52 protein-coding genes and 1 pseudogene (2 of these 53 cut by a window edge) are annotated in these 57,671 nt (G+C 40.8%); 16 read left to right on the top strand and 37 right to left on the bottom strand.

What is annotated here, in order from left to right; genetic code table 11:
• Positions 1-661, top strand: partial view of a ClpXP adapter SpxH family protein gene (locus ACQKMF_RS14825; RefSeq protein ID WP_402941385.1) — the 3' portion only. 233 nt of this gene lie to the left of the window's left edge; the window shows 661 of its 894 coding nt (coding positions 234-894); its start codon lies beyond the left edge, outside the window; it ends in the stop codon at positions 659-661.
• 922 nt (positions 662-1,583) lie between these two features.
• Here the strand turns inward: ACQKMF_RS14825 and pepF are convergent.
• The 6 genes from pepF to ACQKMF_RS14795 all read right to left on the bottom strand — a co-directional run bounded on the left by pepF (position 1,584) and on the right by ACQKMF_RS14795 (position 9,788).
• Entirely contained in the window at positions 1,584-3,401 is a 1,818-nt protein-coding gene (gene pepF / locus ACQKMF_RS14820) for an oligoendopeptidase F (RefSeq protein ID WP_101224107.1), read from the bottom strand.
• Positions 3,402-3,588: 187 nt separating this feature from the next.
• Complete coding sequence (locus ACQKMF_RS14815) at positions 3,589-4,797, bottom strand: competence protein CoiA (protein WP_427573858.1); 1,209 nt, start codon at positions 4,795-4,797, stop codon at positions 3,589-3,591.
• A 98-nt stretch (positions 4,798-4,895) separates the two neighbouring features.
• Positions 4,896-6,404 (bottom strand): cardiolipin synthase, encoded by a 1,509-nt coding sequence (cls, locus tag ACQKMF_RS14810; protein ID WP_427573856.1) that lies wholly within the window; start codon positions 6,402-6,404, stop codon positions 4,896-4,898.
• Positions 6,405-6,517: 113 nt separating this feature from the next.
• Positions 6,518-7,186, bottom strand: a complete 669-nt coding sequence (gene mecA / locus ACQKMF_RS14805) for an adaptor protein MecA (RefSeq protein WP_034314498.1) — start codon at positions 7,184-7,186, stop codon at positions 6,518-6,520.
• Positions 7,187-7,680: 494 nt separating this feature from the next.
• Positions 7,681-8,076 (bottom strand): transcriptional regulator SpxA, encoded by a 396-nt coding sequence (gene spxA / locus ACQKMF_RS14800; protein WP_034314502.1) that lies wholly within the window; start codon positions 8,074-8,076, stop codon positions 7,681-7,683.
• A 1,130-nt stretch (positions 8,077-9,206) separates the two neighbouring features.
• Positions 9,207-9,788, bottom strand: coding sequence for a GNAT family N-acetyltransferase (locus tag ACQKMF_RS14795; RefSeq protein ID WP_402941375.1), 582 nt, complete (start codon positions 9,786-9,788; stop codon positions 9,207-9,209).
• Between the two features lie 96 nt (positions 9,789-9,884).
• Here ACQKMF_RS14795 and ACQKMF_RS14790 point away from each other — a divergent pair, with 96 nt between their 5' ends.
• Positions 9,885-10,073 (top strand): hypothetical protein, encoded by a 189-nt coding sequence (locus ACQKMF_RS14790; RefSeq protein ID WP_101224111.1) that lies wholly within the window; start codon positions 9,885-9,887, stop codon positions 10,071-10,073.
• Positions 10,074-10,123: 50 nt separating this feature from the next.
• Here ACQKMF_RS14790 and ACQKMF_RS14785 read toward each other — a convergent pair whose 3' ends face one another.
• Positions 10,124-11,269, bottom strand: a complete 1,146-nt coding sequence (locus ACQKMF_RS14785) for a putative glycoside hydrolase (RefSeq protein ID WP_230177444.1) — start codon at positions 11,267-11,269, stop codon at positions 10,124-10,126.
• A 565-nt stretch (positions 11,270-11,834) separates the two neighbouring features.
• Here ACQKMF_RS14785 and trpS point away from each other — a divergent pair.
• Positions 11,835-12,821: a tryptophan--tRNA ligase gene (gene trpS, locus ACQKMF_RS14780; protein WP_101224113.1), complete on the top strand. Its 987-nt coding sequence runs from the start codon at positions 11,835-11,837 to the stop codon at positions 12,819-12,821.
• A 33-nt stretch (positions 12,822-12,854) separates the two neighbouring features.
• On the opposite strand, the gene ACQKMF_RS14775 is transcribed toward trpS, so the two are convergent.
• The 4 genes from ACQKMF_RS14775 to ACQKMF_RS14760 form a co-directional block, all read right to left on the bottom strand.
• A complete protein-coding gene (locus tag ACQKMF_RS14775) occupies positions 12,855-13,610 on the bottom strand; it encodes a YjbA family protein (protein ID WP_034314514.1) in 756 nt (251 codons plus the stop codon).
• Positions 13,611-13,718: 108 nt separating this feature from the next.
• Positions 13,719-14,489: a DUF2268 domain-containing protein gene (locus ACQKMF_RS14770; protein ID WP_260356932.1), complete on the bottom strand. Its 771-nt coding sequence runs from the start codon at positions 14,487-14,489 to the stop codon at positions 13,719-13,721.
• 137 nt (positions 14,490-14,626) lie between these two features.
• On the bottom strand, positions 14,627-15,865 hold the full coding sequence (gene fabF, locus ACQKMF_RS14765) for a beta-ketoacyl-ACP synthase II (protein ID WP_101224115.1): 1,239 nt from the start codon (positions 15,863-15,865) through the stop codon (positions 14,627-14,629).
• Positions 15,866-15,916: 51 nt separating this feature from the next.
• The gene (locus tag ACQKMF_RS14760) at positions 15,917-16,852 is read right to left on the bottom strand and encodes a beta-ketoacyl-ACP synthase III (RefSeq protein ID WP_101224116.1); all 936 of its coding nucleotides are present in this window, start codon (positions 16,850-16,852) and stop codon (positions 15,917-15,919) included.
• A gap of 202 nt (positions 16,853-17,054) precedes the next feature.
• Between ACQKMF_RS14760 and ACQKMF_RS14755 the strand changes: the two genes are divergently transcribed.
• Positions 17,055-17,276 carry a hypothetical protein gene (locus tag ACQKMF_RS14755; protein ID WP_427573851.1) on the top strand — a complete coding sequence of 74 codons (222 nt, stop codon included), beginning with the start codon at positions 17,055-17,057 and terminating at the stop codon, positions 17,274-17,276.
• Between the two features lie 43 nt (positions 17,277-17,319).
• Here the strand turns inward: ACQKMF_RS14755 and ACQKMF_RS14750 are convergent, their stop codons facing one another.
• From ACQKMF_RS14750 to ACQKMF_RS14740, 3 genes are all read right to left on the bottom strand, one after another.
• Complete coding sequence (locus tag ACQKMF_RS14750; RefSeq protein WP_034314525.1) at positions 17,320-17,502, bottom strand: ComZ family protein; 183 nt, start codon at positions 17,500-17,502, stop codon at positions 17,320-17,322.
• 217 nt (positions 17,503-17,719) lie between these two features.
• The gene (locus tag ACQKMF_RS14745; protein WP_427573849.1) at positions 17,720-18,547 is read right to left on the bottom strand and encodes a hypothetical protein; all 828 of its coding nucleotides are present in this window, start codon (positions 18,545-18,547) and stop codon (positions 17,720-17,722) included.
• 102 nt (positions 18,548-18,649) lie between these two features.
• Positions 18,650-19,372, bottom strand: coding sequence for a hydrolase (locus ACQKMF_RS14740; RefSeq protein WP_402941365.1), 723 nt, complete (start codon positions 19,370-19,372; stop codon positions 18,650-18,652).
• Between the two features lie 295 nt (positions 19,373-19,667).
• Between ACQKMF_RS14740 and ACQKMF_RS14735 the strand changes: the two genes are divergently transcribed.
• Positions 19,668-19,859: a YjzD family protein gene (locus ACQKMF_RS14735; protein WP_402941362.1), complete on the top strand. Its 192-nt coding sequence runs from the start codon at positions 19,668-19,670 to the stop codon at positions 19,857-19,859.
• An 82-nt stretch (positions 19,860-19,941) separates the two neighbouring features.
• Here ACQKMF_RS14735 and clpB read toward each other — a convergent pair whose 3' ends face one another.
• From clpB to ACQKMF_RS14710, 5 genes are all read right to left on the bottom strand, one after another.
• Positions 19,942-22,530, bottom strand: a complete 2,589-nt coding sequence (gene clpB / locus ACQKMF_RS14730) for an ATP-dependent chaperone ClpB (protein ID WP_427573846.1) — start codon at positions 22,528-22,530, stop codon at positions 19,942-19,944.
• 331 nt (positions 22,531-22,861) lie between these two features.
• The gene (locus ACQKMF_RS14725) at positions 22,862-24,061 is read right to left on the bottom strand and encodes an FAD-dependent monooxygenase (protein ID WP_101224121.1); all 1,200 of its coding nucleotides are present in this window, start codon (positions 24,059-24,061) and stop codon (positions 22,862-22,864) included.
• A 126-nt stretch (positions 24,062-24,187) separates the two neighbouring features.
• Complete coding sequence (locus tag ACQKMF_RS14720) at positions 24,188-25,300, bottom strand: cupin domain-containing protein (RefSeq protein WP_101224122.1); 1,113 nt, start codon at positions 25,298-25,300, stop codon at positions 24,188-24,190.
• A 30-nt stretch (positions 25,301-25,330) separates the two neighbouring features.
• On the bottom strand, positions 25,331-25,822 hold the full coding sequence (locus ACQKMF_RS14715) for a DinB family protein (RefSeq protein ID WP_101224123.1): 492 nt from the start codon (positions 25,820-25,822) through the stop codon (positions 25,331-25,333).
• Between the two features lies 1 nt (position 25,823).
• A complete protein-coding gene (locus tag ACQKMF_RS14710; RefSeq protein WP_101224124.1) occupies positions 25,824-26,771 on the bottom strand; it encodes a fumarylacetoacetate hydrolase family protein in 948 nt (315 codons plus the stop codon).
• A gap of 392 nt (positions 26,772-27,163) precedes the next feature.
• Here ACQKMF_RS14710 and ACQKMF_RS14705 point away from each other — a divergent pair, with 392 nt between their 5' ends.
• A complete protein-coding gene (locus ACQKMF_RS14705; RefSeq protein WP_101224125.1) occupies positions 27,164-27,922 on the top strand; it encodes an IclR family transcriptional regulator in 759 nt (252 codons plus the stop codon).
• 53 nt (positions 27,923-27,975) lie between these two features.
• Here ACQKMF_RS14705 and ACQKMF_RS14700 read toward each other — a convergent pair whose 3' ends face one another.
• From ACQKMF_RS14700 to argC, 8 genes are all read right to left on the bottom strand, one after another.
• The gene (locus ACQKMF_RS14700; protein ID WP_034314546.1) at positions 27,976-28,155 is read right to left on the bottom strand and encodes a YjzC family protein; all 180 of its coding nucleotides are present in this window, start codon (positions 28,153-28,155) and stop codon (positions 27,976-27,978) included.
• Positions 28,156-28,281: 126 nt separating this feature from the next.
• Positions 28,282-29,241, bottom strand: coding sequence for an ornithine carbamoyltransferase (argF, locus tag ACQKMF_RS14695; protein ID WP_048686903.1), 960 nt, complete (start codon positions 29,239-29,241; stop codon positions 28,282-28,284).
• Complete coding sequence (locus ACQKMF_RS14690; RefSeq protein ID WP_427573842.1) at positions 29,238-32,357, bottom strand: carbamoyl phosphate synthase large subunit; 3,120 nt, start codon at positions 32,355-32,357, stop codon at positions 29,238-29,240. Before ACQKMF_RS14690 ends, argF begins: the two co-directional genes overlap by 4 nt.
• Positions 32,350-33,432 carry a carbamoyl phosphate synthase small subunit gene (locus tag ACQKMF_RS14685; protein ID WP_101224127.1) on the bottom strand — a complete coding sequence of 361 codons (1,083 nt, stop codon included), beginning with the start codon at positions 33,430-33,432 and terminating at the stop codon, positions 32,350-32,352. The genes ACQKMF_RS14690 and ACQKMF_RS14685 overlap by 8 nt, the downstream gene beginning before the upstream one ends.
• Positions 33,433-33,513: 81 nt before the next feature.
• Positions 33,514-34,665 (bottom strand): acetylornithine transaminase, encoded by a 1,152-nt coding sequence (locus tag ACQKMF_RS14680; protein ID WP_427573840.1) that lies wholly within the window; start codon positions 34,663-34,665, stop codon positions 33,514-33,516.
• Positions 34,662-35,435 (bottom strand): acetylglutamate kinase, encoded by a 774-nt coding sequence (argB, locus tag ACQKMF_RS14675; RefSeq protein WP_402941338.1) that lies wholly within the window; start codon positions 35,433-35,435, stop codon positions 34,662-34,664. Before argB ends, ACQKMF_RS14680 begins: the two co-directional genes overlap by 4 nt.
• 12 nt (positions 35,436-35,447) lie before the next feature.
• Complete coding sequence (gene argJ, locus ACQKMF_RS14670) at positions 35,448-36,680, bottom strand: bifunctional ornithine acetyltransferase/N-acetylglutamate synthase (RefSeq protein WP_260356926.1); 1,233 nt, start codon at positions 36,678-36,680, stop codon at positions 35,448-35,450.
• Between the two features lie 16 nt (positions 36,681-36,696).
• A complete protein-coding gene (argC, locus tag ACQKMF_RS14665; RefSeq protein ID WP_230177377.1) occupies positions 36,697-37,734 on the bottom strand; it encodes an N-acetyl-gamma-glutamyl-phosphate reductase in 1,038 nt (345 codons plus the stop codon).
• Between the two features lie 232 nt (positions 37,735-37,966).
• On the opposite strand from argC, the gene ACQKMF_RS14660 reads away from it, so the two are divergent.
• Positions 37,967-38,656, top strand: coding sequence for a Crp/Fnr family transcriptional regulator (locus tag ACQKMF_RS14660; RefSeq protein WP_101224132.1), 690 nt, complete (start codon positions 37,967-37,969; stop codon positions 38,654-38,656).
• A 228-nt stretch (positions 38,657-38,884) separates the two neighbouring features.
• Here ACQKMF_RS14660 and moaA read toward each other — a convergent pair whose 3' ends face one another.
• From moaA to ACQKMF_RS14645, 3 genes are all read right to left on the bottom strand, one after another.
• Entirely contained in the window at positions 38,885-39,898 is a 1,014-nt protein-coding gene (moaA, locus tag ACQKMF_RS14655; RefSeq protein ID WP_427573836.1) for a GTP 3',8-cyclase MoaA, read from the bottom strand.
• Positions 39,899-40,005: 107 nt separating this feature from the next.
• Entirely contained in the window at positions 40,006-40,314 is a 309-nt protein-coding gene (locus ACQKMF_RS14650; protein WP_034314562.1) for a metal-sulfur cluster assembly factor, read from the bottom strand.
• 96 nt (positions 40,315-40,410) lie between these two features.
• The gene (locus ACQKMF_RS14645) at positions 40,411-41,199 is read right to left on the bottom strand and encodes an alpha/beta fold hydrolase (protein WP_230177371.1); all 789 of its coding nucleotides are present in this window, start codon (positions 41,197-41,199) and stop codon (positions 40,411-40,413) included.
• A gap of 230 nt (positions 41,200-41,429) precedes the next feature.
• Between ACQKMF_RS14645 and ACQKMF_RS14640 the strand changes: the two genes are divergently transcribed.
• The 3 genes from ACQKMF_RS14640 to ACQKMF_RS14630 all read left to right on the top strand — a co-directional run bounded on the left by ACQKMF_RS14640 (position 41,430) and on the right by ACQKMF_RS14630 (position 42,691).
• Entirely contained in the window at positions 41,430-42,245 is an 816-nt protein-coding gene (locus ACQKMF_RS14640; protein ID WP_101224135.1) for a Cof-type HAD-IIB family hydrolase, read from the top strand.
• Positions 42,246-42,347: 102 nt separating this feature from the next.
• Entirely contained in the window at positions 42,348-42,500 is a 153-nt protein-coding gene (locus ACQKMF_RS14635) for a hypothetical protein (RefSeq protein WP_202190617.1), read from the top strand.
• Positions 42,500-42,691 (top strand): DUF3813 domain-containing protein, encoded by a 192-nt coding sequence (locus tag ACQKMF_RS14630; protein ID WP_101224136.1) that lies wholly within the window; start codon positions 42,500-42,502, stop codon positions 42,689-42,691. Before ACQKMF_RS14635 ends, ACQKMF_RS14630 begins: the two co-directional genes overlap by 1 nt.
• A 42-nt stretch (positions 42,692-42,733) precedes the next feature.
• On the opposite strand, the pseudogene ACQKMF_RS14625 reads toward ACQKMF_RS14630, so the two are convergent.
• Together ACQKMF_RS14625 and ACQKMF_RS14620 are read right to left on the bottom strand one after the other, a co-directional pair.
• A pseudogene (locus ACQKMF_RS14625) lies at positions 42,734-42,982 on the bottom strand (KGG domain-containing protein); the annotation flags it as partial.
• A 135-nt stretch (positions 42,983-43,117) separates the two neighbouring features.
• Positions 43,118-43,960 carry a YitT family protein gene (locus tag ACQKMF_RS14620; protein ID WP_230177369.1) on the bottom strand — a complete coding sequence of 281 codons (843 nt, stop codon included), beginning with the start codon at positions 43,958-43,960 and terminating at the stop codon, positions 43,118-43,120.
• A gap of 157 nt (positions 43,961-44,117) precedes the next feature.
• Between ACQKMF_RS14620 and ACQKMF_RS14615 the strand changes: the two genes are divergently transcribed.
• From ACQKMF_RS14615 to ACQKMF_RS14595, 5 genes are all read left to right on the top strand, one after another.
• A complete protein-coding gene (locus tag ACQKMF_RS14615) occupies positions 44,118-44,984 on the top strand; it encodes a DegV family protein (RefSeq protein ID WP_101224138.1) in 867 nt (288 codons plus the stop codon).
• A gap of 68 nt (positions 44,985-45,052) precedes the next feature.
• On the top strand, positions 45,053-45,184 hold the full coding sequence (locus tag ACQKMF_RS14610; protein ID WP_082196697.1) for a DUF3941 domain-containing protein: 132 nt from the start codon (positions 45,053-45,055) through the stop codon (positions 45,182-45,184).
• 103 nt (positions 45,185-45,287) lie between these two features.
• Positions 45,288-45,779, top strand: coding sequence for a YajQ family cyclic di-GMP-binding protein (locus ACQKMF_RS14605; RefSeq protein WP_101224139.1), 492 nt, complete (start codon positions 45,288-45,290; stop codon positions 45,777-45,779).
• Between the two features lie 240 nt (positions 45,780-46,019).
• A complete protein-coding gene (locus ACQKMF_RS14600; RefSeq protein ID WP_397314342.1) occupies positions 46,020-46,895 on the top strand; it encodes an SDR family oxidoreductase in 876 nt (291 codons plus the stop codon).
• Between the two features lie 119 nt (positions 46,896-47,014).
• The gene (locus ACQKMF_RS14595) at positions 47,015-47,794 is read left to right on the top strand and encodes an MBL fold metallo-hydrolase (RefSeq protein ID WP_427574165.1); all 780 of its coding nucleotides are present in this window, start codon (positions 47,015-47,017) and stop codon (positions 47,792-47,794) included.
• A gap of 35 nt (positions 47,795-47,829) precedes the next feature.
• Here the strand turns inward: ACQKMF_RS14595 and ACQKMF_RS14590 are convergent, their stop codons facing one another.
• The 4 genes from ACQKMF_RS14590 to ACQKMF_RS14575 form a co-directional block, all read right to left on the bottom strand.
• Positions 47,830-48,873 carry a LacI family DNA-binding transcriptional regulator gene (locus tag ACQKMF_RS14590; protein WP_101224141.1) on the bottom strand — a complete coding sequence of 348 codons (1,044 nt, stop codon included), beginning with the start codon at positions 48,871-48,873 and terminating at the stop codon, positions 47,830-47,832.
• Positions 48,874-49,205: 332 nt separating this feature from the next.
• Positions 49,206-50,855 (bottom strand): glycoside hydrolase family 13 protein, encoded by a 1,650-nt coding sequence (locus ACQKMF_RS14585; protein ID WP_427573830.1) that lies wholly within the window; start codon positions 50,853-50,855, stop codon positions 49,206-49,208.
• A 79-nt stretch (positions 50,856-50,934) separates the two neighbouring features.
• A complete protein-coding gene (locus ACQKMF_RS14580) occupies positions 50,935-52,470 on the bottom strand; it encodes an alpha-amylase family glycosyl hydrolase (protein ID WP_402941315.1) in 1,536 nt (511 codons plus the stop codon).
• 149 nt (positions 52,471-52,619) lie between these two features.
• The gene (locus ACQKMF_RS14575; protein ID WP_427573827.1) at positions 52,620-53,873 is read right to left on the bottom strand and encodes an extracellular solute-binding protein; all 1,254 of its coding nucleotides are present in this window, start codon (positions 53,871-53,873) and stop codon (positions 52,620-52,622) included.
• Positions 53,874-54,239: 366 nt separating this feature from the next.
• Here ACQKMF_RS14575 and ACQKMF_RS14570 point away from each other — a divergent pair, with 366 nt between their 5' ends.
• The gene (locus tag ACQKMF_RS14570) at positions 54,240-55,991 is read left to right on the top strand and encodes a glycoside hydrolase family 13 protein (RefSeq protein WP_427573825.1); all 1,752 of its coding nucleotides are present in this window, start codon (positions 54,240-54,242) and stop codon (positions 55,989-55,991) included.
• Between the two features lie 42 nt (positions 55,992-56,033).
• Here ACQKMF_RS14570 and asnB read toward each other — a convergent pair whose 3' ends face one another.
• On the bottom strand, positions 56,034-57,671 hold the 3' portion of the coding sequence (gene asnB / locus ACQKMF_RS14565; RefSeq protein ID WP_427573823.1) for an asparagine synthase (glutamine-hydrolyzing). Its footprint extends 210 nt past the window's final position; 1,638 of the gene's 1,848 nt are visible here — the last part of the coding sequence; the start codon falls outside the window, past its right edge; the stop codon is at positions 56,034-56,036.

Below are 57,671 nucleotides of genomic sequence, written 5' to 3'. Positions count from 1 at the left end.
TTATGAAAACATTGCTCAAGTTTGGGAAAAGACAGCCAGCCGCTCGGGAATGTCCTGCGACGGAAGCCTTTGGTCTGAAAACCCAATCTCTTCTCCATATACAGCTTCCATCGCAATAAAAGCAGCGGAATTGCAGGGCCGTAAATTGGCCATTCGCTTTTTAAGGCAGCTTCAAGAATATTTATTCATAGGAAAAAAGGATATATCCAATATCGAAGTCTTGACCGAATGTGCCAAGATGGTTGGATTGGATGTGGAAGAATTCCTTTATGACATCAATTCCTCCAGTGCAGCCAAAGGCTTTCAATGTGACATGAAAATCACGAGCGAAATGGAAGTGACTGAAATACCTTCCCTTGTCTTTTTCAATCAAAATATTGAAGAAGAGGGAATAAAGGTTTCAGGTGTCTATTCTTACGAGGTATATGTTCAAATTTTAGAAGATATGCTGAATGGTCTTCCAGCCCCTGCAACCCCCCCCTCTCTCGAAGAGTTTTTAAGCTGTTTCAAACTAGTGGCCACGAAGGAAATTGAAACCGTTTATAATATGAATAAGAATAACGTCGAGTTGGAAATGAAAAAGCTTGTTTTAAAACAGGTTGCAGAGAAGATACCTGCTAAATACGGAACGTTTTGGAGATATACAAAGAAGCAGTCATGAATTTGACTGCTTCTTTGTTATTTTAAAGGAAAAACCATGCAATCAAAAGATTGCATGGTTTTTTATAAGAAAATAAGGGGATGGGAGAAATTTTTCACGATCAAACAAAGGGGTATAAGTTTGTTTGTGATTCACTTCACAATAAATAATATAACAGATAACCCATTTGCGTTTCAACTATATGTGTAACTTTTCACAAATTGTTCACAATATATATTTTGGTCATTTTTTATTATCCATTCCCATATATAGCTAAATATAAGCCCTTTTTATTTAAAGCTATAAGAGTTTTAGATATCCTCTTAATATCTGATTTAAAATGGAATAAATCCATTTGTGAAACAAATCACATTATCTTTTTTGTATTGCCTTTTTTAACTTCCGTTAAAGCCGATCATTTAATTCTTTTTACTTTGCATGCAAATGAAAAACCCCGGCAAACCGCTAAATTTGCTGGGGTTTTCATCTATTTATACGAATAAGGGGATGGGAGAAATTTCACGACGAACAAACAAAGGGGTATATGTTTGGGATGTGATAACTTCTATATCTGTACTATAGCAGATTACATACCTTAATTGCAAGAACTTTGTGCGCAACTTCACATTATTGTCATATTCTTAGAATACTGCTTATTCTAAAACATACTATCTAATAAAGAGCAGATGAGCTTTTTCTGCTACCAGGTTGGAGGTGACCAAATTGAAAGTCTTTATTCTTCTCATACTCTTGATAGGGTCGCTATTTGTCCAGCTACTCGGTATCATGAACCTCATTCCTCTGTATTTTACCTCCCCTATTTTATTTTTTGTTTTCTTTATAATTCTTCATAGCTTAAATCAGAGAAATCGTTTTAAAGGATTATGACGGACATCATATATGATGAAAAGGACCCGGCAGTGCTCGGGTCCCTTTTCACATCCTATTTATTCAAAAGCTCTTCCAACTCATTTAATTTTTCTTCGAATACATTCATGGCTTCTTGTACAGGCTCGGCTTTTGTCATATCGACACCAGCCTTTTTGAGTACTTCAATCGGATAATCGGAACTTCCTGACTTCAAGAACTCCAGATACCTTTTGACAGCAGGCTCTCCTTCTTCAAGGATTTGCTTGCTCAATGCTGTTGCTGCACTGATTCCAGTCGCATATTGATAAACATAGTAATTATAGTAGAAGTGTGGAATACGCGCCCATTCCAAACCGATTTCCTCATCGATGGTCACGTTCTCGCCAAAGTATTTCTTGTTCAGCTCATAATATTCCTTAGTAAGCATATCCGCTGTTAACGCTTCCCCATTTTGAGCCTTTAAATGTATGGTATGTTCAAACTCTGCAAACATCGTTTGCCGGAACAATGTGCCACGGAAACCTTCCAGGTAATGATTCAATAAATAAATGCGTTTCTTTTCATCTTCGATTGAATTCAGTAAATAATCATTCAACAGGTTTTCATTACAAGTCGATGCAACTTCCGCTACAAATATTGAATAATTTCCGTATGGATATGGCTGATATTTACGTGTATAGTAGCTATGGACCGAATGTCCAAACTCATGAACGAGCGTGAATAAGTTATTGACGTTATTTTGCCAGTTCATTAAAATATAAGGATTCGTCCCGTATGTACCAGAAGAATAGGCACCGCTTCGTTTCCCTTTGTTTTCATGCACATCGACCCACCGGTTTTCAAACCCCTCTTTCAAAACATTCAAATAATCCTCCCCAAGCGGAGCAAGTCCTTTAAGGACATAATCCTTGGCCTCGTCATAAGTCACTTCCATCTTCACTTCTTTAACAAGAGGAGTGAATAGATCATACATATGAAGTTCATCTAATTGCAGTACTTTTTTACGTAAGTCAAGATAACGGTGAAGTAAAGGCAAATTGTCATTGACCGTTTTAACGAGATTATCGTATACAGTCTCCGGAATGTTGTTATTACTTAATGCCGCTTGGCGTGCTGAATCATATTTTCGAACAGTGGCATTGAAGTTATGGTTTTTCACCTCACCAGACAGGGTTGAAGCAAATGTATTGCGGAACTCCCCATACTTGCTGTATACCCCCTTAAATGCCTCCTCACGTACACGGCGATCTTCACTCTCAAGAAAACTGATATATCTTCCGTGAGTTATTTCCACTTCATCTCCCTTTTCATCCTTGATGGTCGGGAATTTCAAATCGGCATTGTTAAGCATACCGAAAGTATTGCCCGATGCATCGAGTACTTCTGATGCCTGCGCCAATAATTCTTCCTGCTCTGCAGATAAGATATGTGGTCTCTGAAGATTGATTTCCTCTAAAGAATGCTTGTACAATTTCAATTCTTCTTTTTCTTCCAAAAACCCTTCCACTTTGCTTTCGTCAATACTCAATAGTTCAGGAACCATAAATGAAAACGCAGCCGCTGCCTGGGCATATAAAGCTTTTGCCCGATCCTCCATCCCTTGATAAAAAGGATTGGTTGTATCTTGATCATTGCGCATATGTGAATAAGAATAAACTTTCCCTAGCTTCTCGAATACTTCATCTTGGAGTTGAAGCGCCGCGAATAATTTCTCTGCGCTTTCACCCAACGTGCCTTTATGTGCCTCCGCCTTCTTGAGGTCTTCCTTTACCGCTTTGAAGGCAGCTTCCCAATCTTCCTCGGTTGCGAAGATATCTTCCAGTCTCCAAGTATCTTCAGGAGCTATTTCACTTCTTGAGGGTAATGTATTCGTTTTTGTTTCCTGTGCCATAAAAAAATTCCTCCTCATTCTATAGAAACTTGCCATTGGGCTTACTCGTAAACCGGATAGACGCCGCAATGCTTCATTCGGCGTTCATTCTTTTTAAAGCTTTTAATTCCCAGTTCTTATTACTATTTCTCCATTAACAAAAATAATCCTGCCATTTCATCTGAATTCAAGATAAATAGAGATGTTATCACTGATTATACTGGATATTCCCTTTTTCCATCATCAATTTATGCTTATCATAGAAATTTTTTTCCAAAATTTGAGCTTGATCACTGGTGAAGGGCAGGGTAAATTCCCTTTCAACTTTAAAAACCCCTTTTTCCAGCTTTGATAGATAACCCAATTGCTCCAAAATCCTGATATATTGACCTACAGGATACTCGATTGGTTTTTCATGAAGCAATGGCAATGGTCTGAACTTTATTTCCCCTTTTTTTGAGCGCTTTCTAAAAATGCAGATAATATCAGCCATAGAAATCTTTTCCCCTGTTCGTTTCTCTTGAAACACATCCATGTATAACCATGCCTGCCATTCGATCGAGGCAGTATCGATCAACAGCATCCCCCTGACGGGAACACCCACTTCAACGGGAAGTGTCGCTGGTGTAATATGATGTGAATAAAGCTCTTCGAAAAAAGGATCGCATCTGCGTGCTGTTTTCACTCGATGCAGGGACCAGCCATTTCGTTTAAATCTCCACGCAGGCAGAAAAGGGAAAACAAAGCAATTTCGGGGCAATGCCCGACTAGGGGGAAGGAGCTTTAAAGAAGCTGTTGTCAATTCGGCTAAGACGGTTCTAGAGGTAAACGGAGTGAGGTTCTTCAATACTGATAAATGATCAGTTTCCGGACAATACATCCAAAGAAACGGATGATGGAAGCTGCCGGTGACGAAGAGCCATTGGAAGCGGGTTAAACTGAATTCATACAAGCTTTTCCTTTTTAAGCGTTTTGCAGCGAGGATCCAGATTGGCTTGATGCCTATGCTTTGGTAGGCTCTTGTCCTTTCCATGAATTCCACCTCGGGGATAACTGAGCATTGAAATTCTATTGCATAGCGATTGCCTCCTATCACAGCTAAAATATCAGCCCTTTTCTTAATTTCAGGAAGATAGGCTTCTAGATCCACTTGGTAACCATGTGATAATAACCACTGAAACAATTTTCTTTTTCCCATTAAATGATAGGCGGATTCCGGTTCTGAAGAAGCACGGCATGAAGAACTATTTTTATGTGCGAAATGAGGAATCCTGACGTTTCCCGCTTTGATGGTCATTTCCATCTTGCAGCATGGACAGTAATAATCTGCCGATTTTCTCCATTCATCAATCTCGTTTGCCGATATCTTTTCAGGGAGGGTAATCCAAGTTCCATCTTTCTTTATCGCGGTTAGCATACATCTCCTCCTCATCCACTACATTCGCCTGCTTCGCTTAGGATTCCTTTTAATCCGCAAAAAAAAAATGCCTCATCGGCATAAAGTAAAGTTGCTATCTAAAGAAGGGGTGAAAGCAATCGGCATGTGGACTCCAATACTTTCAAACCGAAATTCCGTTTGGAAAACGCATCAAACTCCACTTCTTGAGATACCTTTATATCTTCCAAAAAATCATTCACCAACTGCCGAGTACTTTCCGTCCTGTAGAGAAAAGCATTGACTTCGAAATTCAGGTGAAAGCTTCTCATATCCATATTGGTTGTCCCAATTGACGCCAGTTGGTCATCAACGATGATGATTTTACTATGCATGAAGCCTTCATTATATTGGAATATACGAACTCCGGAAGCGAGCAATTCGGGAAAATAAGTTCTCGAAGCATGAAATACGATACGTTTATCGGGGTTCTTCGGTACGAGCAGCCTGACATCCAAACCACTTAAGGCAGCTACCTTCAACGCTTGAAAGATATCGTCATCAGGAACGAAATACGGAGAGGCAATCCAGACTGACTTTTCTGCCGAAGCGATCATTTTAAAAAAAATGCTTTTAATAATCGTCCACTCACTATCCGGCCCGCCGCCAATCAATTGAACTCCGCCAGGTCCATGATGGTTCGGCAGGCCAACCATGAGATATTCATCACTTAAAAAACTATTATTGGTGCTATAATACCAATCCTGCAGAAATATGAGCTGTAAAGTCCTGACCGCTTCCCCCTTTATGATAAGATGTGTATCCCGCCAAGAACCGAATTTCTGATCTTGTCCCAAATATTCATCCCCAATATTGAGGCCGCCGATGAATCCGACAGAGCCATCTATCACAATTATTTTACGATGGTTGCGAAAGTTGAATGTATTATTTAATAAAGGGAGATGCAACGGACCAAAAGCAACCATTTCAGCTCCCGCACTCCTCAGTTCATCGATATATGAACGAGCTAACTTCCAGGAACCAACCGCATCATAGAGAAATCTGACCTCTACCCCTTCTTTTACTTTCTGTATCAAGATGTCCTTTAGCAGACCGCCAATGCGGTCATCCCTAACAATATAATATTCCAAATGAATATGATGTGTGGCTTTTTTTAATTCTTCGATGATATTGGAAAATGTCTCATCACCATTCCTTAAAACCCGGGTTTCAGTCGTAAATGAAATAGGGCTATTACCCAGCCTATTTGCAAGAGTGATTAACTGCTGAGGGTTCTCGCCCATTTCCTTAATTCGGTCATTATACTCCGCCTCACCGCCTATTTTAACGAAACTCTGTTTATCCAAAAAGTACTTCTTGCGAAATATCCTTTCTTTCCGAAAATGACGGCCAAACAAAAAGTAAAAAATGAAACCGATGAATGGGAAAGCGCAAAAAATAACCAGCCATGTTATGGTCTCGATGGGATCTCTGTTTTCCAGGAAAATGTTGAATCCAATTATTACCAAGAAAAGGGTCAATACAAGGCTGGAATAAAAAATCACCCTGCCATCGACACCATTTATTAGAAAATACCAAGAGCCGACCAACAAGAGAATTAGCAGACCGATGCCAACTATATTCTTCACCTAGACTACCTCCAATTAACAAACACAGGCACATGATAAAAACCTCCCTGCTGAGGTAAAACACTCATTCTTGGACGAAAAGGCCGATTTCTACTGAAATCGGCCTCAACAGTCTATGCGAAATATTTATCGACCGTTGTGAATACATCATTTTCGATAACTATCTTCCCGTACTCTTCAAGCATATGCACCGTTATAGGTGACTCCTGACTATATTCCAATAAAAGACTTAGAACATTATCGATTTCTTCCTCATCAATTTCTGCTTCGGAAAATTCGATATAAAGATAATATTTATTCTGATAAACATAAAGTTTAGTCGTCCAGTCATCCAAGCCATGACGCTTGCTTAATGAAATGACATCTTCAAAATCCTCGAAAGTCGTGATGAATTCAATCATACCATCTTCGAATGTCATACCGCTTTCTTCATCTTTCCCATGAAAATGTTGATCAAGAAGCGTATCCATCTTGTCTGATACATTCAAATCCCTTAACTTATCATCTGAAAGAGGCAGCTCGAGTTTTTGACCATCTTTGGCAAGCTGGGCTTTTGTGACCAAAACTTCCAAGCCTTTTTCAAGGGCTTGAACTTGAATCCATAAAGGTCCTTCAATCATGAATTCTTCTTCTTGATGCACTTCATCCATCATTTCCCAAAAAAGTTCCTCACTTCGCTCACGGCTGTACCAAATTTCTTCGCGATCAAAGCCTCTTTCCTCAATATCTATATAGGAAATATAAAATTTAACTGTATCATCATTAATGCGTTCGATTTCCATGATTCCCCTCTCCCTTCCTATCTCATTTTGAAGGGATAATAACCCCCAAGCGAAAATTGCTCTTAAAAGCTCTTTACCCGTAAGTGAATACTGTAAATCATGATAGCCATTAAAACAGACTATTTTACATCATTTTATGACAAAACCTTGAAGAAGGGAAATAAAAAACATTACTTATCTAAAAAACAATTGTTTGCCTAATATTCCATTCATTCTATAAAAAAATTCATCCGCATGCAACTATCCTAATGCTTTCTTCAATTTTAAACTTCCTGCCATTTATGCCTTATTATATACACGGCATGATGGTGTGCATTCTTATTTTTTCTTTAAATGATGACCGGTTCAAGGAACCTGCTGCAAATCCGAAACGTCTGCTGTCCCCTATGAATCCTGTTATGTTACCCGTCATTAAGTAAAAAAAATCAGCGGAAAATCGGTTATGTATAAAGAAAAAGCCCTGCACATTTCCTGGCAGAGCTTGAAAGACCTTATTAGTTGACCATACGTTGTGCTTCCCGTAACTGGAAGGTACGAACTTTACGTGGTAAAAAGCGTCTTATCTCATCTTCGTTATAACCAACTTGAAGCCGTTTCTCGTCAAGGATAATTGGACGTCTCAACAGACCTGGATTTTCCTTGATCAATTTATATAGTTCTTGAAGAGGCAGGCTCTCTAAATTTACGTTTAACTTTTGGAAAGTTTTTGACCGTGTTGAAATGATTTCATCGGTTCCATCTTCAGTCATTCGAAGAATTTCTTTAATCTCATCAATCGTTAACGGTTCTGAAAAAATGTTTCTTTCTTTATATCCAATCTCATGTTCCTCTAACCATGCTTTTGCTTTCCTGCATGAAGTACAACTAGGTGATGTATATAATGTTACCATGTTTACTCACACTCCCTAAATATAGAATCGGTGATCTATGAGGGGAAATCTACTATTAGTATTCATAAGTACCACTCTAATTTGAAATAATTTTAATTAAGTATTTCATTTTCTTTATTATACACTAAATTATTTAAAATGAATACCCTTTTTGATATTTGGAAAAATCCTTATAAACTTCTAGTTTAGCCTGTACTATAGCTTTTTCTGTTTTTTATGTAATACATTAAAACCGCTTTTTCTAATTGAAAATACCTACCTGCCATTCTCAGTTAACTCTCAATTCGGCCCTCATGATTTTTTTATTAACTCGTTACTTTTATTTACCCCCTATCTTTGTCAATAAACAAGTACATGTTAATATATTTTCTTTAATAAAAAGCAAATTCCTCCTTTTACAAGAAAAACCATTCTTTTAGCACATATATTTCCAAAACTAAAAAAGCAATTCGAAAAAATCGGCGATAAGTGAGTAATCTACCATTCGAGAAGTTATAGATATTCATTTGCCTGTAAAAAATGCACAATAAAAAAAGACAGTTTGGCTGCACTCGAAAAAACCATAACAGTTGTTTTCAGAAATCCGCTCCCTTTCCCGCCGACTGTCTGCAAGCCGCATCAAAGCACGCGACTCCGGGGTCCCGGCTAGCCAGTTTTTCGGCAGAAGTGTCGCAATTTCCTTCAATCTATTGAGGGTTTTCATAGAATAGTAAAAAGCCCTAAACGATAACCTTTTATAATCGAGGTTGGGGTGAGACCATTCCGAACCTCCTTTATGGACAAATTTTAAGAAAGAACAGTTTGCCTCAATTTTTCTTTAAAAAACGTTCCAGATGTTTTCTGCTGGAGCACTTTTTTCGGTCCTTACTGTTCTTTTTCGACGTACTGAGCTGTTTTTTCAGCTGTTCACGCAGTTTTTTCTTCCATCACTGCACTTTTTTCAGCCGTTCACGAATTTATTCGACCTACACCACTATTTATTCGACCTACACCGCACTTTATTCGACCTACACCGCAATTTATTCGACCTTCCACGAATTATTCGACCTACACCATACTTTATTCGACCTCTATACCGTACTTTTTCCGACAAACTAAAAAGGGCCGGTTAAGCGCCCGGCCCCTTTTTTCTAAATTTCCATCTCTTTAAAAATATCCGTTTCCTGACTTGCATTCAAGCTTAGTACATCCTCTACATCTTGATAAGATTTCCCATATAGGTCATCATCTTTGTAGGTATGGATTTCAGAATAAATCTCTTTCATGAAATCAAATACGTCTTCTTCATCAACCGATGGGTTTGCTGGCCAATATAGGATTTCCATAGGCGTATTCTCCTTGGTGGCAAGGGATTTTCTGCTGTAGGTAATTGAAGAGGCATGCTGGAATCCTTCCCTTTTATAAAATTTCAGCCTTTTCAATGTATCGTCATCATTTTCTTGTACTGGTTCTACTTCCAGCAAGATCGTTTTCTGCTTTTTTTGCAATTTTTGAATTAATTTCCTTCCTAGTCCCTGCCCCCTTGAATTCTTTGATACAAAAAGGTAATCAACGAATATAAACTCTTCTCCTTCCACATATAATAAAACATGATCGGGACCTTCATCCTTTTTATATATTTCCTGCTTATCTTCTAAAAGAACTTCTATATGTTCTTTGGACTTCATTTCTTCAATAGGGAAATACTGGTTCAGCTTATCATACCAATTCATAAATTAATCTCCTCATTTGCTAGATTATACTTTCCAGATTTTTTCTTATCCACTACAATGGAACTTGAATAGCTTGAAAATATTAGGAGGGTTTTGATGATCAGTTACTTTTTGGACTTTTTTTTAGTCGCTGCTTGCGTTATTGGCATTACAGCTGTGAATGGCGTTGTGACGAATGGCATCGGCGAAAAATGGTTTGGCGGGAAACGTCACTCTCATATTTTCGATCAATCCAAACGAATTCAGTCAGGGTGGAGTAAAGTTGGCGGGAATAAAAAGCGGTAATTCAGAGAGAAATTGGATGACCGGAAGTTCTTCCAAGGTCATCCTTTTTTTCACGGGGTATAGTCTACTCCCTTTGTATATCGATTTGCCGCATTCCATAATAAGTATTCATCAATACCATTATCGTTCAATGCTTTTATTTGGGCTTCCACTTCTTCCTTTCCGTACCTTTGGTAATTCCCTTCACCTAAATATGAGGCAGTAAAATCTTGTAGCCAAGGTCTTGAAGTAGGTGGGGTTTTTAATTCCTTCAGCTTCCCGTTCTCCAATTTCGCATATTCCTTAACGAGATTATAAGGCTCCAAATCAGGCTTATCGATACCAAAATAAGATGTCCAGTGACTCGGATAGATCATCGAGGAAATTACATCGACATTCTCAGAGATTTTTGTGAAGTTTTGCCCTATTCCGGGAGCTTCAGGCAATGTAGCTGCATATCCAAAAATATCCACAGATACTTCCACATCATATGGCTCCAGTTGTTTCCTCGCATAACTTACGAAATCTGTCACTGCCTGAACCCTTTTGGCTGTATGACTCACTTTCGCTTCATCATATTCACCGACATCATATTTCAAATCATCTTCTTTATTTTCGAATCCTTCGGGAAAACGGACATAGTCAAATTGAATTTCTTTAAACCCCATCTTTGCCGCTTCAATGGCAATACCGACATTATAATCCCACACCTCTTTTAAGAATGGGTTAACGAAGGCTTCCCCTCGACCATTCCTCCAAACCTTTTCGCCATCTAAAAAAGATAATTCAGGCTTCTCTTTGGCCAAAAGTGAATCTTTAAAGACGACTACCCTCGCAATCGGATAAATCTGTTTATCCTCCATTTTTTTCAGCATTGCCCTTGGATTTTTTATGTAGTCTTTACCAATCCCAGCATATGGAGAATCTGGATCTTCGGTTTTAAACGTAACGTTCCCCTTGTCATCCTTAATGTCAATGACCATTGCATTCAAGTCGGTTTCATCTACATATCTAATAAGTTCATTCAATTTATTGCCGCCCGCTGCAGGCCCTGTCACATATATTCCGCGCACAGCATCCGGATAGTCGAATTTCAACCCCGAATCAAAAACAAAACGCGGTACGCTCGCAGGCAATTCTTTATTTTCTAATGCCACCTGCCTGGTTTCGTTCATGCCTTCTGCATGAACTGGCTGTTGAATCAGGAATATGCACATTCCTGTCATCAACCATTTACACATTGGTTTCATTTTCTCCACCTCATTCGCCATCAGTCATCAATATTCAACAAATATAATAAACCCCTTTCTTTAATACCACAAACAATAAACTTTACTCCTATATATTATAAATAATTAAAAAAACTGACTTACAAAATGAGAATACGTTCAACAACGCGGTTATTCCCTTGTGAGTATCCTTCCCTAAAATGGTCCACTCATTGTGAAATATGTTAAACGGATTGATTTTCCTTGAACCCTTCATTTCTTCCATATCTAAAAAAAGAAGCGGAAAATCCGTTCTATTGGCTTGTTTGCCGTTTCGATTATACATTTAATATGAATAAATGCTAAAATACAGTATAGTGGACATTTCGTATTCTTAAAAATGGCATCGATACAGGACAAAACGGCCCTCCACAAGATTTAAATGAGCATTTCCCCATCACAGGAATATGCACATTTCTTTCAAAGAAAGTGGATTCATTTTCTATTTATCCTTACAATAATGAAGAGCGAATATCCATTTATCAATAAACGCATTTAGAGGAGTGACTAGCAGTTGAAAAGGATTTTCTCCGGCATTCAGCCATCCGGTTCCGTTACTTTAGGAAATTACATCGGAGCAATGAAACAATTCGTTAACTTACAAAATGAATATGAATGTTTCTTTTGTATTGTTGACCAGCATGCAATTACAGTTCCACAGGATCGCATTAAGTTAAGGAAGAACATTAAAACATTGGCCGCTTTATATTTGGCCATTGGCTTAGATCCTGAAAAGAATACCATCTTCATTCAATCAGAAGTACCAGCACATGCCCAGGCAGGCTGGATTTTACAGAGTATATCCTATATTGGGGAACTTGAGAGAATGACGCAATTTAAAGACAAATCAACTGGCAAAGAAGGGGTTTCCGCAGCACTGCTTACTTACCCGCCGTTGATGGCTGCCGATATCCTCCTTTATGGTACAGATGTGGTTCCTGTCGGGGAAGATCAAAGACAGCATCTTGAATTGACACGCGATTTGGCTGAACGGTTCAATAAAAAGCATAATGATATATTTAAAATCCCGGAAATCAGCCTCCCTACAGAAGGGGCCCGTATCATGTCCCTTCAAGAACCAACCAAGAAAATGAGCAAATCCGATCCTAATAAAAAGGCAACGATAGCCTTATTGGATGATCCTAAGCAAATCGAAAAAAACATCAAGAGCGCAGTTACCGATTCGGAAGGAATTGTCCGTTACGATAAGGAAAACAAAGCGGGTGTTTCCAACCTTATGTCCATATATTCCATCTTCAGTGGAAAAACCTATACAGAAATTGAAGAGATGTATGAGGGCAAAGGTTATGGTGACTTTAAAAGTGATTTGGCTGAGGTGGTTCTTGGAGAAATCCTGCCAATTCAGGAACGCTATAATGAATTGATCGATTCGCCTGAATTGGATGAAATTCTGGACCGCGGTGCAGAAAAGGCGAACATTGAAGCCAATAAAATGATCAGAAAAATGTATAATGGCATGGGACTTGGCAGAAAGAGATAAAAAAAAGACGATCCTCAACGGATCGTCTTTTTTTCATAATATCGATGGGCTATCGCCAGCCTCCACTTGCCACAGCTTTTCAAAAAAAGGCTGCCCCTTCACAAGGTTTTCACAAAGTTGAAGATGCTTCTCTGACCAGCCTTCCTTCATTTCTTCATATAATTCAAGCCAAGCTATCTGAAAATCCATTTCTTGAATGCTTTCATATTTCTCAGGAGCCCATTCTGTATACCAATAGCGGATTTCAGCAGTGTTTTTCGCCGTGAATAATTGGTCCATGGCCATGAATAGCAATTGCTTAAGCTGTCTTTCTTTTCTTGTCAAACCGTTCATGAATAAGGGAGACGGCGACAAAATATGATATTCTTTCTCAGATGTAGGTTTTTCAGTAAAGGTGTAATCCATCTCATCATGGTTTTCTATCATGTCATAAACAATTTGTTCCTGCCGAGGAATTATTCTGCTTTTCCTAATCGGAATATGATACCCTATCGTATCAACAGCTAAGATTCCATTTCCGTCAGTCACGATAAAACAATAGTCGAGCTGAATTCGTTCATGATTTTTCCTTGCATATGCTTTTTGATATACATCATTCAGCAGTGGCTTAGGTAATTCTGACAAGTCGTTTTCTATGTAGTGGAACAATGTTGATGACACTTTCAACAAAGGAACTTGATCTAGTAGTTCGATCCCGTCATCCTTCCTCCATTCATGAAAATGACAAATATTATAGCCGTTTTCTTCTCCTTCAAACCAGTTAACCCATACATCATGAAGATATAGCATCATTCATCCCTCACTTAAACAAATTTCTGTTTGTCAATCAGTATAGGCAGGAACCATACAATTTATTCCTATTCTAGAAAACAGATTAAGAAAAAAAGAACGTATATATTAACTCTTTTTAGATAGGAATTCTTCAGATTGAATAATGAACGATTTTTTCACAGAGAGTTTCTCAGAATTTTTCACCAGGTAATAGCCACTACAGTATCCAAGCATATATGGATATCCTTTCATCCCGAGCAGAAGTGTATCATGAAGAGGATCTGTACGTTTTATCGTGTGCTTTTCCTCTAAATGCTTGCTCCAAAATTCTCTTAGTTTATCTTCCTGATATAACTTAGTCCAATTTGCTAAAAATTTTGTTCCTAAATATTTCCCCACCGTTCTTTCCGCCAGTCCTTCCATGATCATCGTATCCAGGAGAGTGAATTCTTTTTGGTCCTTTTTCAAATGATGCAGACGGCAAACATGATGATATTCATGAATCAACAGCGCTTCCATTTCCTTTTCTGCTATCCCCTTTCCGTAAAAAAGGAATAGTTTATCTTTAAATGCCAGCCCTGACTTCGTTTCAACTTTTTTATTCCATATCCCTGAAGACATCAGCGGAAAAATATATATGGGAACATCAGGCCCACCCCATAGCTTCTTATAAGCTGTAAACAAGCTTTGTGTTTTTTCCCAGACATTATTTTCGTTTAAGTCTTCCCATGTTTGTTTTGTTTTTTGATTCGGCGAATACATGCCATGCTTCAATAAATGGTGATAAATCATGTCCGCATCAAGGGTATTGTTGAATGTACTTTTAACTCTTTCCATCATCTGGACCGGGCGGTTGAAATCCTTCTTCATCCATTCATTGGTTGAAATGACTCCCATTTCCCATACACCTCCGCTTCTATTGACTATCGTATGATTTAATGAAGGCAGTTGACACATTTTATATCCCTTGTATTTGCAATTTTCCCTTCAACATAAAAAGAGCAAATCCCTAAAGATCTGCTCTTCCTTCAAACTTATTGATATTTTTTGAAAAGAATAGTTGCGTTATGCCCACCGAATCCAAGTGAATTACTGATGGCTGCACTGATTTCGCCCTTCCTTGCTTGATTCGGGACATAGTCCAAATCACACTCAGGGTCTGGTGTTTCAATATTGATGGTTGGAGGCAAAATGCTGTCCCTGATTGCCTGAATCGTGAAAATCGCTTCCACACCGCCTGCTGCCCCTAACATATGGCCCGTCATCGATTTAGTGGAACTTATTGCAAGTTTATTAGCATGGTCGCCAAAGACTTCTTTGACTGCCATCGTTTCGTATTTGTCATTGTAAGGCGTACTCGTTCCGTGGGCATTCACATATTGGATGTCTTCCGGATTCAAACCTGCATCCTCGATTGCAATTTTCATCGCTCTTGCCCCGCCTTCTCCACCTGGTGCCGGAGCGGTAATATGGAAGGCATCTCCAGTTGAGCCATAGCCAGCTATTTCAGCATAAATCTTGGCTCCTCTATTCAATGCATGTTCAAGATCTTCCAGAACGATGATTCCAGCTCCTTCGCCTATTACGAAACCATCACGGTTAAGGTCAAAAGGACGGCTAGCCGTTTGTGGATCAGGGTTTGTCGATAAAGCCGTATTTGCACAGAAGCCTGCAACCGACATTTTTGTGATTGGCGCTTCGGCCCCGCCTGTAATCATCACATCGGCATCGCCCCGCTGAATGGCTTTAAACGCATCACCAATTGAATTAGTTCCTGTAGCACAGGCTGTTACCGTACATGAATTGATTCCTTTTGCACCCAGTAAGATAGAAACCTGGCCAGCTGCCATATCCGGAATCATCATTGGTACGAAAAATGGGCTTACACGTTTGTATCCTCTGTTTAAAAAGTTTTCATGCTGTGTCTCAAGTGTCTCCAGCCCGCCGATACCCGAACCGATCCAGACCCCGACACGTGCAGCATTTTCATCGGTTATTTCCAGCTTGCTATCATTATATGCCATAACGGAAGCTGCAATTGCATAATGGGTAAAACGGTCCATTTTGCGTGCTTCTTTACGATTTATATATGTTTCTATATCAAAATCCTTGATTTCAGCAGCCACTTTAACGGGATATTCTTCAGCATTCAAACGAGTTAAAGGTCCTATCCCCGATTTCCCCTCGATTATATTTTTCCATCCAGTTTCTGCATCATTACCAACTGGAGAGATTGCTCCAATACCAGTTACAACTACACGGCGATTAGTCATTTAAAAATGGCTCCTTCCTATTTTTAAAGCTCTTACGTTTTGCTTCTTCTTTTATTTACCCCACCTAAGAGCGATCGCTCCCCATGTAAGGCCACCACCAAAACCGACCATGACGATTAAGTCATTATCCTTGATTCTTCCTGCTTCCATTTCTTCCACAAGGGCCATTGGAATGGACGCTGAAGAAGTATTTCCATATTTATGGATCGTTTTTGTCATTTTTTCAAGCGGGAGATCCAAGCGTTCCCTAGAGGCTTCCATAATTCGTATATTAGCTTGATGCGGGACAAGCAGATCCACATCTTCTTTAGTCAAACCAGCTTTGTCCAAGACACCCAGGCTGGATTCACCCATCTGACGGACAGCAAATTTAAATACTTCACGGCCATTCATATGAATGAAATCTCCTTCTTGTAATAAGTGCTTCCCACCGGTTCCATCTGCGCCTAATTCAAAGGAAAGGACTCCTTTGCCTTCAGATACAGGTCCAAGTACAACTGCACCAGCTCCGTCACCAAAAAGTACAGCAGTATTGCGGTCTTCCCAATTGGTTACTTTCGAAAGTTTTTCAACACCGACAATCAGCACATGCTTATATGCACCTGTCTTAATAAATTGCTGTGCCGTGATCATTGCATACATAAAACCGGCGCATGCAGCACTTACATCCATTGCTGCTGCCTTCATCGCTCCCAATTTCTCTTGAATCATGCAAGCGACTGAAGGAAACGACTGATCCGGTGTAACAGTGGCTACAAGAATTAAATCTATCTCTTCAGCCAAAATTTCCGCATTTTTCAATGCAGCTTTTGCGGCTTCATAGGCCATATCTGATGTATCAATATCATCTTTGGCAATTCTTCTTTCCTCAATACCCGTCCTAGTCCGAATCCACTCATCGGAAGTGTCCATAATTTTCTCTAGGTCCGCATTTGTAACGATTTTGTCGGGTAAGTAGCGGCCAAGCCCTAGTATTCCAGCATTCATCTTGCCATCCCCTTATATTTTAATGAGTTATTATAATCATCTATTATTACCTGGTACTAATTTTATATAAAAAAAGACTTCCTTGCAAGAGTTAACAATTTGAAAAGCTAAAGAAATCTCTTTCGGAAGTCGGACAAGCGCCTATGCCAAGGGAAATTTGGGACATACATTATAAATAAAAGGAGAATAGGAGGAATTCATTTTGGACATCTTCAATCGCAACCGGGAAAGAAACACGGATGATCATTTTTCTAATTTGATGTTTGGCAGGAAAAATGAACTGGAGCAAGAGGAAGCGCAGGTTGATTACATGCAATTGATGGCGAGCTTTGAAACATTGATGGGCTTATACAGTCAATACAAACCGACCATTGATAAAATCAATCTGAGCCCCTTGATCGCCAAGTTCTTGAAAAAAGAATAAAAAAATTCAAAGGCTGCCCTTTTAACGGACAGCCTGCCTTTAATTAACGCTGAGCATCTTGTTTACCAAGCTCATAAGCTTCTTGCATAACGCTTTTAAAGAGCTCCATGAATGGCTCTGCCATCTCCATTGAGAATGGAATCCCGCTTGCTTCAAGCTTCGCTTTAGCCTCTGGGAAGTATTTCATGGCGATTCCCATAAATTCAAGAGTTTTATCTGAACTCATTCGCATTTCCCCCTATCTTTTGAATATTCATCAATTGATCATTTTGATGCCAAAATAAGCTCAATATTATCATAATTCCACTGAACCCTTTCGTAAAGGGCGTACATATAAAATCATGAATATCTTTTGATGTAATTCCTATCCTTGAACATTATAGTACAAGACATATAGATTAGAGGCAAATATACAGTTTTGTCCTTCCCGAATAACAAAAATGTCAATCACGCTTTCTCCACGTTTTAAGTAAGTTTAATCGTTTATTATGTTTTCTCTGTAATGCAATGCCTTCTTCCGGTTCCATTTTGCATTGCACTTCAAATATTGTTCCTTTATTGATTTTTGTTGTTGAAGTGAATGAATCCATACTTTCACCAAATATTAACTTGGCACATTTATCCCAATGATCGTCGATACTGCTGCACAATTGGATGTCCCTATCGGAACTTGTGGCAAGCACCGCTTCCAAAGCATTTACAAAATCAGTGATGTAGAGAGCATCTCCGTTATATTCGGCAGCAATTGCCGCTTTGATATCAGACTGTCCAAGCTGATTGATTCCAGCTTCAAAGCTCATGCCTTCCGATTGCCAAGGTCCATAAATCGTCGGTAAAAATATGATTTTTGCAGAATCCATTTCACGAATCGAGCTTAATATCGACTGAAATATACCGACCTCTTTTTCAATGGGCATGAAAAGAACGAAATTTGGCGTTTCATTCTTGCCATTTTTTTTGCATTTCTCGATGAAGGAAACGATTTCTCCTATTACAAAATCGATTTTGTCCATTTTTCCGCTTTTAATATCGTAACAAGATATGAACACCGTGTCCTGCTGTGAAATATTCAATAATTTAAGTTTATTTATCGGAAAGTATAAATAATTTGAATTCCTGCCTATTTCAAGTTCCTTTTCTTCCTTAATATATTGACTTGCTTCGGAATCATCCCAATCGATTCCGATTACTTCTTCACCTTGGTTCAAAAAGAATTGAGTCACATAGAATCCCACGAATCGATAAGTGCCAATGACAATGTTTGTTTGCATAAATACAGCCTCCTCGTATGCCATCAAGCCCACTTCACCCGGCACGTCTAGTTTTTTTAGATGCTGTATCGTATGCAAACTATTGTAAAAATATATCTCTTCTCATAAAGTCTCTTCATTCTCATTGAAAAACTTCTGTATTTGATAGGGGATTTTATAACGTTTTTCGGGCAATATATACGTCAGCTGCAAGTCCGCTTTTCTAGCCAGCTGGATTTGCCGATAAAGGGAGGCTTGCTCTTTCCGTAAGCTTCCAAAAACCTGAATCACTTTCATGGGGATATTCTCTGCGATCATTGAATCTTCAGTGTCCTGTATATGCTGTGCACATTCTGCCGGATCGAGCTCATATGCAGCAGCGACCTCGGACAGCCACTTTTTATAGAAGAACTTATTTTCCTTTTCTTTCTCCAGTTGTGCTTTCAAGGAAAAAACCGGGTCTATCAACACGACGGACCGTATTTTATTTCCAAGTTCATTCATTAACTTTAAGGCAAGGAGCGCGCCTGTCCCCTCTGCCAATATATGAACCCTTTGATTGACTATTTCTTTTTTCATGAACAGAATATATAGGTTAAGGGAAAGCTCGAGTGCTTTAGGACTGCCCCAGTTGGCTCCGTAAAAATTGGATGAAAATAGGGTGTATCCGTATTCCTTTAAATATTCCAATATCTGCAGCCTGCCAGGATGCTGCAGCCAAAAGCTGCTGTCTTTTTCGACAAAATGACTACGGTCTCCAATTACCATTACGGAAAAACCACTGGGCCGCTCTGGATAATAGATGATATTCCATTGGTCATCAATTTGAAAAGTTCGTTGTTCCATCGTTCAAACTCCTTTAAGGAATATTACTACTACTATATTAATTTATGACGAAAAATAGAAAGGGTCAGTGGAAACGCCTAACTTCTTATCTTAAATTAACCAAGCACGGAGTTTTTGCTTTTATTTTTTCCGTATGATTTCCCTTTTGAAGTTTGAAACCAACTAGTCTGCCTGAAAAAGTTCTCTTATTATTTAATGTATTGGATTATTTAAAGGTTATTATTAAAAACACGTTTTAACTGTATATTAATTATGGTAAGATAAAAATGAATGTAGTGGAATGAGGTGAAATTCGATGCGTTATGCTTGGTCAATTTTTTGGACATTCTTATTAGTGCATATGACTGTATATGTTGTTTCTTCCATGATCGGAGTTTCATACGATGCTGCGCAGGGAACTATTTTAGGATTAGCTGCTGCTATCCTGATTCTTATCATCCCTGCTATCTTGCCTGCTGGGCCAGCTAAAGACTCTCATCAACATTAAGAAGCAAAAGAGGACATCCTTTATAGGATGTCCTTTTTGTTATACCGTACTTTGCTTACTGGTAAACTACATTTCAACGTTTTTATATGAGAACCAATTCATCATGATCATGATCAATTGTTATTCCTTCTTTAATCTCAACAGTCCCGGCAATGATTTTACGGGCGATTTTCGTTTCCAGATGCTTTTGGATGAATCGCTTCAGCGGTCTTGCCCCATATACCGGATCATATCCCTGGTCCGCAATGAATTCCTTAGCCGCTTCAGTGACGTTAAGGACTATATTTTGTTCAGTTAACCTTACTTGTAATTGATGAACCATTTTATCTACGATTTCAACGATTTCTTGTTTCGTCAGAGGTTTGAATAAAACAATGTCATCAACGCGATTTAAAAATTCCGGACGGAAATGCCCTCTTAACTCTTTAAAGACCTGATCTTTTATTTCTTCTTCAATGCCGCCATCCACCCGGTTGGACTGCAATAAGAAATGGGAACCGATATTGGAAGTCATGATGATCACCGTATTTTTACAGTTGATTGTTCTTCCTTGGGAGTCTGTTATCCTTCCATCATCCAGCATTTGCAGCAAAATATTGAAGACTTCCGGATGCGCCTTTTCAATCTCATCCAATAATATGACTGAATATGGGTTTCTCCTAACAGCCTCCGTAAGTTGGCCGCCTTCCTCAAATCCAACATATCCAGGAGGTGCACCAACAAGGCGGGACACGGAATGTTTCTCCATATATTCCGACATATCGATTCGAATCATATGTTCCTCACTATCGAATAACGTTTCTGCCAAAGCTTTTACCAATTCGGTTTTACCTACACCCGTTGGCCCAAGAAAAATGAATGAGCCGATTGGTCTGTTTGGATCTTTAATTCCAGCCCTTGCTCTTAAAACAGCATCGGATACGAGTTCCACCGCTTCTCCTTGACCTATTACGCGTTCATGAAGGATATCAGATAGGCGAAGCAGCTTCTCCCTTTCACTTTCCACCAGCTTGCTAATCGGAATCCCCGTCCACCTTGCAACAATCGAGGCAATTTCCTCCTCCGTCACTTCCTGGCGAAGCAATCGTGATTCCTGTTTTTCCTTTTCCAATTCGTCTTCCATTGCGTCCAATTCTTTTTGAAGCTGCGGAATCCTTCCATGCCGAAGTTCAGCTGCCCGGTTAAGGTCATAGTCATTCTCTGCTTGTTCCAGTTCATGACGCAATTTCTCAAGCTCTTCACGTTGATCCTGCACCTTTTGAAGCGCTGATTTCTCCATTTGCCACTTCGATTTCATGCTATTCGCTTGATCCTGAAGTTCTGATAGTTCTTTTTGAAGCACTTCCAGTCTCGCCCTGCTTTGAGGGTCCTCCTCATTCTTCAAGGCGGCCTCTTCAATTTCAAGTTGCATGACTTTTCTCGTGATTTCATCCAACTCGGATGGCATTGAGTCTATTTCCATTCGGATCATCGCACATGCTTCATCCACAAGATCTATTGCTTTATCCGGTAAAAATCGCTCCGTTATATATCGGTTCGAAAGGACAGAGGCCGCAACGATCGCCCGATCGTGTATCCTGACGCCATGGTGAATTTCAAACCGTTCCTTTAATCCCCGCAAAATTGAAATCGTATCTTCAACATCCGGTTCGGGAACCAGAACCTGTTGGAAACGGCGTTCCAGAGCCGGATCCTTTTCAATATATTGCCGATATTCATCAAGGGTCGTTGCACCGATACAATGCAGCTCACCGCGTGCAAGCATCGGCTTTAACATATTTCCGGCATCAAGGGCGCCATCCGTTCTTCCTGCACCGACAATTGTGTGCAATTCATCAATGAATAATAGAATTTTACCGTCACTCTTCTTGATCTCATTCAAGACCGCTTTTAGGCGTTCCTCAAATTCACCGCGGAATTTGGCGCCAGCGACAAGCGCACTCATATCCAGTGAAAAAACGGTCTTGTCCTTTAATCCCTCAGGCACATCCTTCCTGACTATCCTTTGTGCCAGCCCCTCGACGATGGCTGTTTTACCTACTCCGGGTTCTCCTATTAATACAGGATTATTTTTCGTTTTACGTGAAAGGATCCGGATGACGTTACGGATTTCCGTATCACGGCCGATTACGGGGTCGACATTCCCCGATTTAACCTCAGCAACGAGATCTCTCCCGTATTTTTTCAGTACTTCATAAGTGCTTTCAGGATATTGACTAGTCACTCGCTGATTCCCCCTTATATCGTTTATTACCTGTTTTGCTTTATCATAATCAATTCCATATGATGAAAAAAGCCTGTTCACATTCGTTTTATTGTCCTGCAGCGACGCAAGGAGTATATGTTCGACAGATAAGTATTCATCCTCCCACATCTGCATTTCCTTTTCGGCAGCCGTCAACATTTGCTGCAGGGAGGATGACATGTAAACCTGGGAAACACTCCCGCTCACTTCCGGTAATCGATCCAGTTCCTTATTTAGCTCTATATCAAATAGATTCATCGGTTTACCAGATTCCGATAAAATCCTGATTAATAAACTTTCATCCTGTTCCATTAATGTTTTTAATAAATGAAGCTCCGTCAGCTCGGGATTCCCTCTATCTTTGGCTAGCTCCTGGCCGCCGATGAACGCCTGTTGGGTTCTCTCCGTCATTTTATTAATATCCATCTTAAAACCTCCCATTCATCTATATCATGAACGAATCCCCACTCAGTTTGACCAAATTTGACCTTTATATTTTCATTATACTTCTAATTTTCCCCATGTAAAGAAAAGTTACTAAAAATGCAGGAGTATGGAAGACAAACGGAAAAAACCCTTCTTCATATAGAAGAAAGGCTTTTTCCGTTTGTACAATTTGGTTGATTTCCTATCCAGGCACTCGCTTTCCGCGGGCGGTCCGGGAGCCCCCTTGGCGCCTTTACGCCTGCGAGGGCTAGTAAACCCGCTCCAATCATCTTTGTTTTAACTTTTAGATGCATGGATGAAACAAAACGGATTATGCTTTCACGGCCGTTTTATTATAACCATGAAATTCATCGATGAATTGGAAATCCTTATCCGTCCGACCTGCAAGGATCGTATCTCGGAGCAGAATGCCTGCATCGGTCGTGTTGTGGATGATTTCCCCCCACATTCTTGCGCTCGATTGAACATTAGCCGTGCGCGGTATGCGTTCCTCTTGATATTCCAAAAATGCCTGTTCAATGTCATTCCCATGCTTATGAAGCATATCCGACAAATAAGCTGCATCTTCTAAAGCCTGGCAAGCTCCTTGTGCCAAGTATTGAAGCATCGGATGTGCCGCATCTCCCATAAGCGTAATTCTTCCTTTTGTCCAATTATCAATTGGTAAACGGTCATACATTGGCCAACGGCGTTGCCTTTGAATGAATGAAATCGCATTCTGAACAAGCTCACAAGTTCCGGCAAACACACGGTCCATTTCTTCCGGGGTTCCCCATTGATCTGTTTTTTCGTTTTCTTCCGTATATTGAGAACTTTTGAAGACCACTACTTGGTTGTACAGTTCTCCCCTTCTAACCGGATATTGAACAAGATGAAGGTCTGGGCCAATCCACATATAAACATCATCTAAATCTCCATGGCTCGTAACCTCTTCCATCGGGATCGCTCCCCTGTATGCAACATATTGTGAGCAGACCGGCTGATCTTCCACAAAAAGTTTCCGTGCCTTGGACCATAATCCATCGGCTCCAATGACAGCAGTTCCTGAATGTTGGGACCCGTTGGCAGAAGTAACCGTCACTTCACCTTCATTTTCTACTGTCTCAATAATGGTTTGATTCGTAACCAGTTCGATATACGGGTTCTTTTCACATGCTTCAGCCAGTACTTTATGCAAATCGGACCGATGCAAAACAACATATGGAGCTCCATATCTTTCTTTATAAACATCACCTAAATCCAAAGCGGAAAGCTCTTTTCCGGAAAATGCATCCATCAGCACCAACCTTTTTGGAAATACTGCAATTTCATTGATTTTATCCATGACGCCTAAACGCTGCAAGACGTTGGTGGCATTTGCTGCGAGCTGAATGCCTGCACCGATTTCGCCAAACTCGGGAGCTTGTTCAAGGACTTTTACATACTGTTTTGTTTCTGCGATTCCTAAAGCAGTTGCCAATCCGCCAATTCCCCCACCGATAACGATGAATGGTTTATTTTCTGTGTACATCATAAATTCCCCCTATATTAGTTGCTATTAGCCAATGTTGCGGACCACACACAGTAAGCGTTTTCATTCGACTGGCATTCCATATATTCATCAGGACCTAAGCTGAAGATTCCATACAGATTATTTTCAAACCAAAACAGGCTTGAATTCACTTTCAACCTTTTGGTAACCATTGTTTGCGTCTAATGCCTGTTGCTGCTCCAAATCGAATCTCTCCATTATTGGTAGGTCGTTTACCGAGAATAAGTAAGAATCCGCTTCTGCAACGTGCTCATGCCATGCCCAATTTGGAACGACGAAATAATCTCCCTTGGACCAGTCAAAGCGCACTCCATTAATGACCGTATAGCCTGATCCTTGGTGCACTTGATATATTGTGGAATGGGTATGGCGATGTGCTTTCGTATGGAAACCTTTCGGAAGCTTCTGCATCCATGCCCCCATCGTCGGATTGGCCGTTTGGCCATTTGATGGATTGATATATTCAACGGCGAAACCATCATATGGGTCCGGTTCGAAATTCATTAATCCTTCTATCGCTGCTTTGGTCCCTTTCCACTTGTAGTTGGCAAGCGGTGCCACTTGTGAATAACGGTCGGATACTGGACGAACCATTCCGCCTTGATAACGGAGCTCTGAAAAATTATCGGGCCGTTTAGGCGTTTCAATCCGATCAGGATATGGTTCAAAGAAGGTGCCGCCTATGGAGTAGATGGTTGGGATATCAAGGGCATCCATCCAAATCATCGGTTTATCGCCAACATGTCCATGACCATGCCATAGGTTTTTAGGCGTGATCAAGAAATCTCCTTCTTCCATGAAGATCCTTTCTCCCTGCACGATGGAGTAGGCACCTTCACCATTCGTGATGAAACGAAGTGCACTTTGGGAGTGACGGTGGGAAGGGGCCACTTCACCTGGCAGCAATAGCTGGACCGCTGCATATAGCGTTTGTGTTGTCGAAGCCCATCCCCAAGGCTGACGATAAGTGAGTCCAGGATTCTGAAAATAAATGGCCCTGCGCTCGCCACCTCGGTCAGGTGTGAATATTTCAGCTGCTTCCATCAATTTTTTTGTCAAAAGCTCTTCTTTCCATAAATAAGCATGCGCATGAGGTTTAGGTTCATGGTCCATCAGAGCGGGAATGGCTTCCCACAGCGGCCCAAGGTTATACTGCTGAATATCCTTTGTAAAATCTTTTACGATTGTACTATTCATGTATTCCGATTTTTCAGCCATATTAATCCCTACTTTCTTTTTTATCTTGCCTCACTGGATTTTAGAAAGATTTCGCTTTATTTGATCATAGTGTCCTGAAACATGCTCATCGATGAAGTGATCGACAATATAAGAAACTGGTTTGTTTCCGAATTTAGCGAAATTCCGGTGTGGCGATTCTTTGGATAGTGTTTCTTCATCTAAATTCCCGAGACTGCTCTCCACTTTATATTTAAGCTCCTCCACTTGCTTCATGACATCTTCGACAGCAAGTTTGTCTGTATCGGTGACTGCTGCCAAACGGGCTGGATCTTGCAATCCACGCCCCCATTCGGCTCCTGGCATCGCTATTACAGTTTCCACTTCACCTAACCAATAAGGAATGGCTTCAGCTAAATGGGAAAGTATCTGCATGATTGACCATTCATCCTCTGCTGGTTTAAATCGAATCGTTTCTTCCGGTAGGTTTGCCGCTGTCTCAAGAATGTGGTCGATTGATTGTTGAACCGATTGGATTGATGTCCCGATTTCCTGATAAGCCATTTTATTTTCCCTCCCCGACACGTCGCACACGGTTTTCAAGATAACCTATTTTGTCTATTTCGATTTTGACAACGTCACCATCTTTTAAGAACACTTGTGGATCACGTGCTACTCCTACCCCACCCGGTGTTCCTGTGAGGACGATGTCACCTGGTTCAAGAGTCATTAAGTTCGATAAGAATTCAACTAGATACTTCACATCGAATACGAAGTTGGATGTATTCGTTTTTTGGCGTTCTTCACCATTTACCGTTAATCGGACATTTAAGCCAGATGGATCGGAAAGTTCATCGGAAGTGACTAACCAAGGCCCCATCGGAGCGCTTCCTTCAACCGTTTTCCCTTGTAGCCACTCAAGTGTGCGCCGCTGGATATCACGGTAAGTGACATCATTCGCAATTGTATAACCAGCTACATAATCAAGAGCATCTTCTTTAGAAACATTACGTGCCCTTTGTCCGACTACAAAAGCGAATTCCGCTTCATAATCCAGTTGTTCAGAGATTGGGAAAAACGGTATATCATCCTGGGGACCGATTACTGTATTGGCGAACTTTGCGAATACCACAGGGAATGGCGGCAGTTCACGCCCCATTTCAGCAATGTGCTCACGGTAGTTATGTCCGACACAAATAATTTTGCTTGGCTTTTGGACAGGGGCCTCAAGCTTTATATTTTCAATTTCATGTACCAATTTATGTCTGAAGGAATCACGATTGTTAATAGCGTAGTCCGCAGCCTTTCGCGCTATGGAAAGGCTTTCATTCCCTCCCTGTAAAAACTCCTCCATTGTTGCAGGGACATACGCGTCAGCAATTTGTTCACTGCGAAGTTTCCCTTCGCTTTCAAGAAGCGCTTGATAAGCATAGTTCAAGTCAACTACTACATTATTCGGGTAAATTGCACCAATACGTTTAAAGCCTTGACTGCTGAAAGTTACTAATTTCATATTTCATTCTCCTTTATTTATCTGGATTTTTTTAATACCTCTTTTTGATGCCACCATCCTGATTCAGCTGGATTCGCTTCGAATACCAGTATTTGAATGACTGTACATCTTCTTAATTTCACTTATAGATAACATTGTTCACTATTTATATAAATAATAACTCAATTTTCGGAATATTGTCAAGAAAGTATTGCAAATTTTTGTACAAATGTTATCATCTACACCATTATCAGCACTTCGGAATCAATAAAAACTGCGCTAAAGTTATTTTTTTAATAGAAAAGGATATTGATAGATTCAAGCAGCCGGCGGTTTTTCTGCTAATTTTCATTTAAATTTTACAGATTCTGATATACTAGACCTAAATTAAAACAGATTAGGGAGATTGATTTATGGAAATCGTAAAATCCGGTTCGACGATTCAATCATTACAAATAGGGATGAGCATCATAGATTTACTTGCTTCCCAAAGAACTCCTTTAAGATTCTCTGATATACAGGAATTAACGGAAATAACGAAAAGTAACCTCTATAAGTATTTGAATACTTTGACTCAACTGGAGCTACTATATCGCGATAAGACAACCGGTATGTATCATCTTGGGAGCAAATTGATTCAATACGGAATGGCAGCGATAGGAAATGAGGATGTAACGAGCAGAATAACTCCTTATTTACAGGAAATCAGTCACCATACTTCTTGCACGGTCCTTTTTTCCGTTTGGACATACGACGGACCAATAACTGCAAAAATATGGAATTCCAACCAAAACTTAAACATCGGGGCACAGTTAGGTACGCGACTCCCGCCATCATCCTCTTCCGGAAAGGTATTCACTGTATTTCAGGATCCTTCATTGACAGCGGAATGGATTGAAAAGGATCGTAATGTTACAGGCTCGTTCCTTAAAGAAACAAATGAATATGATGAAATTCGGAAATACAAAATAGCTTTTGCCAAAGAGCCACTTGTACCATCCGTTTCATCCATGTCCATTCCGGTTTTTAATTATAATTCGGAATTATTGGGGGCGATCACTGCCGTTGGGTTCACTGAGAGCATTCCTGATCATTATGAAGATCCTTTAAGCCATTATTTAAGGAAGTGCTGTTTGGAAATCTCGAATATATTCGGTTATTCCGCTGAATAGAAAAAAGCAGGAAGAAGGATTGCGATCATTCCTTTTTCCTGCTTTTAGATGTTTCATGGCTTCCGCTTATATGTCCATATCCGGTTATGATTGGATGTTTCAGGAAAAGAATCCCCTGCATCAAGCTTTACCATTTTCGGATTCACTACCGTACTGCCCGTTTCACCGATTTCTACGTAGGTCCCATTATTCGGAGCCTTCTGACCTGGCTTAAATTGACGATTTTGCCCCATAGATCTCACCCCTTTACATGCTTTCCCTGTTATTATTACCAGGTTCCTTCCTTTCATGTCAGAAAAATTAGGAAAGCGGCTTGAATCAAAAAAGCGTCCGCTCAGAGAGCAGACGCGTTTTTTTGGTTAAGACATTAAGTCCACTAGGACCGCCTTTTGGGCATGGAGACGATTTCCGGCTTGGTGAAAAACGACGGAATTAGGTCCATCGATGACTTCAGCCGTAACCTCTTCCTCCCGATGTGCAGGCAGGCAATGCATGAATAAGTAATCTTCTTTAGCAAGTTTAACTAGCTCACCATTTATTTGATAATCTTTAAAAGCTTCCAAGCGAATACCATTCTCTATTTCCTGCCCCATGGAGGTCCAAACATCGGAATAGACGATATCTGCATCTTTTATTGCTTCCGAAGCTGAGGTTGTCACCAAAATTTCACTGCCAGTCTCTTCTGCCACTTTTTTAGCATATGCGACGACCTTTTCATCAGGTTTGTAGGCGTCAGGACATCCAATGGAAAAATCCATTCCCATTTTTGCACAGCCTACCATTAATGAATTGGCGACATTATTGCCATCACCGATATAACTCATCTTCAAGCCTTTTAGCTGCCCTTTTATCTCGATGATCGTCAAGAAGTCAGCAAGCACCTGACAAGGATGGGCAAGATCTGTTAACCCATTGATGACTGGGATAGAAGCATTTTCTGACAATTCCAGGATTTTCTCATGCTCAAAGGTACGAATCATGATGCCATCAATATATTCAGAAAGGACTTTTGCAGTATCGGAAATAGTTTCACCACGTCCAATTTGCAAGTCATTGCCACTCAGGAACAAAGCATGTCCGCCAAGCTGCATCATGCCCACTTCAAAAGAAACACGGGTACGGGTAGACGATTTTTCAAAGATCATCCCCAGCGTTTTGCCTTTTAAAGGCGTATATTCTTCACCAGCTTGCAATTTGCCTTTAATGGTCTGCGCCAGTTTTAACAAATCTGCAATTGCCGTTGGTGTAGACTCCTTCATTGTCAAAAAATCTTTTCCATTTAAAATCTTCGCTTGTGTCGGTGCCGTCATTGAACTCATACGTGTGACACTCCTTTCGAATATGGTACAAGCCATTCCTGAAGTGAGTTCACCCCTGGATCAGCATTTTCTACCGATTGTAGATAGGCCTTGAACGTCTCTTCTTCCGTAAATGCAAGCAGTCGGTATTTCGCTGCAAGTAACCTTAGCTTCTTATCTTCCTCTGTCGTTCCATATGCCAAAACTACCGCCGCATTTCCTTCATTTAACCATTTATCAAAATCCGAATTCCCCAATATCAAACCTGCTTCTTTGATTTGGTCTAACAAATCTTCACTTAATTGGACAGATTCTGATTGATAAACACCAGTAGTATGTTTAGCTTTTTGAGCATGGAATACTTTTGTCAAAGCTTCATTTACCGTTTCCCCGATGGCGATCCCTTCACCCGTTGATTTCATTTCCGGACCTACTTTCGAATCAAGTCCGCTTAGGGCAAATGTAGAGAATACGGGATATTTGACGACTGCATATGGAATTTCATCCATTAAGCCCGTTTTTTCGAACGCGTTCGACAATGAATATTTCCCAAGCAATATTTTTGTCGCTATTTGCACCAAGGAAACATCGGTCACTTTACTGATGATTGGAATTGTCCGACTTGCACGAGGATTCACTTCCAATACATAAACACTATTTCCCTCAATCACGAATTGGATGTTCATAAGTCCTTTATAACCAAGTTCACTAACTAGTTTTTTAGCATAAAGGGTCATTTTATCTTTGATATCATCCGTTAAGGATTGAGCTGGCAATAATGCCATGCTATCCCCTGAATGGACGCCTGCTTTCTCTATATGTTCGGCAATGATGGGAATGTATACATCATTTCCATCCGCAATCAAATCGATTTCGGCTTCCTTTCCTGGAATATAGGAATCGATCAACACTGGATAGACAAGTGCCGTTCCATTTGCCATTCTATTCAACAAGCTTTCCTTGGAGCGGATGATTTCCATTCCCTGGCCGCCAATTACATAGGATGGGCGTAAAAGCACCGGAAAGCCGATTGCCTCTGCACTTGCAATTAATTGTTCATCACCATTAGCCATAGAACCCGGTACATGCGGGATATCCAGTTTTTGAAGAAGCTGATAAAAACGATCACGATCTTCTAATTGATCAAGTGTATCGAAGGAGGTCCCCAACAAATTGACACCGTATTCTTCCAGGCCTTTTGCCAGGTTTATCGCAGTCTGCCCACCAAATTGGACGATAACATCTTTAATATCTTCCGCTTCTATTACATTAAGAACATATTCAAGAGTCAACGGTTCGAAATAAAGGCGATCTGCCGTCGCAAAATCCGTGCTTACCGTTTCCGGATTATTATTGATCATGATCGTTTCAACATTTTCATCCTGGAGTGCATAAACACCGTGAACCGAACAGTAATCAAATTCTATTCCCTGCCCGATGCGGATCGGACCGCTGCCAATCATCAAGACTTTCTTTTTATCAGTTTTTTTCTGTTCGTTCTCACCAAAATATGTTGAATAGTGATAGTTCGTATGTGATTCGAACTCGGCTGCACATGTATCAACTGTTTTGTAGACAGCCGTAAGGCCCAGTGATTTGCGGTGTGCTCTCACTTCCATCTCACTTACTTTCCATACGGAAGCAAGATAGCGGTCGGAAAAGCCCTTTTCCTTGTATGTCTGCAGTTCATCCTTTGTTACCTGATCGATTGCCTTAGATTCAATCTCAAATTCGTAATGGATCAATGACGCAAAGGATTTAAGGAAGAAATAATCTATGGCTGTCGCTTCATGGATTTCTTCAATCGTCACGCCTTTTCTAAGCATTTCAAAAATGACAAATATTCGTTCATCGGATTTTTCGGCAAGCTTTTCCCAAAGTTCAGGAACCGATTTATTTTTCAGCGATGATAGCTGCAGCCCAATCGTTTTCAATTCCAAAGAATCGACGGCCTTTTGAACTCCCCCTTCAAAGCTGCGGTGTAAAGCCATCACTTCACCAGTCGCCTTCATCTGTGTTCCCAATTTGCGGTTGGCGGTCGTGAATTTATCGAATGGCCACCTCGGAAACTTCACCGCTACGTAGTCAAGAGCAGGTTCGAAGCTTGAGTATGTGCTTTTAGTTACTGGATTGATGAGTTCCGATAAATCGTAGCCGACAGCGAGCTTTGCGGCAATGCGTGCTATCGGATAGCCTGTTGCTTTGGAAGCCAGTGCCGATGAACGGCTGACGCGCGGGTTTACTTCTATTAAATAATATTGCTTGCTATTCGGATCAAGGGCAAATTGAATGTTACAGCCGCCTATGATACCTAAAGCAGAAATGATTTTAATGGATGCGGCACGCAGCATCTGAAACTCATCGTCCGATAAAGTCTGTGATGGTGCCACGACGATCGAATCACCTGTATGGATCCCTACCGGATCGATATTTTCCATATTACAGATGGTAATGCACGTATTGTTTCCATCTCGCATAACCTCATATTCGACTTCCTTATAACCAGCTATGCTTCTTTCAATCAAGCATTGTGTAATCGGGCTTTCTTGAAGTCCGCCCCGTACAAGTTCCTTAAAGATGTCCAGTGAATCGGCAATACCACCGCCAGTTCCGCCGAGTGTATAAGCGGGACGAACGATGATGGGGAAACCGATTTTGTCGGCAAAAGCCAGCGCTTCTTCAAGTGTATGGACAATCGTACTGTCGGGAACGGGTTCACCTATTTCAAACATCAACTCACGGAACAGTTCACGATCCTCCCCTTTTTTGATGGAATCGATCGGGGTTCCCAATAATTTGACATTATATTTTTCAAGTACTCCAGCATCATCCAATTGATAAGCAAGATTCAATCCTGTTTGACCGCCTAATGTAGCGAGCAGGCCATCCGGCTTTTCTTTGGAAATGATCTTTTCCAGTACATCAACTGTTAAAGGTTCGAAATAGACAGCATCCGCATTCATATCATCAGTCATGATCGTTGCTGGATTGTTGTTGACCAGTATGACTTTATATCCTTCTTCCTTTAAAGCAAGGCAGGCCTGTGTACCTGCATAATCGAATTCGGCGGCCTGCCCGATGACAATCGGCCCCGAACCAATCACTAAAATGGTCTGTATCGTGTCGTCCTTAGGCATAAGCTTTTTCTCTCCCGCTATAATCATTTATCATTTGTAAAAAGTCGTTGAATAGTAATGAACTCTCGATAGGTCCTGGATTAGCCTCTGGGTGGTACTGGGTAGTGAAGATTGGCAAGTCTTCATGCATGAGCCCCTCAACCGTGTTATCATTCACGTTTCTGAACCTCACCTGCAGTGATGTTCCTTGCAGGCTCGGTTCATCAACCTCATAACTATGATTCTGAGAACTCATATACACCTTTTTCGTTTTCAAATCGACCACGGGCTGATTCGCACCGCGATGTCCAAACAGCATTTTTTTTGTATTTCCGCCTAAGGCAAGGGCCGTTAATTGATGACCGAGGCAGATGCCCATCGTTGGAAAATTCGTAATGATCTTTTTAATGTTTCCTAAGAGGTATTCAAGCTGTTTTGGATCCCCAGGCCCATTTGAAAGCAAAATGCCATCTGGCTTCAAGTCCTTGATTTGCTCGAATTCCGTATCGAATGGTACGACAGAGACTCGGCAGCCTTGCTCGACCAATGAATCCAATATGGATTTTTTATAACCGAAATCCATCATCACAACGTGCTTGTCGCCTTCCCCAAAGCTCTCGATAACCTTTGTGGATACCTCAGCTACATGGGCTGATAAACCAATCAGGCCGGGTGCGACAGTATATTTTTCTTCTGCTGTGATGACTGCCTGCATGGAACCTTCCTGTCTTATATTCTTAACGACCGCTCTTGTGTCAACATGGCTTAAAAGAGGGATGTTCCACTTGTCTAAATATTCACCAAGTGAATATTCAGCCTGATAATGGGAATGGCTCATATTCCCTTCATATACAATCACACCGGCAACATGCGGCTTCTTACTTTCAAAATCATGTTCATTGATTCCGTAATTTCCGATTAGCGGGTATGTGAAGATGACAATCTGGTCCTTATATGAAGGATCTGTCAACACTTCTTGATATCCGGTCATTCCTGTGAAAAAGACAATCTCTCCAGTGATCGTTTTTTCAGTAGATTTAGTCAGCAGTTCCCCTTCAAAGACGGAACCATTCTCTAAATATAGATAGCTTTTCATGATCTTCACCTCTTTAGATGATGTATATTTATATATACAATAGCATAATTATTCATTTTGTTCTATAAAAATTCAATAAATTTAGACAGTTTGTTTTATTGCCAATACTTTTTTAATTTTATTTATCGCCTTATCGATCTCCGATTCGGTAACTGTCAGGGATGGGAGTAAACGAAGTACTCTAGGACCTGCACTCAATACAAGTAAGCCCTCTTCTTGCAGTTCCATTAAAAACACCTGAACATCTTGTTTACACTCAATTCCAACCATCATTCCCAGACCGCGAATCTCTTTCACTTCTTCCATGCCCTTCAATGCTTTTGCCAATTGGCTTTTAAGGTATTCAGCCTTTGAAACGGTTTCTTTTAAAAACCCTGAATGGAAAATTTCCTTTAACACGGCTTCAGCTGCTGAGACACTGACGGGATTACCTCCAAAAGTGGATCCATGACTTCCAGGGTTAAAAAACTCAGACAGCGCTTCCTTCCCAATCATCGCCCCGATTGGCAGGCCATTTCCCAGCCCTTTTGCAGAAGTGATGATGTCCGGTTGGATATTGAAATGCTGGAATGCGAATGGCTTCCCTGTACGCCCTATCCCCGTCTGAATTTCATCTATGATGATGAGAACTCCGTGTTCTTGGCATTTAGTTTGAATCGCGTCCAGATATGATTGCTGTACAACATGTATGCCGCCTTCTCCCTGAACGATTTCAATCATTACAGCTGCCGTATTTTCATCAATGGCTGCTGTCATCGCTTCATTATCATTAAATGGAACATATTCGAACGAAGCTAGCATCGGTCCGAAACCAGTCTTGATTTTTTCCTGCCCCGTTGCAGCCATCGTTGCAAACGTACGGCCATGGAAAGACTGCTGACATGTGACAATTTTGCTTTTCCCGGTAGCTTTACGTGCTAGTTTGATAGCTGCCTCATTCGCCTCGGCACCGCTGTTGGCAAAGAATACCTGACTTAAACCAGAGGCATCAGCCAGCATTTTTGCTGTCCGTTCCTGTATGGAACTTTGAAACATATTCGATACATGCCAATATTTATCAAGCTGTTCCGTGACGGCCGTTTTTACCTTCTCATGACAATGTCCAAGATTCACTACCCCGATTCCGGATGTGAAATCCAAATACTCTTTACCTGTTACACTCGTAATCTTCAATCCTGACGCTTTTCTTGGCTCGATGTTCCACCTTGCATATGTTGGAAATAAAGAACTCATTGTAATACCCCTTCCTCCTGAAGAAATTTCGTACCGATGAATTGACCGCCTTGATAAAAATGATCTTTCCCACTAACGATCATAACTTCATCAATCCCTTTATTCAGCACCGACAACGCTGTATTGACCTTCGGGATCATTCCCCCATGGATACTTCCATCCATGATCATATTCTTCGTTTCCGTTTCATTCAATTTCTCGATGATCTTCCCGTTCTTCAAGACCCCTTTAACATCGGTTACAAATAAACACATATCGGCCGATAGTGCCTTCGCTACAGATCCTGCAGCCATATCGGCATTCACATTTAATTTAGTGCCATCTTCGGTAGTTGAAATGGGCGTCAATACCGGACAATAACCTTTTTCGAATAAAAGCCCGAATAATTCCGTATTGACTTGTTGTATTTCACCAACAGCTCCAAGTTTCTTTTCATCGATATAATCACCTGTGAGAATTCCGCCGTCTGAGCCATTTAACCCGACTGCCTTGATGCCATGAGCCTCCAATTTATGAACGAGGCTTCGGTTTGATTTGCCTGCCAGCATAAGTTCCACAATTTCCAACACTTCAGTGGTCGTTTTTCTTAACCCATCTTCAAATACAGGTTCAATTTCAAATTTTTCAAGCATTGAATTTATATCAGGGCCGCCTCCATGCACAAAGACGATATGGTAGCCGCGGTTTTGTAACTCTTTAACACTATTGAAAAACGACTCCGATAACTCGTTAATGATGCTGCCGCCGCACTTAATGACTAATATGTCCATACTTTTCACCTCTTACGAACGATAGCTTCCGTTTATTTTCACATAATCATAGGTTAAATCGCAGCCCCATGCCGTGCCTGATTCATTACCATCTTTCAAATAAACATTAATGATGATACTTTCATTTTCCAAGTATGCTTTGGCATCTTCCTCAGAAAACATTATTGGCTCACCATCTTTAAGTACGACAATGTCACCAAAAACGATCGTTGTTTGATCGGGATTGAATACCACTCCGCTTCTTCCCATCGCAGCAATGATTCGTCCCCAGTTTGCATCCGCTCCAAAAGCTGCCGTTTTCACTAGATTTGACCCAACGATCGTCTTCGCCATCATCTGTGAATCTTGCTTCGTATTCATGCCATGAACATTCACTTCTATCAGTTTTGTGGCACCTTCTCCGTCTTTCGCAATTTGTTTTGCGAGATTTTCCGAAGTTTGCTTTAATAATTCCAGGAAGATGGACCATTCCGGATGGTCAGGTGTCAAAGGTTCATTGTTCGCTTCTCCATTCGCGAGCACCAACACCATGTCGTTCGTTGAACAGTCGCCATCAACCGTGATTTGATTGAATGTATCATTGGTAATCGAGGATAGTGCCTGCTGTAAATCAGCCGGTTCAATTACAGCATCCGTCGTAATGAAGCCGAGCATTGTGGCCATGTTTGGATGAATCATTCCCGAGCCCTTTGCAGCACCGCCCATTTTCACGGTTTTGCCATCAATGATTGTTTCATAACCACAGCTCTTCGTTACGATATCCGTTGTTAAAATGGCTGTACCAAAAGCTTCAGCAGCTTCAGTTGTATTTTCTGGCTGCAATGACGCTATGCCTTTCCTTACCTTTTCCATTTCCATGAATTCCCCTATGACTCCTGTTGAAGCCACTGCAAATGAATGGTCCTCCAAACCGAACTTTTGAGCAGCAAGCTTCCTCATTTCCTTTGCATCTTTTAAACCCTGTTCACCTGTACAAGCATTCGCACAAGCACTATTCACTACAATGCCGTGTAGTTTCCCAGTAACGGCAATGCTGTCTTTCGTTACATTGATTGGAGCTGCTTGAACTATATTTTGTGTATAAACGGCAGCGGCTGATGCTGGGACATCGGTAAAAATGATGCCAACGTCCTTTTTAGAATAGCGTAATCCTGCATGGACACCTGACGCTTTGAACCCTTGGGGCATTAAAATGTTTCCTTCTTGAATATGTTTGATTTCTTCAACTTGCTGTAGTGTATTCATTGTTTCCCTCCAAAGTTTACGGATATATCGGACTGTTCCATAGTCCTGCCGTTTCTTCTAGTCCCATTAATATATTTGCATTTTGAATGGCCTGCCCTGCAGCACCCTTCACTAAATTATCAATTACCGAAACCACCGTTACCTTACCTGTCCTTTCATCATAATCGACGCCAATATCGCAAAAGTTCGATCCATATACCTGTTTCGTGGATGGAAAGCGATCAAGGGGCTGTACCCGGACAAATGGGTGGTTCTCGTATACGGTTTCGTATAAATCCTTTAATTCAACATTTGAGGTTTCCCGATTTACCTTAATATACATCGTTGCCATAATCCCTCTCGTCATTGGAACAAGATGTGTATTAAAGGTAATAGGTTGTATACCTGTTGACCATCGCCCAAGCTGTTGTTCGATTTCAGGTATGTGTTGATGTTGATTTACCTTATATATTTTAAAGTTCTCATTCATTTCACTATAATGGGTAACTGCCGAAGGTGATTTACCCGCCCCTGAAACCCCGGATTTTGCATCGATGATCACATCGGCAGCTGCTCCCGCCAATCCTTCAGTGAATAAAGGGGCAAGACCTAATAGTGAAGCGGTTGGGTAGCACCCAGGATTTGCAATAATCGTCGCTTTTTTGATTGCTTCGGCATTCCATTCAGCCAACCCGTATACGGCCTCTTCAATAATATGCTGAGGCGCGGCCGGCTTTTTATACCAGTGCTCGTATTCACCTGGAGTTTGAAGCCTGAGGTCTCCTGATAGGTCGATCACTTTAATGTCAAGGTCAGAAAATTCCGAAATCAATTGCGAGGAAACACCGGAAGGAGTTGCAAGAAATACAATATCGGATTTTTTTGCAATCGCTTCCGGATCAATTTTTTCTAATGTATCTTTCATATGCATTAAATGTGCATTATCTTCATATAAACTTCGACCAAATTGGGATGAAGTATGCAATGATTTTATTTTAAATTGCGGGTGATTATTCAAAAATCTTATTAGTTCCATTCCTCCATAACCCGTTGCACCTACTATTGATACGTTCATAAAACCATCTCCTATAATTTCAGGTCCCTGTCATTCTTTGATTCTATTATTATATGACTGAATAAAAATAAAATCAAATGTATTTTTATAAAATTTAAAACATAAATTTTACATGAAAAATTATCCAACGAAAATCCTAGAATTATCCAAACTTGTTGACTACTAGGGTTTTTTCCGTTTAAATCAAAGGTAGTAATTGAGTAATGACGCTATCTGAAAGGTGGTCATATGCATGAATGAATTATCGTTATCTAATCGGATGCATGCAATTTTAGATAATAAACAACAAGTTAAACATATGGAAAAAGGGCGCTACCTTTTTCAGGAGAGCACCCCAGCAAGTGATTTGTATTACATTATTAAAGGGAAAGTGGAAGTGAGCAAGGTTGTTCCCGACGGTCGGGAATTGACTATACGCATTAGTTCGGAGAATGATTTGGTTGGGGAAACCGTCTTATTTTCTCAAAATCCTAAATATATGATGAATGCAAAAATGATGGAAGATGGAACTGTTGCGGTTATCTCCAAAGAAGCATTAGAAGATAAAATCGCCTCCGATAGCCATCTTGCAGTCGAGATGATGACATGGTTATCCGCTCAAAACCGTAAAAACCAGGCTAAATTCCGCGATATGCTCCTGCACGGTAAGAAAGGTGCATTTTACTCAACCCTCATCCGTTTATCAAATAGCTATGGCACTGAAGCAGAAGACGGTAAAGTTATCAACCTTCCCTTTACAAACCAAGAACTCGCCAATTTTTGCGGCACATCCCGCGAGGTGGTCAATCGAATGCTTGCTCAATTAAGGAAAAACAATGTCATCTCCATTAAAAAGGGACGCATTACGATTCTTGACTTTGACTATTTGAAACAGGAAATCGACTGTGAAAACTGTCCAATAGAAATCTGTACCATCGATTGAATCCTTACCATAAAAAAGCAGCAATACATAATGCCTTACTGTTCTTAAGATGATTGGAGTTTATTTCACGCTAAATCCATCCCTAGGACCATTGAATTATTTTCATTGCCTTGTGTCCTATATAAAAATGCATAAAAAAAGTATAAAATGACTGACATCAGTTCCTGACAACTATTCAAAAAAAGGGATGGCATAACTGCCATCCCTTTTTTTACTCATTCGGACGGATTACCCGCCAATGAATGACATTTCGATTTTTTCCTGTTTCTTCACCGTTCCCGCTGCCCGCTCATCCGAATAGCGGTCGTCCCTACGGTTCCAAAGTGAAATGATGAACCCGGTCAATTCTTCATCTGTCATGTCGGAACGGAGCAATGACTTCAAGTCATTTCCCTTTCCATTAAACAGGCATGTATATAAACTTCCATTAGCAGAAAGACGTGCACGTGTACAACTTGAACAAAAAGACTCGGATACCGAGGTTATGAAGCCCACTTCTGCATTAGTGCCTTTATAGCGGTAGCGTTTTGCCACCTCTCCAAAATAATCTTCTTCAACCGGTTCAAGATCGAATTCGGTTTGGAGCATCGCAAGCAGTTCTTTTTTCGTAATGACATTCTTCAACTGCCAGCCATTTGTATGTCCGACATCCATGAATTCTATATAGCGTAATTGAATGCCCTCATCTTTACAAAATCGGGCCATCGGCAGGATTTGAGATTCATTGGTTTCTTTTTTCACAACCATATTCACTTTTACGCCAAGCCCTGCTTCCTTGGCAGCAGCGATGCCTTCAATAACTGGCTTTATGCCGATATCCCTGCCGTTCATCTTCTTGAAAAGGTCGTCATCGAGGCTGTCCAAGCTGATATTCACCCTTTGCAAACCAGCTTCCCTCAAATTCACGGCATGTTTTTTCAAGAAGACCCCATTCGTGGTCAGTCCAATATCTTCAATGCCTTCAATTTTAACGAGATTTGAAATCAGAGTGGTAAGATCTCTCCGTAGTAATGGTTCCCCGCCAGTCAACCTTAGTTTTTTTACCCCTAAGCCTGCGAATATTTTAGAAAGCCTTACAATTTCCTCATAAGATAATAGCTCACTTTTAGGCAGGAACTGAAAATTATCGTGAAAAATTTCAGCAGGCATGCAATACTGGCAGCGAAAGTTACAGCGATCTATGACTGAAATCCTTAAATCCCTTAGTGGCCTGTCCAATGAATCTTTAATTTGACTGTTCAATTAACCACTCCTAGCCGAAAGTATTAGAAAAAACCAGACCATAAAAAAGTGGCTCCTTGAATGGATTCACTTTTTTTGACTGGCTTTTTATTTCTATTACAGAGTTATCATTTGATACCTAATGCAATTTTAGCATATCTGGACATTTTGTCTTTCGTCCATGGCGGACTCCAGACAATCTTCACATCCGTTTCCTTGACCTCGGGGATATCTTCCAGAACCAATTTAACTTGATCTACGATCGTCCCAGCCATCGGACAGCCCATTGCTGTCAATGTCATCGTCACCGTAGTCAGACCTTCCTCATCCATATCCACATCATATACCAAGCCTAAATTAACGATATCTATACCAAGCTCAGGGTCAATGACCTGCTCCAAAGCTCCCAAAATAATGTCTTTTGTATCTTGATCCACTTCGATCACTCCTTTTATGGATAATCTCTTCGTTTTTAGATTATCGGTTTCATCATTATGTCCGTATAAGCATCATAACAGATTTTGTGTAAGTACTTAAGCATTTTGCACAGCTGACAGTAAATGTTTCGCGAACCAGTCTGCTGTCTTTAGCACTCCTTCTCTACTGACCTTATGTCCAGCCTTGGGGTCAAGGATAAAATCAATTTTTTCATCTGCCTTATCATACCCTGGTTTGACCCCTTCATAAAAACGGTATGCATGTTGATAAGGCACAACCGGATCTTTGGCACCATGCCAAAAAAGAAGCGGACGGTTGCAAAGCTTATCCTGATTAAGACTCAAATCAAATGGCTTGAGCTGTTCAATCACCTTGGCAACTTCCTCATCAGTAGCTGGGAAATTAACTTTCCTTTTCTTAATCTCCTCCATTTGGAGCTCTGCATACGCGACATATGATGGGTTACCCATTAAACTGACTCCGGCGGAAATCCATTCATAAGCAGCCAGGGCCCCATTAGTCACTATTCCCCCCATGGAGGTACCCGCTACGCCAATTCTGTCGGGATCAATTAATTTTCGGGATAATAAATCATCCTTCAGCAAAGATAAATCCTGGATTGTCTGTAAAACCATTTCCCAAAAACGGGGCATCATTTGAGAATCACTTAAACCGGCTTCCCTTTCCCCATGATGAATCACATCGGGTAGAAGCACCCGAAACCCCTTTTCAGCCAATAAATAAGCATAGTGTAGATTGTGCTCTTTTGCACTTTGAAAACCATGTATAAAAATAATAAGCGGCAATTCCTGTTTGAAAGTGGTTTCTTCACCTAGGTGCAAGACAGGAATATTTCCAATTAGTTCTTTTTCAATTATTATCAAGTTAACCCCTCCGAATAATTTGTTCCGGTCTTTCCAATACCATTATCAAAATGGCATTGGCATTCATCATTTCATTCCTTTAAACCTGAGCTTCGCTTTAATTATCTTAATCCTGGATATAGTAATATCATACAGGAATGCATAAAGAATGAAAAAGATTTACATTTACTTTAAAATAGGCTTAACAATATTCACATATAATGAAATCAAAAAGAACAGAAGGTGTGTACATGGCTGAGAAACATTTGATCGTATTGGATCTTGATGGTACTTTACTTACAGATAACAAAACAATTTCTTCAAGGACTAAAAAAACACTCCTGAAATTAAAAGAAGATGGACACGAAGTTATGATCGCCACCGGGCGTCCCTTTCGCTCAAGTGAACTTTATTACCGGGAATTGGGGTTGAATACACCAATCGTTAATTTCAATGGTGCTTTCGTCCATCACCCATTACATACAAGCTGGGGGGTATACCACTCTCCACTGGATATAAATGTTGCGAAAGAGATTGTCGAAGCATGTGATCAGTTTAAATATCACAACATAATCGCAGAAGTCCGGGATGAAGTTTATGTCCATTATCATGATGAAAAATTGATGAACATGTTCAATGTAGGAAATCCGATCATGAAGACAGGTGACTTGCGCAATTACCTTCAGGATTCCCCAACTTCGATGCTAATTCACACAGATAGTGAATTCGTAGGACAGATTCGCCAGCATTTATCCGATGTTCATGCAGAATTGGTCGATCATCGCCGCTGGGCAGAGCCTTTTCATATCATCGAAATAATAAAAAGCGGGTTAAGTAAAGCCGTAGGGCTTAAACGGGTATCCAACTATCTGGAAATTCCTCAAAATAGGATAATCGCCTTCGGTGATGAAGATAATGATTTGGAAATGCTTGAATACGCGGGAACCGGGGTGGCCATGGGAAATGCGATCTCACCAGTAAAAACGGTAGCAAATACGACTACATTGACGAATGAAGAAGATGGTATAGCCGTCTTCCTCGAAGAAAAATTCAATATAAAAGCCTAATACGTCATTTTTTACCTTCATAATATCGACCTTTCAAGCCAAACTAATATGGACAACAGATCCATTCAGTTGTCGAAACGCTCAGAATCGGAGGAGATAAGAATGGGTAAAAGCAGTAAATCTAAACGATTTGTACAGCAGGGCAAAGAAAGTGTTGCCAAGCATGCCGAAAAAATCCCTTATCACACTACGTTTGAAGAAGCAGAAAAAGACAGGTTAAGAATTATGTCTGAACAAAGCTATGGTGGCTTCTAATGGGAAACAAATTATTTCAAAAGGCAAGGGAATTTGTTGAAGAAGCTCTCCACTCTGAGCATGACGGTGACCAGCAAAAGACAGAGGAAATCGCTAAAAACGCTCTTTCATCAGCCTTTGCCAATACGAACGAGGCCGAAAAAGAACAACTGCGAGAACTTCAGGAAGAGCTGGAAAACCACTCTAAATAACGTGAAAGCCTCCAGGAATCCTGGAGGCTTTCGCTTGTTTCAATTGTTATTTCGTGCCTTACCGCCTTTTTCACCGATCTCTTTATAAAAGTCTTTACCATGGGAATCTGCAGTGGCTTCCCCACCCTTTTGTCCAATTTCTTGATAGAATTCCTTATCATGATTATCCGATGTGGCTTCTCCGCCCTTTTGCCCAATTTCCCGGTAAAAATCCTTGTCGTGATTTTTAGATGTGGCTTCCCCGCCTTTACGGCCTGCTTCCTGTCTGCTCATTTTTTCGTCGTTGGCCATTTTCATCACTCCTTCTAAGATTTTAAATTGGCGCTACAATATAAGAATTAGCCGTTTTGTACAGGCAATAAACTTATTACGCCCAAATACTGCCTTTTGTAATAGAAGTGTAATGGCCTAGATTTTTTGTTAATATCATTCCCTGCGGAAAGTTCCAACAATGCCTGACGTTTCTATGATGTTTGTGAAAGCGTGTGGATCCACTTCCTTGATGATCCGTTCAAGGTCATACAGTTCATACCTTGTAATGACAATCAATAACATTTCCTTAGTTTCGTTAGTGAACGCACCTTTTGCGGGAACCCTTGTAATTCCGCGAACTAATTTAGCGTGGATTGCCTGTTTAAGCTCTTCGCTTTTCTTTGTAATGATCATGGCCGTAAGCTTTTCATGACGCGTATGTATCGCGTCCACGACACGTGTCGATGTATAAAGGGTAACAAGTGTATACAAAGCTTTTTCCGGTCCATAAACAGCACCTGCCGTTACAATGATCACGCCATTCAGCAGAAATAAATAAGTACCTACAGGTTTATCTTTCTTACGTGAAAGAAGCATGGCGATAATATCCATTCCTCCAGTCGATGCACCGTATTTCAATGTGATCCCCACACCTACTGCAGCAATGACTCCGCCAAATACCGCATTCAACAATATGTCAGGTGACCAGCGTGTAATCGGAATGATTTCCATAAAGAAGGACATCAAGGCAACACTGAGGAAACTATAAAAAGTGAAAGACTTTCCAACCTTTCGCCAAGCAATGATCGTTACTGGAATGTTCAATAAAAGCAATAGAATACCTGTCGATACATTAAAAGGAGCAAAAGAACCAATCATCCTTGATAGAAGCTGGGCAACTCCCGTAAAGCCGCTTGCATATACGTTTGCCGGTATTAGAAAAAAGTTCATTGCAATGGCATTAAGCAATGCTCCGACCACAACTATGATAATTTTCTTCATTTCACCACTAAACATCCTAAAAACCTCCATTTCACCCTTATTCTATTATCTTTTTACCCTTAATTATTTATTCTATTTACGTAGAGATTGAATTTTCACCGTTACGTGCTACACTAAAAAGTAGAGTGACCACTCATTTTTCTAAAAATTGTAAAAAGAAAGCAGGTGTATTATGGCTATCACAATTCTTGCAGATAGTGCATGTGATTTGCCGTTGTCTTTCTATAAGGAAAACAATGTTTCATTAATCCCTTTACAAGTCCATCTTGACGGGGAAAATTATGAAGATTTACTTACTATTAATTCTCACGAAGTCTATCAGGCGATGCTTGAAGGAAAAGCCCCGAAAACATCGCAAGCTTCCCCAGAATACTTTATAGAACTTTTCACACAGTTTGCCAAGGAGAAAAAACAAGGGATATATATAGCCTTTTCTTCTGAGTTATCAGGAACATATCAAACGGCAGTGATGATTCTTAATCAGGTGAAGGAAGAGTACCCTGAACTTGACATTGAAATCGTCAATACGAAATGTGCTTCAATGGGCGTCGGTTTAATTGTAAAGAAAGCGGCCGATCTGGCAGCAAACGGTGCCACTAAAGAAGAAATCCTGGCTGCCATCGAATTCCAAACGCGGCATATGGAGCATCTATTCACTGTAGATAACCTAGAATATCTGGCCCGTGGCGGCCGCATCTCCAAGACATCTGCCCTTGTTGGCGGTTTATTAAACATTAAACCGTTATTGCATGTTGAAGATGGGAAGCTTGTTCCGCTCGAAAAGATACGCGGCAAAAAGAAATTGATTAAACGTGTAATCGAATTAATGCACGAAAGAGGCAAAAATTTAACAACCCAAACGATTGCCATCAGTCATGGCGATGATGAAGAAACGGCACTGGAATGGAAGGAAGCCATCCAAAATGAATTCGGGACAACCGACTTCATGATCCATACAATTGGCTCCGTCATCGGTGCACATGCCGGTCCTGGCACAATTGCCCTCTTCTTCTTAAACGATACCCCTGAGAAATCATAAACATACATACTCCCTTCCATAATTGTGAACAATATATATTGATCAGATAATGGAAGGGAGTTTTCACTATGTCCAAAACAACCGATGACAATAAAAGGCCCAAAGATAACCAAGCAAGAAATGCTGAAAAAAATATCGCTTATCAGGAAAACCTTACTGCAGGTAAGCACTCCTATTCGAAGAAAACGGACCATAAATGAAGCGCGGGGCTAGTCCCCTCGCTTTTTTAATATCGTTTATATAGTTGTCTTCCTATCACACTTTCTCTATAATAAAGGAAATAAACCCTGCTGGAGGTAAGTGATGGCAAAGGAAAATTCATTTGATATTGTTTCGAAAGTAGACTTTTCAGAGGTAACGAATGCAGTTACCATGGCTATGAAGGAAATACAGACTCGCTATGATTTTAAAGGGAGCATAAGCAGCATCTCAATTGAAAAAGAAGACCTGGTTCTAGTATCCGACGATGAATATAAGCTCGATCAGCTGAAGGATGTTCTCATCAGTAAGCTCATTAAACGTGACGTACCCGTCAAGAACCTGGATTATGGCAAATTAGAAGGAGCTTCTGGCGGAACCGTTCGCCAACGGGCTAAGTTAATTCAAGGCATCGATAAGGAGCAAGCAAAAAAAATCAATACCATCATTAAAAATAGCGGTCTTAAAGTGAAAAGCCAAATCCAGGATGATCAAATCCGGGTTACCGGTAAGAACCGGGATGATTTACAAGGAATCATTTCCGCGATCCGGGGCGCTGATCTGTCCATTGATGTACAGTTCCTAAATTACCGCTAAGTATTAAGGGCTCACCTGCTTTGGGTGGGTCTTTTTTTATTTGTTGCAACGGCCTCCATAAGAGTTCATCCCCCCTTTTTCTTCAAATGAATCGCCTTCATGGAACATGGAAAGACTAGTCATGTTCCCTACAGTTAAAACATTAAACAAGACTTAAATTGGGTATTTTTTCCATGTTTTCTTTTTCCTAAAAGAAGGAATAGAAAAAGCATAGCTAATTAAATGGGAGGCGTTTATATCTTGACTACTCAAAACCAAAATCAGAACAAACAAGGATTTCCACCTCAACATCAGCAGCATCAACCTGGACTGGAAACAAAAATGGAACCGAACCCTGATTCAGTTAAAGCTGCCTACAAAGGAAGCGGCAAATTAAAAGGTAAAACGGCAATCATAACAGGAGGAGACAGCGGAATCGGTAAATCGGTTGCCATTTACTACGCTAAAGAAGGAGCTAATGTGACAGTTGCTTACTTGGATGAACACGAGGATGCCAAAACGACAAAAGAATTGATCGAAAAAGAAGGCCAGAAATGTTTACTCATTTCCGGTGATATCGGTGATGAAGCCTTCTGCCAGGAAGTCGTCAAAAAAACGGTTGATGAATTTGGCGGTTTGGACATTCTAGTCAACAACGCCGGAGAACAGCATGTGCAGACAAGTATCCTGGACATTTCAGCTGAACAATTGGAAAAAACGTTCCGCACGAATATTTTCTCGATGTTCCACTTAACTAAAGCTGCATTGAAGCACCTTAAAAAAGGAAGCAGCATCATTAATACAACCTCTATCACAGCCTATCAGGGCAACCCAAAACTAATCGATTACTCTTCAACAAAAGGTGCAATACTTGCATTTACAAGAGCCCTGTCGAACTCCATTTCAAAAGATGGCATCAGAGTGAACGGTGTGGCTCCAGGCCCGATCTGGACACCGCTGATTCCTGCCTCATTCGGCGAAGAGGATGTTGCCAAATTCGGACAGGATACTCCAATGGGCCGTGCAGGGCAGCCAGAGGAATTGGCACCAGCCTATGTATATTTGGCAAGTGATGATTCATCCTATGTCAGCGGACAAGTCATCCATGTAAACGGCGGGACCGTTGTAAACGGATAAGCCTTACCTTTCCAAAAGCAGTGGATTTCACAAATCCGCTGCTTTTGCTCTTTCAAGCAGGATATTACCGGTTAGCGCGGAATATATGATTGGAAGGAGTGGAGTCATTTTTGAAAAAAATTGCAGATCCATGGTTTACCGTTCAGGAATTGGACCCAAATACGTTTGCAATCAGTGAATATGGTCATTGGGAGAAAGTTCATTCCTATTTATTACTTGGGGAGACCCGAGCTGCGTTAATAGACACAGGGTTAGGCATCGGTTCGATTAAGGGGATTACAGACCGGCTTACCGATCTTCCTATTACCGTCCTGACTACACACGTTCATGCGGATCATATTGGGGGTCACGGTGATTTTGATACCATTTATGTTCATGGTGATGATGCCAATTGGCTAATCAACGGCATTGATGGTTTGTCCTTGGAACAAATAAGAAAGAACATGGCCCGGGATATAACATTACCCATACCTGAATCATTCGACCCTTTCACATACAAGCCATACCAGGGGTACCCTGATAGGCTCTTATCTGATGGGGACACGATCGATCTCGGGAACCGTAGTTTAATCATTTATCACACGCCTGGGCATTCACCTGGCCACATCTCAATTTTGGATAATGAAACAGGTTATTTATTCACTGGCGACCTGCTCTATTCAGATACCCCCGTTTATGCATTTTATCCCTCTACGAGCCCTGAAGACCTTGTTAATTCGTTAGAAAAAATCGCAAAGATCAAGGCAGTCTCCAAAATCTATGGCGGACACAACCAACTCGGCCTCGAACCAAGGATTCTTGAGGAAGTTCTAGCAGCCATTAAATATCTTAAAGGGAATAAATTAGTCAGACATGGAACGGGTGTACATGCATTCAAAAGTTTTAGCGTACATTTCTAGCAAAAAAAGGCATTGCTTTTGCAATGCCCTTTTCTTTAATAAGTCATGGCCATTGCACCTTGCTTGATCGATCTGCAGGAGTGCCTTTCCACGAAATGATGTGGAATGATGGTCCCGGCAGGAGCATCCCCAGTCTGCAGCATGTGAATGATGCCTTTAGCGGCCTGATATCCCAAATCAAAAATATTAATATCTACGGAAGTCAGGGCCGGTAATGACAGTTCAGAGAAAAGAACGTTATTGAAGCTGACGATTGACATTTCTTCAGGAGTGCGCACGCCCATCTCGCGAAGTGAATGCACGATGCCAAGTGCCATGAGATCATCACTGACCACCAAAGCGGTAGGTGGTTCATCGATGGATAGTAACCTTTTTGCAGCAGCTTGTCCCCCTTCATGCAAAAAATCTTCATGCAGGGTATATTCCATCCTTCGATCAATTCCAGCCCTCTCCAATGCCCGTTCATATCCTGATAAGCGATCAAGGGTCATCACAAGGGATTCATCACCTCCGATGAATCCAACCCTTTCATGCCCTAGCTGTATGAGGTAATCCGTTGCCTGTTCGGCTGCCAAGACATTATCATTATCAACATATGTTATCTCCTCGATGTAATCATAGGGCTTCCCAATGATTACAAATGGAAAAGCCCTTTCTCTCAAATAGGTCAGAATGTGATCGTTCATCCTTGAATACATCAGGATTATTCCATCCACCATACCCCCCTGCACCATATTCACTACTCCTTCGTAGATTTCATCTTCGGTTTTTCCCGTGCTTAGCAACAAGGAATAGTGGTTTTCCTGGGCTCCCTCACTTAGACCCTGGAGGATCGTCGGAAAAAAGGGATTTTGATAATAATCATTTGACGAACTTGGCATTACCAAACCAATGATCCTGGTCGATTGATTGGCAAGACTACGTGCAATGAAGTTTGGATGGTATCCTAATTTAGTCATCGCCTTACGTACCCGTACCTTTGTTTTTTCACTTATCCGAGGATTGTTTGCAATCACTCGAGAAACTGTTGAAGGAGCAACATTCGCTAGCTGTGCCACATCTTTTATTGTGATGGCCATGCATTTCCCCTCTCCCCTCTTAGCCTTTATTGACTTCATTTTTAAAAAAGGTGAATACCAATAAACACTTCTTTAATATTTGTTTTATATTTATACATTTTGTATGTATTCATAATACACTCAGTTCAATAGTTATATCCATACTTTTTTTAATGTTTGTTCAATTTTTCAGAAAATACTTACTTTTCCGTTTTTTTCATCTATGTTTTAAAATCCAAAAAGAAGCTGATGTATGATCAGCTTCTTCAAAAACGACAGGTGTATTGGAAAATAAGAAGTCAGACGACTAACTACATAGGTTTTAAGCTAATTTCCAATCAAGTCCATAGCAATCAATAACGATAAATCCTCGTTTCATATGGACGTAAATCAATAAGGGATACCTCAGGGCAATCATCATAATTAGCTAGTAAAAGTTCCATTTTCCCCCAATAGGAAAGGTCGATTTGATGGTGATTCATACTAAAGTTACATATTACCATGACTGAATTATCATTCATGTTTCTTGTATAAATATAAAGTTCAGGATGATCTTCCCATAACAATTCATATTCCCCATAAACGAGGACCTGATGTTTTTTTCGAAGTTCAATCATCCTTTTATAAAAATGATAAATGGATGACGGGTCATTTTTCTGCTGTTCTACATTAATGGCGCGATAATTTGGATTAACCCTCATCCAAGGTGTTCCATGGGTGAATCCGCCATTTTCAATATCGTTCCATTGCATCGGTGTTCGTGAATTATCACGGCCGCTATGCCATATAATGTTCATGATTTCATCATGAGGACGACCTTTCGAGGTCTCTATCCGGTAGAAGTTTTTCATACCGACATCATCATAATCATCAATCGAATCAAATTGGACATTCGTCATGCCAATTTCCTGACCTTGATAAATAAAAGGTGTCCCTTGCATAAAAAAGTATAGGGCCCCTATCATCTTTGCGCTTTCCAACCAAAATTGTTGATCATTTCCCCAGGTGGATACACTTCTCGGCTGGTCATGATTTTCAAAAAACAAAGCATTCCATCCTTTGTTTTTCAGCCCCTTTTGCCATTTGGTCATTGTGCGCTTTAACCCTTGAACATCAACATCGTGATTCTGTCCCCTATTCCAAAGCCCTAGATGTTCAAATTGAAAGATCATATTGAACTTCCCCTTCGATTCCCCGACCCATTCTTCCGCCTGCTCAATCCTGACGCCATTGGCCTCACCGACCGTCATGATATCATACTTAGAGAAAGTCTCTTCTTTCAACTCCTGAAGGTAATCCAGAATTCCGTCCTGATTGGTATGCATTTCAAACGCAGGTACATACTGATGCCAATAAGGATTGGTCATATCCGGAAGGCCTTCACGCTTATGAATATGCGTGATCGCATCAATCCGGAAGCCATCGATTCCCTTATCGAGCCACCAATTGACCATTTCATATAATGCCTTTCGCACATCAGTATTTTTCCAGTTTAAGTCTGGCTGCTTTTCGGCAAATAAATGTAAATAGTATTGATTGGTCCTTTCATCGAATTTCCAGGCACTTCCGGAAAAGATGCTTTCCCAATTATTAGGCTCACGGCCGTCCTGCCCATCCCTCCATATATACCAATCCCGTTTCGGATTATCGCGGGAAGAACGTGACTCGACGAACCAGGGGTGCTCATCACTTGTATGATTCAAAACAAGATCGAGTATCACCTTCATCCCACGTCCATGAACATCTTTCAATAATAGATCAATATCTTCAATTGAACCGAATTCATCGGAAACTGCTTGATAATCACTAATATCATAGCCATTATCCGCATTGGGAGATTTATAAAATGGACAAATCCAAATAACATCTATCCCCAAATCCTGCAGGTAGTCAAGCTTAGATATCAATCCTTTTATATCCCCGATTCCATCACCATTACTATCCATGAAACTGCGCGGGTATATTTGATAGCAAACCGCTTCTTTCCACCAGGTCTTATTCATGCTGTAACCTCCCGATCCTGTTTTCCACAAAGCCTTAGGGACAATGTTTGGCGGCTACCGACAATCGAGAGGCATATGATTATTTTGGTTGGTTTCGTTTTGAACGCTTAATAACCAAAGCAATGAATATACCAAAAATAAGAAGAACCAATCCTATAACTAACAGGTAAGGAATATTAATAATCGACTTAGGTGACAGCGTGTAGACTTCTGTCGTCTCCCTGTCAATTACGATAGAGTAGCTGTTGTCCTTACTGCGGACCAGATCCCCATTCAGCATACCTCTCAACTCTTTATTGCTTTCAAGCTCCTTATCAGTAAGGTTTATCGTTTGAGTTTCAGTCGTATTGTTCATGGCGACGACAATCGTTTCTTCACCATATACACGCTTGAATACCGAAGCCCCACCTTTTTCATATAAAAGCTCCATATCCCCTTTTTTCAATGCTGGGTACATGTCTCTGAGGTCAGAAAGCTTTGTTATATATTCCACCAATTCCTGTTCTGTCTTAAAATTCATCAATTTATGATTATCCGGGGCAATATCGCCGTTCAAGGCAATTTCCGAACCATAAAATACGATTGGCACCCCTGGCATAGTATAAAGATACGACAGCGCCATTCTCCATCTGGAACCTGGATTTTCGTTATGGTCGGCTGCATCCTTTGTAAACCGGGGCATTCCCTCTGTATCCATGAACAATGCCTGATGGGCATTGCCCCCTAATTTATCTTCGCTTTTCGCAAACGCATCAAAAACAGGTTTCAATTCTTTATCGGGTGCAGCAAATGCTTTCCGTAGCTCTGAATTTTGCGGATAAGCCATAAAAGCATCGATACCCGTCTCCTTGTAGCTTGAAATCAATTCGGCATCACCTTGCACATCGCCGATTGTATAGAAATTTGATTTTTCAGATTTAACTGCATCCACAAATTCCTTCCAAAAATCCTTCGCTACGTATTGGACTTTATTTATACGGTATCCATCAATATCGGTTTCCGTTATCCACCATTTGGCAGCATCCAGTAAATATTTTCTTGTTTCCTCATTATCTTGATTCAAATCGGGAAGACCATCGACCCAGCCTGTTTCCAAATCCGTTTGGCTACCGTCCTTGGAAATCTTTTTTTCTTCATGGAACCAATCTTGTTTTTTTTGATCGGTCAGCCAAGTGGAGTCAGGCCCCACATTATTTGCTTGAAAATCAATAATCACCTTCATATCACGTTTATGTGCCTCATTCACGAGTTTTTTAAACTCTTTCATTGTTCCATAGTGTTTATCCGTTTTATAAAAATCGGCCACCCAATCGCCATGATAGCCTTTTTCATCGTTAGCGAAAATCGGTGAAAGAATGATAGCGGTATAACCCATATCTTTTAAATAATTAAGTTTCTTCGTGACACCTTCGAAATCCCCACCATTAAACGCGGAAGGGTCATTCACGTTCGCATCTCCATTATTTTGAGTATTCCCATCGAAAAATCTGTCGACCAATAATGAATATACGATTTCATCCTTCCAAGTTCGTTGTTCTTTTTCAGCTGCTCCTACTGGAATGGCGTAAAAAAGAAGCAACGGAATTAAAGCGAGTGATAACACTCTTTTTCTCATATCCGCTCTCCTCCTAGCTATCTCTTTACGCCTTTAAGATTAGCCTTTTGACCCCTTAACGTCAAATCCAATTTATAAAAAACTTTACACTAAAGGGACAAATTGGGGAAACTGGTTATGGTTTCTGAATTAAAAAAGGCAGAACATGATTAACGTTCTTTATTTATCGTCTTGACCGCTTTATCCAAAGCCCTTTTTGGTTTTACTTTTTGAGTGGTCATTTCATCCATGGCTGAATTCATCGGTCCCCATACCCTATTCATTTCCGGAATATTCGGTACTGGTTCAGCGTATTGTAATTGTATGCTTAAGGCTTGTGCCCTTTCATTTTCATTGATTGCGGCATTGTGTTTGATTGATTTATTCGGAGGGATTTCCCCTGTTAAATCATAACGCTGCATTGCATTATCATCATTAGTCAAATATTCAACTAACTTCGTAGACCAATAAGGATGTTTTGTGAATGCTGTTACATGCCAGCCTTTGATTTCCATGAACGTTTTCATTGGCTTGCCATTGGGCAATTCAGGCATGGGGGCAATTCCTGTATCCTTCCGCTCGGTAAATGAGTTCCCGTCACTCATGATAGAAGCCAAATTCCCTTGCATGAACAACTTTTCGATCGCTGCCTTGTCGCCTTTGGGAATCAAACCCGCCCTATACCATTTTTGGATGTATGCAGCCCCTTTTATGGCACCCTTATTATTCAAACCAATGTCGGAAGGGTCTAGTTTCCCATTCTTATCTTTAAATATATAACCTCCCATTCCAACGATTACTCCATACGAATCATGGAAACCATTCCATTTGGCGTAGTAACCATGAACGTCACCCTTTCTTAATTCCTTCGCCATTTTATAAAGGCCATTCATCGTCTCAGGAGCCTTAGCCATCAAATTTTTATTATAAAAGAAAACGGATGTGTTTACGGATTTCGGCAATCCAAATACCTTATCTTGATACATTTCCCCCCTAATTGAAGGTTCAATGAAGGCATTCAATACCTCATCTTCCACCTTAACTTCCTGAATTAAGCCTTCCTTCACGATTTGCCCGACTCTTTCATGAGAAAAAGTTACGACATCCGGGGCCTTTCCGTTTCCGATTGGCCCATCACGACGAAGCCGTTCATACATCTCGGTAGCTATTTCAAGCTCTTCATGCTCAACGTTGATTCCATATTCTTTTTCAAAAGCTTCAATCACCGGCTTTAGGGCCTCCGCTCTACCTTTTTCCTCCCAAATGATCAATTTTTCCGGCTTCGCTTCATTGCTGGCTTCGTCTTCCTTTTCCTTATTTTCTTCTTTCACTGCTTCATTTTCCAAATCTGAACTGGAACCACAAGCACTTACACTAACGATCAAAAACATGGACATGAACAAATGAAAAATCAGCTTCTTCACTTTGATTCTCCTTTTTAAAATGTTTATTCTATCATGTCCAAAAGCACCAAATAATACTGTTTTTTCAGTTCAGTACTTCAAATAAAGCCACTTAATGAAAGCGATGCCAAAGCTATTGTTATCATTATATGAACGGCTTTGGTTTTTACAACATTTTCCTTGGTGTATTTATTTCCTTGTAGTGATGAACACTTTTTGTTATTTTTTAGTTAATAAGTGCTTCTTTCAATTGAAATAGGGTATATAACCATATTGAAAAAGCACTTAACCTGGCTAGTGCAGCTTCATAGAGATCCCCCCTCATAAACAGCTGGAAAGTTTCCTTTTTCACATCCTCAAATACTTATAGAATTGGAGTGGTTTTAAATGGAATTTTCATCCATACACCATAGACCTAATGACAATTACGGCTATCCCATCAACACTGAAACCCTACATATCCGCCTACGTACGAAAAAACAAGATATCTCCTCAGTTGGATTGATTTTTGGTGATCCATACATATCAGATAATGGTCAATGGCAGTATGAAGAACTTCCCATGAGCTTGTCAGGCAGCGATAACCGTTATGATTATTGGCATATTTATGTGAAACCTCCTTACCGAAGAATACGATATGGGTTCAAGGTAACCTCAGAAGAAGAAAGTGCATTTTACACGGAAAAGGGCTTCTTTAAAGAAGCCCCCCGAGATCCAGGATGCTATTTCGCGATTCCCTATCTACATCAAAATGAAGTTTTCGGGGCACCGGAATGGGTCAAGGATACAATTTGGTACCAAATTTTCCCTGAACGTTTTGCGAACGGAAACCCCGATAACGATCCGGAAGGTGTGAAACCCTGGGGAAGTGAAGATCCGGCGGTGGATAATTTTTTTGGCGGGGACTTTGAAGGAATCATTGAACATTTGGATTACCTAGAGAATCTCGGCATCAACGGAATCTATTTCACGCCGATTTTCCATGCCCACTCCAATCATAAATACGATACGATTGATTATCGGAGTATCGATCCGCAATTCGGAACGAAGGAAACATTGAAAACGCTAATAGCCGAATGCCACAAACGGAATATCCGGGTCATGCTCGATGCCGTTTTTAACCATAGCGGCTACTATTTCCCCCCTTTTCAGGATTTACTCGAAAAGGGAGAGAAATCGAAATATAAGGATTGGTTCCACCCACACAGCTTCCCTCTTAAGGGAGGGGAAAGGCCCAATTATGAAACATTCGGTTTTTTTGAATCGATGCCAAAATTGAATACGGCAAATCCGGAGGTGAAAGAATATCTGCTCGAAGTCTCGGCTTATTGGATCAAGGAGTTCGATATAGACGCCTGGCGGCTCGATGTGGCAAATGAAGTCGACCAGCCATTCTGGCGTGAATTTCGAACAACGGTGAAAAAAATAAAGCCTGACCTTTATATTCTTGGGGAAATTTGGCATGACTCAATGCCATGGCTTCGCGGCGATCAGTTCGATGCCGTCATGAATTACCCTTTCACCAACCAAGTTTTTCGCCTGGTCGCCTCACAAACCATCAAAGCACGCGAGTTCACAGAAGAAATGACAGCCATCTATCACAGTTATCCGACCAATGTTTTTGACGTTACATTCAATCTTCTTGGAAGTCATGATACACCGCGGATTTACACGGATTGCGGGGAAGATCTAGCTCGAGCCAAGCTCATCCACGCAATCCTGCTGACATTCAATGGCAGCCCTTGTATATACTATGGCGATGAAATCGGATTAACCGGTGGCATGGATCCAGGGTGCCGAAAATGCATGGTCTGGGAAGAGGAAAAACAAAACACCGAGCTGCTCAATGAAATTAAGGCATTGATCCACTTGCGAAAAGAAGAACGATTACTTGCCAATGACGGGAAGTTCAAATTCCTTGATACAGCCGGAAACGAAAATATCGTGGCCTACCAAAAGTATAATGAAAAACGTTCTGTCGTGGTCCTCATCAATCCGACGGATGTCCAGCAATCCTTTACCCTCCCTTTTGATTTGGAAGGACGTACACTAACGGATTTAAGAACAAAGGAAACCACACAAGTTGGCAAATTTGAATTGAGCGGTTATCAATATAAAATTCTCGCAATCAATCATTGAGGCATTGAAAAAAACGGGGCAATGAAAATCGCCCCGTTTTTTTCATTCGATTATCTGGATATCATATTCTTTGAACCATACATGGGTTTGTGCCAAGTGAGCGAGCAGCTGTGGACCTGACATCAATTGCCCGAACCACGGCACTTTAAAAGCGGCACCCCTGGAATCTACTATATCGGTTAGCTTCTGCTTATCGAAAAACTCATGCAGCACCGAACTTTTATCCATCAGTAAGTCTTTCAACCACGCCTGCACACGGTCTGTATATATAGGGTTATGGGTTTTTGGATATGGACTTTTTTTACGATACAATACTTCATCCGGTAGCAGCCCCTCCAAAGCCTTCCTTAGAATACCCTTTTCACGGTTGCCTTCCATTTTCATTTCCCAAGGAATGTTCCATGCATATTCAACAAGGCGATGATCGGCAAATGGCACGCGCACCTCTAGACTTGCCCCCATACTCATCCGGTCCTTCCTGTCAAGGAGCGTCGTCATGAACCATAATAAATTCACATAGAAAAGCTCTCGTCGCTTTGCTGCTACACCGCTTTCGCCTTCCAATTTAGGCGTTTCGGCAAGGGTGGTCAAATAAGCTTCCTGCGCATATTCCTCAAGCTTCAATTTCTCGCGCCATCCCTTTTTCAATAAAGATACCCGCTCATCCGTAGATCTCATCCATGGAAAACCAGCACGATTCAAATCATCCTCACGATGAAACCAAGGATAACCGCCAAAAATTTCGTCCGCACATTCACCGGACAGGCCTACGACAAAATCTCGCTTGATTTCTTTACAAAACCAAAGTAAGGAAGAATCGACATCCGCCATGCCTGGGAGGTCCCTTACAAGGACTGCTTCCGTTAAATAATTTGTCAACTGCTCTTGGGTGATGATCGATGAATGGTGTACCGTGTTAAAACTATCCGACATCTTTTTAATCCAATACCCATCAGAGTTTGGCTGAAAATCATTTGCTTTAAAATAACGCTCATTATCCTCATAATCAATGGAATACGTATGAAGCGGCCCTTTCCCTTCTTTTTGATAGGCGTTTGCAGCAATGGCCGTTATCGCGCTTGAGTCAAGCCCTCCTGATAAGAAGGTACACAGCGGAACATCTGATACGAGTTGCCGCGTCACTGCATCTTCGACAAGAAAGCGAACCTTCTCGGCCGTCTCATCAAGAGTATCCCGGTGTTCTTCGCTTTTCACATTCCAGTATCTCCAAATCCGGAGGCCTTTCCTTGATAAGGTAAGCGCATGGGCAGGCCTTAATTCCTGGATATTATGAAATATGCCCGAACCTGGCTTTCGGGATGGACCAACACCAAAAACCTCAGACAGCCCTTCGCGGTCAATCTCCGTTTTAACATCCGGATGGGCCAGAATCGCCTTCAGCTCCGATCCGAAAATGAACCCGCCGTCCCTTTCCGCGTAAAAGAATGGTTTTACCCCCATGCGATCTCTTCCAACGAATAATTTCTGTTCCTTTTCATCCCAAATCGCAAACGCAAAAATCCCATTGAACAAGTCAATGCATTTTTCTTTCCATTCTATATAAGAAGTTAGCAAAACTTCTGTATCAGAATGACCGTTAAAGGAATATCCTTTTAATAATAGCTGTTTACGAATATCCTCGGTGTTATATAGCTCACCATTATAACAAAGCGTATATCT

The sequence above is a fragment of the Peribacillus sp. NPDC101480 genome, from assembly GCF_050277335.1.
GTDB lineage: Bacteria > Bacillota > Bacilli > Bacillales > DSM-1321 > Peribacillus.
This window is presented reverse-complemented; position numbering and strand designations above follow the sequence as displayed.

Excerpts from the sequence above, each read along its gene's own strand:
- ACQKMF_RS14630 (WP_101224136.1), top strand. The coding sequence starts at position 42,500 with ATGGGAAACAAATTATTTCAAAAGGCAAGGGAATTTGTTGAAGAAGCT.
- ACQKMF_RS14615 (WP_101224138.1), top strand. The coding sequence starts at position 44,118 with ATGGCTATCACAATTCTTGCAGATAGTGCATGTGATTTGCCGTTGTCT.
- ACQKMF_RS14745 (WP_427573849.1), bottom strand. The coding sequence starts at position 18,547 with ATGCAAACAAACATTGTCATTGGCACTTATCGATTCGTGGGATTCTAT.
- ACQKMF_RS14715 (WP_101224123.1), bottom strand. The coding sequence starts at position 25,822 with ATGGCTTATCAGGAAATCGGGACATCAATCCAATCGGTTCAACAATCA.
- ACQKMF_RS14700 (WP_034314546.1), bottom strand. The coding sequence starts at position 28,155 with ATGGGGCAAAATCGTCAATTTAAGCCAGGTCAGAAGGCTCCGAATAAT.
- clpB (WP_427573846.1), bottom strand. The coding sequence starts at position 22,530 with ATGGATATTAATAAAATGACGGAGAGAACCCAACAGGCGTTCATCGGC.
- ACQKMF_RS14710 (WP_101224124.1), bottom strand. The coding sequence starts at position 26,771 with ATGAAATTAGTAACTTTCAGCAGTCAAGGCTTTAAACGTATTGGTGCA.
- ACQKMF_RS14760 (WP_101224116.1), bottom strand. The coding sequence starts at position 16,852 with ATGAATGCTGGAATACTAGGGCTTGGCCGCTACTTACCCGACAAAATC.
- ACQKMF_RS14635 (WP_202190617.1), top strand. The coding sequence starts at position 42,348 with ATGGGTAAAAGCAGTAAATCTAAACGATTTGTACAGCAGGGCAAAGAA.
- argJ (WP_260356926.1), bottom strand. The coding sequence starts at position 36,680 with ATGAATACACTACAGCAAGTTGAAGAAATCAAACATATTCAAGAAGGA.
- ACQKMF_RS14690 (WP_427573842.1), bottom strand. The coding sequence starts at position 32,357 with ATGCCTAAGGACGACACGATACAGACCATTTTAGTGATTGGTTCGGGG.
- ACQKMF_RS14620 (WP_230177369.1), bottom strand. The coding sequence starts at position 43,960 with ATGTTTAGTGGTGAAATGAAGAAAATTATCATAGTTGTGGTCGGAGCA.
- ACQKMF_RS14660 (WP_101224132.1), top strand. The coding sequence starts at position 37,967 with ATGAATGAATTATCGTTATCTAATCGGATGCATGCAATTTTAGATAAT.
- argF (WP_048686903.1), bottom strand. The coding sequence starts at position 29,241 with ATGAGTTCAATGACGGCACCGACACAAGCGAAGATTTTAAATGGAAAA.
- fabF (WP_101224115.1), bottom strand. The coding sequence starts at position 15,865 with ATGACTAATCGCCGTGTAGTTGTAACTGGTATTGGAGCAATCTCTCCA.
- spxA (WP_034314502.1), bottom strand. The coding sequence starts at position 8,076 with ATGGTAACATTATATACATCACCTAGTTGTACTTCATGCAGGAAAGCA.
- ACQKMF_RS14610 (WP_082196697.1), top strand. The coding sequence starts at position 45,053 with ATGTCCAAAACAACCGATGACAATAAAAGGCCCAAAGATAACCAAGCA.
- ACQKMF_RS14605 (WP_101224139.1), top strand. The coding sequence starts at position 45,288 with ATGGCAAAGGAAAATTCATTTGATATTGTTTCGAAAGTAGACTTTTCA.
- ACQKMF_RS14680 (WP_427573840.1), bottom strand. The coding sequence starts at position 34,665 with ATGAGTTCTTTATTTCCAACATATGCAAGGTGGAACATCGAGCCAAGA.
- ACQKMF_RS14785 (WP_230177444.1), bottom strand. The coding sequence starts at position 11,269 with ATGTGCATATTCCTGATTCAACAGCCAGTTCATGCAGAAGGCATGAAC.
- ACQKMF_RS14790 (WP_101224111.1), top strand. The coding sequence starts at position 9,885 with ATGATCAGTTACTTTTTGGACTTTTTTTTAGTCGCTGCTTGCGTTATT.
- ACQKMF_RS14720 (WP_101224122.1), bottom strand. The coding sequence starts at position 25,300 with ATGGCTGAAAAATCGGAATACATGAATAGTACAATCGTAAAAGATTTT.
- argC (WP_230177377.1), bottom strand. The coding sequence starts at position 37,734 with ATGAACGTATCAATAGTAGGTGCAACGGGTTATGGAGGAATGGAACTA.
- ACQKMF_RS14735 (WP_402941362.1), top strand. The coding sequence starts at position 19,668 with ATGCGTTATGCTTGGTCAATTTTTTGGACATTCTTATTAGTGCATATG.
- ACQKMF_RS14705 (WP_101224125.1), top strand. The coding sequence starts at position 27,164 with ATGGAAATCGTAAAATCCGGTTCGACGATTCAATCATTACAAATAGGG.
- ACQKMF_RS14640 (WP_101224135.1), top strand. The coding sequence starts at position 41,430 with ATGGCTGAGAAACATTTGATCGTATTGGATCTTGATGGTACTTTACTT.
- ACQKMF_RS14750 (WP_034314525.1), bottom strand. The coding sequence starts at position 17,502 with ATGAGTTCAGATAAAACTCTTGAATTTATGGGAATCGCCATGAAATAC.
- ACQKMF_RS14590 (WP_101224141.1), bottom strand. The coding sequence starts at position 48,873 with ATGGCCATCACAATAAAAGATGTGGCACAGCTAGCGAATGTTGCTCCT.
- pepF (WP_101224107.1), bottom strand. The coding sequence starts at position 3,401 with ATGGCACAGGAAACAAAAACGAATACATTACCCTCAAGAAGTGAAATA.
- ACQKMF_RS14685 (WP_101224127.1), bottom strand. The coding sequence starts at position 33,432 with ATGAAAAGCTATCTATATTTAGAGAATGGTTCCGTCTTTGAAGGGGAA.
- ACQKMF_RS14585 (WP_427573830.1), bottom strand. The coding sequence starts at position 50,855 with ATGAATAAGACCTGGTGGAAAGAAGCGGTTTGCTATCAAATATACCCG.
- ACQKMF_RS14580 (WP_402941315.1), bottom strand. The coding sequence starts at position 52,470 with ATGAGAAAAAGAGTGTTATCACTCGCTTTAATTCCGTTGCTTCTTTTT.
- argB (WP_402941338.1), bottom strand. The coding sequence starts at position 35,435 with ATGGACATATTAGTCATTAAGTGCGGCGGCAGCATCATTAACGAGTTA.
- ACQKMF_RS14815 (WP_427573858.1), bottom strand. The coding sequence starts at position 4,797 with ATGCTAACCGCGATAAAGAAAGATGGAACTTGGATTACCCTCCCTGAA.
- ACQKMF_RS14740 (WP_402941365.1), bottom strand. The coding sequence starts at position 19,372 with ATGGAACAACGAACTTTTCAAATTGATGACCAATGGAATATCATCTAT.
- ACQKMF_RS14770 (WP_260356932.1), bottom strand. The coding sequence starts at position 14,489 with ATGGGAGTCATTTCAACCAATGAATGGATGAAGAAGGATTTCAACCGC.
- mecA (WP_034314498.1), bottom strand. The coding sequence starts at position 7,186 with ATGGAAATCGAACGCATTAATGATGATACAGTTAAATTTTATATTTCC.
- ACQKMF_RS14775 (WP_034314514.1), bottom strand. The coding sequence starts at position 13,610 with ATGCTATATCTTCATGATGTATGGGTTAACTGGTTTGAAGGAGAAGAA.
- ACQKMF_RS14795 (WP_402941375.1), bottom strand. The coding sequence starts at position 9,788 with ATGAATTGGTATGATAAGCTGAACCAGTATTTCCCTATTGAAGAAATG.
- ACQKMF_RS14570 (WP_427573825.1), top strand. The coding sequence starts at position 54,240 with ATGGAATTTTCATCCATACACCATAGACCTAATGACAATTACGGCTAT.
- ACQKMF_RS14725 (WP_101224121.1), bottom strand. The coding sequence starts at position 24,061 with ATGTACACAGAAAATAAACCATTCATCGTTATCGGTGGGGGAATTGGC.